This window comes from Streptomyces sp. NPDC088915 (genome assembly GCF_044749825.1).
Taxonomy (GTDB): Bacteria; Actinomycetota; Actinomycetes; order Streptomycetales; family Streptomycetaceae; genus Streptomyces.
Genome location: NZ_JBIVIR010000002.1, coordinates 512,328 through 567,612 on the forward strand (window position 1 = coordinate 512,328; position 55,285 = coordinate 567,612).

At 72.5% G+C, this 55,285-nt stretch carries 54 protein-coding genes (1 of these 54 running past the window's edge); 31 read left to right on the forward strand and 23 right to left on the reverse strand.

Features of this window, described 5'->3' with window-relative positions; genetic code table 11:
- The first annotated feature begins 1 nt into the window (after position 1).
- The 9 genes from ACIP5O_RS05850 (at position 2) to era (ending at position 8,161) form a co-directional block, all read left to right on the forward strand.
- Positions 2-907, forward strand: a complete 906-nt coding sequence (locus ACIP5O_RS05850; RefSeq protein WP_401289027.1) for a ribonuclease Z — start codon at positions 2-4, stop codon at positions 905-907.
- Between the two features lie 2 nt (positions 908-909).
- Positions 910-1,914, forward strand: coding sequence for an adenosine deaminase (locus ACIP5O_RS05855; protein WP_401289363.1), 1,005 nt, complete (start codon positions 910-912; stop codon positions 1,912-1,914).
- A 313-nt stretch (positions 1,915-2,227) separates the two neighbouring features.
- Complete coding sequence (locus tag ACIP5O_RS05860) at positions 2,228-3,346, forward strand: carbohydrate kinase family protein (protein ID WP_401289030.1); 1,119 nt, start codon at positions 2,228-2,230, stop codon at positions 3,344-3,346.
- Positions 3,347-3,511: 165 nt separating this feature from the next.
- Positions 3,512-4,558: a PhoH family protein gene (locus tag ACIP5O_RS05865; RefSeq protein ID WP_401289033.1), complete on the forward strand. Its 1,047-nt coding sequence runs from the start codon at positions 3,512-3,514 to the stop codon at positions 4,556-4,558.
- Positions 4,559-4,571: 13 nt separating this feature from the next.
- Complete coding sequence (ybeY, locus tag ACIP5O_RS05870) at positions 4,572-5,069, forward strand: rRNA maturation RNase YbeY (protein ID WP_030211030.1); 498 nt, start codon at positions 4,572-4,574, stop codon at positions 5,067-5,069.
- Between the two features lie 5 nt (positions 5,070-5,074).
- Positions 5,075-6,379, forward strand: a complete 1,305-nt coding sequence (locus ACIP5O_RS05875) for a hemolysin family protein (RefSeq protein WP_356544740.1) — start codon at positions 5,075-5,077, stop codon at positions 6,377-6,379.
- A 16-nt stretch (positions 6,380-6,395) separates the two neighbouring features.
- Positions 6,396-6,749 carry an MmcQ/YjbR family DNA-binding protein gene (locus tag ACIP5O_RS05880; protein ID WP_401289036.1) on the forward strand — a complete coding sequence of 118 codons (354 nt, stop codon included), beginning with the start codon at positions 6,396-6,398 and terminating at the stop codon, positions 6,747-6,749.
- A 37-nt stretch (positions 6,750-6,786) separates the two neighbouring features.
- Positions 6,787-7,149: a cytidine deaminase gene (locus ACIP5O_RS05885; protein ID WP_356544736.1), complete on the forward strand. Its 363-nt coding sequence runs from the start codon at positions 6,787-6,789 to the stop codon at positions 7,147-7,149.
- Between the two features lie 61 nt (positions 7,150-7,210).
- Positions 7,211-8,161, forward strand: a complete 951-nt coding sequence (gene era, locus ACIP5O_RS05890) for a GTPase Era (protein ID WP_401289039.1) — start codon at positions 7,211-7,213, stop codon at positions 8,159-8,161.
- 13 nt (positions 8,162-8,174) lie between these two features.
- Here era and ACIP5O_RS05895 read toward each other — a convergent pair whose 3' ends face one another.
- On the reverse strand, positions 8,175-8,444 hold the full coding sequence (locus ACIP5O_RS05895) for a protealysin inhibitor emfourin (RefSeq protein WP_401289042.1): 270 nt from the start codon (positions 8,442-8,444) through the stop codon (positions 8,175-8,177).
- A gap of 20 nt (positions 8,445-8,464) precedes the next feature.
- Entirely contained in the window at positions 8,465-9,517 is a 1,053-nt protein-coding gene (locus tag ACIP5O_RS05900) for a M4 family metallopeptidase (RefSeq protein ID WP_401289044.1), read from the reverse strand.
- A 293-nt stretch (positions 9,518-9,810) separates the two neighbouring features.
- Here ACIP5O_RS05900 and leuA point away from each other — a divergent pair, with 293 nt between their 5' ends.
- Positions 9,811-11,583, forward strand: a complete 1,773-nt coding sequence (leuA, locus tag ACIP5O_RS05905) for a 2-isopropylmalate synthase (RefSeq protein WP_401289047.1) — start codon at positions 9,811-9,813, stop codon at positions 11,581-11,583.
- Between the two features lie 233 nt (positions 11,584-11,816).
- Positions 11,817-12,509 (forward strand): TerB family tellurite resistance protein, encoded by a 693-nt coding sequence (locus ACIP5O_RS05910; protein ID WP_401289050.1) that lies wholly within the window; start codon positions 11,817-11,819, stop codon positions 12,507-12,509.
- Between the two features lie 81 nt (positions 12,510-12,590).
- On the opposite strand, the gene ACIP5O_RS05915 is transcribed toward ACIP5O_RS05910, so the two are convergent.
- The 3 genes from ACIP5O_RS05915 to ACIP5O_RS05925 all read right to left on the reverse strand — a co-directional run bounded on the left by ACIP5O_RS05915 (position 12,591) and on the right by ACIP5O_RS05925 (position 15,194).
- Positions 12,591-13,961 carry an FAD-dependent oxidoreductase gene (locus ACIP5O_RS05915; protein WP_401289052.1) on the reverse strand — a complete coding sequence of 457 codons (1,371 nt, stop codon included), beginning with the start codon at positions 13,959-13,961 and terminating at the stop codon, positions 12,591-12,593.
- A gap of 151 nt (positions 13,962-14,112) precedes the next feature.
- The gene (locus tag ACIP5O_RS05920; RefSeq protein ID WP_401289053.1) at positions 14,113-14,379 is read right to left on the reverse strand and encodes a DUF397 domain-containing protein; all 267 of its coding nucleotides are present in this window, start codon (positions 14,377-14,379) and stop codon (positions 14,113-14,115) included.
- Entirely contained in the window at positions 14,361-15,194 is an 834-nt protein-coding gene (locus tag ACIP5O_RS05925) for a Scr1 family TA system antitoxin-like transcriptional regulator (protein WP_401289054.1), read from the reverse strand. The genes ACIP5O_RS05920 and ACIP5O_RS05925 overlap by 19 nt, the downstream gene beginning before the upstream one ends.
- Before the next feature lie 117 nt (positions 15,195-15,311).
- Here ACIP5O_RS05925 and ACIP5O_RS05930 point away from each other — a divergent pair, with 117 nt between their 5' ends.
- The 5 genes from ACIP5O_RS05930 to ACIP5O_RS05950 all read left to right on the forward strand — a co-directional run bounded on the left by ACIP5O_RS05930 (position 15,312) and on the right by ACIP5O_RS05950 (position 17,981).
- A complete protein-coding gene (locus ACIP5O_RS05930; RefSeq protein WP_237528760.1) occupies positions 15,312-15,548 on the forward strand; it encodes a hypothetical protein in 237 nt (78 codons plus the stop codon).
- Entirely contained in the window at positions 15,545-15,760 is a 216-nt protein-coding gene (locus ACIP5O_RS05935; protein WP_356544718.1) for a hypothetical protein, read from the forward strand. Before ACIP5O_RS05930 ends, ACIP5O_RS05935 begins: the two co-directional genes overlap by 4 nt.
- Before the next feature lie 89 nt (positions 15,761-15,849).
- Positions 15,850-16,599 (forward strand): DNA repair protein RecO, encoded by a 750-nt coding sequence (recO, locus tag ACIP5O_RS05940; RefSeq protein WP_356544716.1) that lies wholly within the window; start codon positions 15,850-15,852, stop codon positions 16,597-16,599.
- 23 nt (positions 16,600-16,622) lie between these two features.
- The gene (locus ACIP5O_RS05945) at positions 16,623-17,447 is read left to right on the forward strand and encodes an isoprenyl transferase (RefSeq protein ID WP_109186119.1); all 825 of its coding nucleotides are present in this window, start codon (positions 16,623-16,625) and stop codon (positions 17,445-17,447) included.
- A gap of 27 nt (positions 17,448-17,474) precedes the next feature.
- A complete protein-coding gene (locus ACIP5O_RS05950) occupies positions 17,475-17,981 on the forward strand; it encodes a YcxB family protein (protein WP_401289055.1) in 507 nt (168 codons plus the stop codon).
- Positions 17,982-18,064: 83 nt separating this feature from the next.
- Here the strand turns inward: ACIP5O_RS05950 and ACIP5O_RS05955 are convergent, their stop codons facing one another.
- The 4 genes from ACIP5O_RS05955 to ACIP5O_RS05970 all read right to left on the reverse strand — a co-directional run bounded on the left by ACIP5O_RS05955 (position 18,065) and on the right by ACIP5O_RS05970 (position 21,233).
- Positions 18,065-18,475 carry a Fur family transcriptional regulator gene (locus ACIP5O_RS05955; RefSeq protein ID WP_356544712.1) on the reverse strand — a complete coding sequence of 137 codons (411 nt, stop codon included), beginning with the start codon at positions 18,473-18,475 and terminating at the stop codon, positions 18,065-18,067.
- A 72-nt stretch (positions 18,476-18,547) separates the two neighbouring features.
- Entirely contained in the window at positions 18,548-19,450 is a 903-nt protein-coding gene (locus ACIP5O_RS05960; protein ID WP_401289057.1) for a metal ABC transporter permease, read from the reverse strand.
- 2 nt (positions 19,451-19,452) lie between these two features.
- Complete coding sequence (locus tag ACIP5O_RS05965; protein WP_401289058.1) at positions 19,453-20,229, reverse strand: metal ABC transporter ATP-binding protein; 777 nt, start codon at positions 20,227-20,229, stop codon at positions 19,453-19,455.
- A gap of 26 nt (positions 20,230-20,255) precedes the next feature.
- Positions 20,256-21,233, reverse strand: a complete 978-nt coding sequence (locus ACIP5O_RS05970) for a metal ABC transporter substrate-binding protein (protein ID WP_401289059.1) — start codon at positions 21,231-21,233, stop codon at positions 20,256-20,258.
- Between the two features lie 176 nt (positions 21,234-21,409).
- Here ACIP5O_RS05970 and ACIP5O_RS05975 point away from each other — a divergent pair, with 176 nt between their 5' ends.
- Positions 21,410-22,792, forward strand: coding sequence for a glycine--tRNA ligase (locus ACIP5O_RS05975; RefSeq protein ID WP_356544704.1), 1,383 nt, complete (start codon positions 21,410-21,412; stop codon positions 22,790-22,792).
- Between the two features lie 95 nt (positions 22,793-22,887).
- On the opposite strand, the gene ACIP5O_RS05980 is transcribed toward ACIP5O_RS05975, so the two are convergent.
- The 3 genes from ACIP5O_RS05980 to ACIP5O_RS05990 all read right to left on the reverse strand — a co-directional run bounded on the left by ACIP5O_RS05980 (position 22,888) and on the right by ACIP5O_RS05990 (position 25,479).
- Complete coding sequence (locus ACIP5O_RS05980; RefSeq protein ID WP_401289061.1) at positions 22,888-23,601, reverse strand: VC0807 family protein; 714 nt, start codon at positions 23,599-23,601, stop codon at positions 22,888-22,890.
- A 194-nt stretch (positions 23,602-23,795) separates the two neighbouring features.
- Entirely contained in the window at positions 23,796-24,383 is a 588-nt protein-coding gene (locus ACIP5O_RS05985) for a TetR family transcriptional regulator (protein ID WP_356544700.1), read from the reverse strand.
- A gap of 37 nt (positions 24,384-24,420) precedes the next feature.
- A complete protein-coding gene (locus ACIP5O_RS05990) occupies positions 24,421-25,479 on the reverse strand; it encodes an aldo/keto reductase (RefSeq protein ID WP_401289062.1) in 1,059 nt (352 codons plus the stop codon).
- 193 nt (positions 25,480-25,672) lie between these two features.
- On the opposite strand from ACIP5O_RS05990, the gene ACIP5O_RS05995 reads away from it, so the two are divergent.
- Positions 25,673-25,909: a DUF6243 family protein gene (locus tag ACIP5O_RS05995; RefSeq protein ID WP_401289065.1), complete on the forward strand. Its 237-nt coding sequence runs from the start codon at positions 25,673-25,675 to the stop codon at positions 25,907-25,909.
- A gap of 73 nt (positions 25,910-25,982) precedes the next feature.
- Positions 25,983-28,661, forward strand: a complete 2,679-nt coding sequence (locus tag ACIP5O_RS06000; RefSeq protein WP_401289067.1) for an FG-GAP-like repeat-containing protein — start codon at positions 25,983-25,985, stop codon at positions 28,659-28,661.
- Between the two features lie 82 nt (positions 28,662-28,743).
- Here the strand turns inward: ACIP5O_RS06000 and ACIP5O_RS06005 are convergent, their stop codons facing one another.
- Positions 28,744-30,213 (reverse strand): MFS transporter, encoded by a 1,470-nt coding sequence (locus ACIP5O_RS06005; protein ID WP_401289069.1) that lies wholly within the window; start codon positions 30,211-30,213, stop codon positions 28,744-28,746.
- A 52-nt stretch (positions 30,214-30,265) separates the two neighbouring features.
- Here ACIP5O_RS06005 and dusB point away from each other — a divergent pair, with 52 nt between their 5' ends.
- The 3 genes from dusB (at position 30,266) to ACIP5O_RS06020 (ending at position 36,095) form a co-directional block, all read left to right on the forward strand.
- Entirely contained in the window at positions 30,266-31,402 is a 1,137-nt protein-coding gene (dusB, locus tag ACIP5O_RS06010; RefSeq protein ID WP_401289072.1) for a tRNA dihydrouridine synthase DusB, read from the forward strand.
- Positions 31,403-31,757: 355 nt separating this feature from the next.
- On the forward strand, positions 31,758-34,469 hold the full coding sequence (ppdK, locus tag ACIP5O_RS06015) for a pyruvate, phosphate dikinase (protein WP_401289073.1): 2,712 nt from the start codon (positions 31,758-31,760) through the stop codon (positions 34,467-34,469).
- Between the two features lie 600 nt (positions 34,470-35,069).
- Positions 35,070-36,095, forward strand: a complete 1,026-nt coding sequence (locus ACIP5O_RS06020; RefSeq protein WP_401289075.1) for a helix-turn-helix domain-containing protein — start codon at positions 35,070-35,072, stop codon at positions 36,093-36,095.
- Here the strand turns inward: ACIP5O_RS06020 and ACIP5O_RS06025 are convergent.
- Entirely contained in the window at positions 36,065-37,219 is a 1,155-nt protein-coding gene (locus ACIP5O_RS06025; protein ID WP_401289076.1) for an alkaline phosphatase PhoX, read from the reverse strand. The two genes, ACIP5O_RS06020 and ACIP5O_RS06025, sit on opposite strands and share 31 nt — an antisense overlap.
- A 319-nt stretch (positions 37,220-37,538) precedes the next feature.
- On the opposite strand from ACIP5O_RS06025, the gene ACIP5O_RS06030 reads away from it, so the two are divergent.
- Together ACIP5O_RS06030 and ACIP5O_RS06035 are read left to right on the forward strand one after the other, a co-directional pair.
- Entirely contained in the window at positions 37,539-37,997 is a 459-nt protein-coding gene (locus ACIP5O_RS06030) for a group III truncated hemoglobin (RefSeq protein ID WP_356544683.1), read from the forward strand.
- Positions 37,998-38,127: 130 nt separating this feature from the next.
- Entirely contained in the window at positions 38,128-38,541 is a 414-nt protein-coding gene (locus ACIP5O_RS06035) for a VOC family protein (protein WP_401289078.1), read from the forward strand.
- Positions 38,542-38,553: 12 nt separating this feature from the next.
- Here ACIP5O_RS06035 and ACIP5O_RS06040 read toward each other — a convergent pair whose 3' ends face one another.
- The 5 genes from ACIP5O_RS06040 to ACIP5O_RS06060 form a co-directional block, all read right to left on the reverse strand.
- Positions 38,554-39,321, reverse strand: a complete 768-nt coding sequence (locus ACIP5O_RS06040) for an SDR family NAD(P)-dependent oxidoreductase (protein WP_401289081.1) — start codon at positions 39,319-39,321, stop codon at positions 38,554-38,556.
- Between the two features lie 86 nt (positions 39,322-39,407).
- The gene (locus ACIP5O_RS06045) at positions 39,408-39,992 is read right to left on the reverse strand and encodes a TetR/AcrR family transcriptional regulator (RefSeq protein ID WP_401289083.1); all 585 of its coding nucleotides are present in this window, start codon (positions 39,990-39,992) and stop codon (positions 39,408-39,410) included.
- Positions 39,993-40,033: 41 nt separating this feature from the next.
- A complete protein-coding gene (gene nirD / locus ACIP5O_RS06050; protein WP_401289085.1) occupies positions 40,034-40,384 on the reverse strand; it encodes a nitrite reductase small subunit NirD in 351 nt (116 codons plus the stop codon).
- Positions 40,381-42,948, reverse strand: coding sequence for a nitrite reductase large subunit NirB (gene nirB, locus ACIP5O_RS06055; RefSeq protein WP_401289087.1), 2,568 nt, complete (start codon positions 42,946-42,948; stop codon positions 40,381-40,383). Before nirB ends, nirD begins: the two co-directional genes overlap by 4 nt.
- A gap of 1 nt (position 42,949) precedes the next feature.
- Complete coding sequence (locus ACIP5O_RS06060) at positions 42,950-44,173, reverse strand: FAD-dependent oxidoreductase (RefSeq protein WP_356544672.1); 1,224 nt, start codon at positions 44,171-44,173, stop codon at positions 42,950-42,952.
- Positions 44,174-44,438: 265 nt separating this feature from the next.
- On the opposite strand from ACIP5O_RS06060, the gene ACIP5O_RS06065 reads away from it, so the two are divergent.
- Genes ACIP5O_RS06065 through ACIP5O_RS06075 form a run of 3 tightly spaced genes read left to right on the forward strand, consistent with a single transcriptional unit; the run spans position 44,439 to position 46,870 of the window.
- Positions 44,439-45,836 carry a ferric reductase-like transmembrane domain-containing protein gene (locus ACIP5O_RS06065; protein WP_401289090.1) on the forward strand — a complete coding sequence of 466 codons (1,398 nt, stop codon included), beginning with the start codon at positions 44,439-44,441 and terminating at the stop codon, positions 45,834-45,836.
- Positions 45,829-46,047 carry a hypothetical protein gene (locus ACIP5O_RS06070; protein WP_401289093.1) on the forward strand — a complete coding sequence of 73 codons (219 nt, stop codon included), beginning with the start codon at positions 45,829-45,831 and terminating at the stop codon, positions 46,045-46,047. Before ACIP5O_RS06065 ends, ACIP5O_RS06070 begins: the two co-directional genes overlap by 8 nt.
- A 37-nt stretch (positions 46,048-46,084) precedes the next feature.
- On the forward strand, positions 46,085-46,870 hold the full coding sequence (locus ACIP5O_RS06075) for a TSUP family transporter (RefSeq protein ID WP_356544666.1): 786 nt from the start codon (positions 46,085-46,087) through the stop codon (positions 46,868-46,870).
- A gap of 24 nt (positions 46,871-46,894) precedes the next feature.
- Here the strand turns inward: ACIP5O_RS06075 and ACIP5O_RS06080 are convergent, their stop codons facing one another.
- From ACIP5O_RS06080 to ACIP5O_RS06090, 3 genes are all read right to left on the reverse strand, one after another.
- Complete coding sequence (locus tag ACIP5O_RS06080) at positions 46,895-47,524, reverse strand: class F sortase (RefSeq protein WP_401289095.1); 630 nt, start codon at positions 47,522-47,524, stop codon at positions 46,895-46,897.
- Between the two features lie 128 nt (positions 47,525-47,652).
- Positions 47,653-48,183, reverse strand: a complete 531-nt coding sequence (locus ACIP5O_RS06085) for a hypothetical protein (protein ID WP_401289097.1) — start codon at positions 48,181-48,183, stop codon at positions 47,653-47,655.
- A gap of 240 nt (positions 48,184-48,423) precedes the next feature.
- Positions 48,424-49,212 carry an aminotransferase class IV gene (locus ACIP5O_RS06090; RefSeq protein WP_401289100.1) on the reverse strand — a complete coding sequence of 263 codons (789 nt, stop codon included), beginning with the start codon at positions 49,210-49,212 and terminating at the stop codon, positions 48,424-48,426.
- Positions 49,213-49,318: 106 nt separating this feature from the next.
- Here ACIP5O_RS06090 and ACIP5O_RS06095 point away from each other — a divergent pair, with 106 nt between their 5' ends.
- The 4 genes from ACIP5O_RS06095 to cutA are packed head-to-tail and all read left to right on the forward strand — an operon-like array spanning position 49,319 to position 54,338.
- Entirely contained in the window at positions 49,319-49,969 is a 651-nt protein-coding gene (locus ACIP5O_RS06095; protein WP_401289102.1) for an NADPH-dependent FMN reductase, read from the forward strand.
- A 12-nt stretch (positions 49,970-49,981) separates the two neighbouring features.
- The gene (locus tag ACIP5O_RS06100) at positions 49,982-51,715 is read left to right on the forward strand and encodes an ABC transporter ATP-binding protein (RefSeq protein ID WP_401289105.1); all 1,734 of its coding nucleotides are present in this window, start codon (positions 49,982-49,984) and stop codon (positions 51,713-51,715) included.
- Complete coding sequence (locus ACIP5O_RS06105) at positions 51,712-53,619, forward strand: ABC transporter ATP-binding protein (RefSeq protein WP_401289108.1); 1,908 nt, start codon at positions 51,712-51,714, stop codon at positions 53,617-53,619. The genes ACIP5O_RS06100 and ACIP5O_RS06105 overlap by 4 nt, the downstream gene beginning before the upstream one ends.
- Positions 53,616-54,338, forward strand: a complete 723-nt coding sequence (cutA, locus tag ACIP5O_RS06110; RefSeq protein WP_401289111.1) for a divalent cation tolerance protein CutA — start codon at positions 53,616-53,618, stop codon at positions 54,336-54,338. The genes ACIP5O_RS06105 and cutA overlap by 4 nt, the downstream gene beginning before the upstream one ends.
- Positions 54,339-54,374: 36 nt before the next feature.
- Here the strand turns inward: cutA and ACIP5O_RS06115 are convergent, their stop codons facing one another.
- Positions 54,375-55,285: the final stretch of a molybdopterin oxidoreductase family protein gene (locus tag ACIP5O_RS06115; RefSeq protein WP_401289113.1), read on the reverse strand. It continues 1,198 nt past the right edge of the window; only the last 911 of its 2,109 coding nucleotides appear in the window; the start codon falls outside the window, past its right edge — the gene reads right to left on this strand; the stop codon is at positions 54,375-54,377.

The following is a 55,285-nucleotide window of genomic DNA, read 5'->3' on the forward strand; positions in this document are numbered from 1 at the left end:
CGTGTCCGTACGCGAACTGGTCGTCCTCGGGACCGCGAGCCAGGTCCCGACCCGGCACCGCAACCACAACGGCTACCTGCTGCGCTGGGACGGCCAGGGGATCATGTTCGACCCCGGCGAGGGCACCCAGCGCCAGATGCTGCGGGCCGGGGTCGCCGCGCACGACCTCGACCGGATCTGCGTCACGCACTTCCACGGCGACCACTCGCTCGGCCTGGCCGGGGTGATCCAGCGGATCAACCTCGACCAGGTCCCGCACCCGGTCACCGCCCACTACCCGGCGAGCGGACAGCGCTTCTTCGAGCGGCTGCGGTACGCCACGGCCTACCGCGAGACCGTGCGGCTGGTGGAGGCGCCCGTCGCCGCCGACGGGCCGCTCGCCGTCACCGACGCGTACACCCTGGAAGCGCACCGGCTCTCCCACCCCGTCGAGTCGTACGGCTACCGGCTCGTCGAGCCCGACGGGCGCCGCATCCTGCCCGAGAGGCTCGCCGCGCACGGCATCAAGGGCCCCGACGTGGGCCGGATCCAGCGCGACGGCGTCCTGGACGGCGTCACCCTCGACGAGGTCAGCGAGGTCCGGCGCGGACAGCGCTTCGCCTTCGTCATGGACACCCGGCTCTGCGAGGGCGTGCACGCCCTCGCCGAGGGCGCCGACATGCTCGTCATCGAGTCGACCTTCCTCGACGAGGACGTCCGCCTCGCCACCGACCACGGCCACCTGACGGCCGGACAGGCCGCCGCGGTCGCCCGGGACGCGGGCGTGCGGCACCTCGTCCTCACCCACTTCTCGCAGCGCTACCACGACCCCGCCGCGTTCGAACGGCAGGCGCGGGCGGCCGGGTTCGACGGCGAGCTGAGCATTGCCCAGGACCTCATGCGGGTCCCCGTACCGAAACGAACGTGAACATGCCCCTCCCCAAGGCCGAACTGCACCTCCACATCGAAGGCACCCTCGAACCCGAGCTGGCCTTCGCGCTCGCCGCGCGCAACGGCGTCACCCTGCCGTACGCGGACACCGACGCCCTGCGCGAGGCGTACCGCTTCAGCGACCTCCAGTCCTTCCTGGACCTGTACTACGGCCTGATGGCGGTCCTGCGCACCGCTGGGGACTTCACCGAACTCGCCGACGCCTACCTGGAGCGGGCCGCGGCCCAGGGCGTCCGGCACGCAGAGATCTTCTTCGACCCTCAGGCGCACACCGCCCGCGGCGTCCCGATCGGCACCGTGATCGAGGGCCTGACCGCCTCCCTCGACCGCGCCGAGGAGCGGTACGGGATCTCCACCCGGCTCATCATGTGCTTCCTGCGCGACGAGTCCGCCGAGTCGGCCCTCGCCACCCTGGAGGCCGCGAAGCCCCACCTGGACCGGATCACCGGCGTCGGCCTCGACTCGGCCGAGGTCGGCCATCCGCCCGCCAAGTTCCGCGAGGTGTACGAGGAGGCCGCCCGGCTCGGCCTGCGCCGCGTCGCCCACGCGGGCGAGGAGGGCCCCGCGGCGTACGTCCGCGAGGCCCTCGACGTCCTCGGCGTCGAGCGGATCGACCACGGCCTGCGCTGCATGGACGACCCCGACCTCGTCGCCCGGCTCGCCCGCGAGCGGGTCCCGCTCACCCTCTGCCCCCTGTCGAACGTCCGCCTCCGCGTCATCGACACCCTCGCCGACCATCCGCTCCGCGCGATGATGTCGGCCGGCCTCCTCGTCACCGTCAACTCCGACGACCCCGCCTACTTCGGCGGCTACGCGGGCGACAACTACGACGGCGTCCGCGACGCGCTCGGCCTCACGGAGGAGCAGCTCCGCGAACTGGCCCGGAACTCCTTCCGGGCGTCGTTCCTGGAGGACGAGGAGGAGCGGCGGGAGCGGTATCTGGCGGAGGTGGAGGCGTACGAGTTCGGGGGTGGCGGGGCGTAGGTGCGGGCGGGGCGGGTCGAGTGCGGGGCCGGGGCGCCTGCGGCGGGCTTCTCCCCCACCCCGCCCCTTCCCGAAACCGGGGCTCCGCCCCGGACCCCGCGCTTCAAATGCCGACGGGCTGAACTTCAGCCCGTCCGGCGTTTGAGGACACGGCCGAAGGCCGTACGGGGTCCGGGGGCTCGCCCCCGGTTTCGGGAAGGGGCGGGGTGGGGTGGAAGGCCCGCCGCAGGCGTTCCTCCCCGTGAGTCCCACCCACCTCCCGCCCCCCATCGGGCACACTGGGCGGATCCACACCGCGACCGGGGAGTCCGCCGTGACCACAGCCAGGGGAGAGCAGCCGCACCACGACGCCGAGGTCGATCCGCTGGAGCGCCTCCGCGAGCCCACGGACCCCGCCTGTGACGTCTTCCTGACCGGCACGGTCTTCCTGGACATCATCTTCACCGGCCTCGACAGCGCCCCCGTCCGCGGCACCGAGTCCTGGGCCCGCGGCATGGGCTCCAGCCCCGGCGGCGTCGCCAACATGGCCACCGCGCTCGCCCGTCTCGGCCTGCACACCTCCCTCGCCGCCGCCTTCGGCGACGACCACTACGGCGAGTACTGCTGGGACGCCCTGGAGCAGGGCGAGGGCATCGACCTCTCCTTCTCCCGCACGGTCCCCGGCTGGCACTCCCCGGTCACCGTCTCCATGGCCTACGAGGGCGAGCGCACGATGGTCTCCCACGGCCACGAGGCCCCGCCGCCCGACGGCGCCCTGCCCGCCTACCCGCCGCACGCGCGCGCGGCCGTCGCCTCCCTGGCCCCCGGCCGCCCCGAGGAGTGGGTCGCCCAGGCCGCCCGCGCCGGCGCCAAGGTCTTCGCCGACGTCGGCTGGGACGACACCGGCCGCTGGGACCTGGCGGCCCTCCCCGACCTGGAGCACTGCGAGGCGTTCCTGCCCAACGCCGCCGAGGCGATGCGCTACACCCGCACCGACTGCCCCCGGGCCGCCGCCCGCGCCCTCGCCGACAAGGTCCGCTACGCCGTGGTCACCCTCGGTGCCGAGGGCGCCTACGCCGTCGACGGCGCCACCGGCGAGACCGCCGAGGTCCCCGCCATCCAGGTCCCCGCCCTCGACCCGACCGGCGCCGGGGACGTCTTCGTCGCCGGTTTCGTCACCGGCACCCTCGCCGACTGGCCCCTCGCCGACCGGCTCGCCTTCGCCGGGCTCACCGCCGCCCTCTCCGTCCAGGAGTTCGGCGGCTCCCTCTCCGCCCCCACCTGGGACGAGATCGCCGCCTGGTGGCAGCGGGCCCAGGGCGACTCCCGGCAGGACCCCGAGGCCCTGCGCGGCCGCTACGCCTTCCTGGAGCGCCTCCTGCCCGCCCCCGGCCGCCCCTGGCCGCTGCGCCGGGCGGTCCCGACGATCGGCTTCCGCGCGGCCGCTTCGTAGGACGCCCCTCCCAGGACGCCCCTCGAAGGAGGGCACGCCACTCGAACGGTCCTCCGTAAACCCCTTAGGCACCGTCGGTACCAAGTCGTAGGCTTGGTGGTCGAGAGGTTGTCGAGCAGCGAGAACCCTGCGACGGGAGGTATGTGCAGGCCACAGTGCCGGCCCATGACTCACACACCCACAGCCCACGACGGAGCGCCCCACGACGGGGCGCGCGGACAGGCCCGCGCCCACTTCACCGTCCCCGCCAAGCATCCGATGGTGACCCTCCTCGGCTCCGGGGACGCCCTGCTCCGCGTGATCGAGCGCTCCTTCCCGGACACCGACATCCACGTCCGGGGCAATCAGGTCAGCGCGGTCGGCGACGCGACGGAAGTCGCCCTGATCCAGCGCCTGTTCGACGAGATGATGCTGGTGCTCCGCACCGGTCAGCCGATGACGGAGGACGCAGTGGAACGCTCGATCGCCATGCTCAGGGCGAGCGGGGACGGATCGGCGGAGGGCGGCGAGGAGACTCCCGCCGAGGTGCTCACGCAGAACATCCTCTCCAGCCGGGGACGCACGATCCGCCCCAAGACGCTCAACCAGAAGCGGTACGTCGACGCCATCGACAAGCACACGATCGTCTTCGGCATCGGCCCCGCGGGCACCGGCAAGACCTACCTCGCCATGGCCAAGGCGGTCCAGGCCCTGCAGTCCAAGCAGGTCAACCGGATCATCCTGACCAGGCCCGCCGTCGAGGCGGGCGAGCGGCTCGGCTTCCTGCCGGGCACGCTCTACGAGAAGATCGACCCGTACCTGCGCCCGCTCTACGACGCCCTGCACGACATGCTCGACCCCGACTCGATCCCCAAGCTCATGGCGAGCGGGACGATCGAGGTCGCGCCCCTGGCGTACATGAGGGGTCGCACGCTCAACGACGCGTTCATCATCCTGGACGAGGCGCAGAACACGAACCCCGAGCAGATGAAGATGTTCCTCACCCGCCTCGGCTTCGACTCGAAGATCGTCATCACCGGTGACGTCACCCAGGTCGACCTGCCGAACGGGACGAAGAGCGGTCTGCGGCAGGTCCGCGACATCCTCGACGGGGTCCAGGACGTCCACTTCTCCACGCTCACGTCGCAGGATGTCGTCCGGCACAAGCTCGTCGGCCGTATCGTCGACGCGTACGAGCAGTACGACAGCCGCAACGGCCGCAACGGGAAGTAGTCACAGAACCACCATGTCGATCGACGTCAACAACGAGTCCGGCACCGAGGTCGACGAGCAGTCGATCCTCGACATCGCCCGCTACGCGCTCGCGCGCATGCGCATCCACCCCCTCTCCGAGCTCTCGGTGATCGTCGTGGACGCGGAGGCGATGGAGCAGCTCCACATCCAGTGGATGGACCTGCCCGGCCCCACGGACGTCATGTCCTTCCCGATGGACGAGCTGCGTCCGCCGGCGAAGGACGACGCGGAGCCCCCGCAGGGGCTCCTCGGCGACATCGTGCTCTGCCCCGAGGTCGCCACCCAGCAGGGCAAGGACGCGCCGACGCAGCACTCCATGGACGAGGAGCTCCAGCTCCTCACCGTCCACGGGGTGCTGCACCTCCTCGGGTACGACCACGAGGAGCCCGACGAGAAGGCCGAGATGTTCGGCCTCCAGGCGGCGATCGTCGACGGCTGGCGCGCGGAGAAGGGCCTGACGGGCCCCTCCCCGGCGCCGACCGTCTCCTGACCCCGATGGACGTTTCGCTGATCCTCGGGGCGGTCGCCCTGGTCGTCGTGGCCTGGCTCGCCGCCTGCGCCGAGGCCGGTCTCGCCCGGATCTCCAGCTTCCGCGCCGCCGAGGCCGTGCGGTCCGGGCGGCGCGGGGCCGAGAAGCTCGCCCGGGTCGCCTCCGACCCGACCCGCTACCTCAACGTGGCGCTGCTGGTCCGCGTCGCCTGCGAGATGGCGGCCGGCGTCCTCGTCACGTACGCCTGCCTGGAGGCCTTCCCGGAGACCTGGGAGGCGCTCCTCGTCGCCATCGCCGTCATGGTCCTCGTCTCGTACGTGGCCGTCGGCGTCTCGCCGCGCACCATCGGCCGCCAGCACCCGCTGAACACGGCGACGGCCGCCGCGTACGTCCTGGTGCCGCTCGCCCGGATCATGGGCCCGATCCCGCAGCTCCTGATCCTCATCGGCAACGCGCTCACCCCCGGCAAGGGCTTCCGCAAGGGCCCCTTCGCCTCCGAGGCCGAGCTGCGGGCCCTGGTCGACCTCGCCGAGCAGGAGTCGCTGATCGAGGACGACGAGCGCCGCATGGTGCACTCCGTCTTCGAGCTGGGCGACACCCTCGTGCGCGAGGTGATGGTGCCCCGCACCGACCTGATCTGCATCGAGCGGTACAAGACCGTCCGCCAGGCCCTCACCCTCGCCCTGCGCTCCGGCTTCTCCCGGATCCCGGTCACCGGCGAGAACGAGGACGACATCGTCGGCATCGTGTACCTCAAGGACCTGGCCCGCCGGACCCACGTCAACCGGGAGTCGGAGTCCGACCTGGTGTCGACCGCGATGCGGCCCGCCGCCTTCGTGCCGGACACCAAGAACGCCGGCGACCTGCTGCGCGAGATGCAGCAGGAGCGCAACCACGTGGCCGTCGTCGTCGACGAGTACGGCGGCACGGCCGGCATCGTCACCATCGAGGACATCCTGGAGGAGATCGTCGGCGAGATCACCGACGAGTACGACCGGGAGCTGCCGCCCGTCCAGGAGCTCGGCGAGGACCGCTACCGGGTCACCGCCCGCCTCGACATCGGGGACCTCGGCGAGCTCTACGGCCTGGGCCCCGACGAGTACGACGACGAGGACGTGGAGACCGTCGGCGGCCTGCTCGCCAAGGCCCTGGGCCGCGTCCCCATCGCGGGCGCGAAGTCCGTCGTGGAGCTGCCCGACGGGCGTTCGCTGCGGCTGACCGCCGAGTCCCCGGCCGGCCGCCGGAACAAGATCGTCACCGTGCTCGTGGAACCGGTGGAGCCGGTCGGAGCGGAGAAGGAGCCCGAGTGACCCCCGAGGAGCCGGAGTGACCCCCGACGAGCTGCGCGCCCTCTGCCTGGAGTTCAACGACGCGACGGAGGAGTTCCCCTTCGGCCCGGAGACCTCCGTCTTCAAGGTGGCCGGGAAGCTCTTCGCGCTCTCGGCGCTCGACTCCGAGCCGCTGAAGGTCAACCTCAAGTGCGACCCGGACGAGGCCGTGCGGCTCCGTGAGGAACACCCGGCGATCGCCCCCGGCTACCACATGAACAAGCGGCACTGGAACACCGTGACCGTCGGGGGGCTCCCGGGCCCCATGGTCCGGGAGCTGGTCGAGGACTCGTACGACCTCGTCGTCGCCGGCCTGCCGAAGGCGGTACGGCTCCGCCTCGACCGCCCCTGACCCGGGGCCGGGCCGCGGCCCGACCTATGCTCGGTCCATGACACTCAGCAGCGAGCACGGCGACCTCGGCGCCGAGGACCTCAAGATCATCACCCTCGCGCGGAGCGCCCGGGCCCGCAACGGCGTGGCCGAGGGCGCGGCCGTGCGCGACGAGACCGGCCGGACCTACGTGGCGGGGACCGTGGCCCTCGACTCGCTCAGGCTGAGCGCCCTGCGGACCGCCGTCGCGATGGCCGTGGCCAGCGGCGCCGAGTCCCTGGAGGCGGCGGCCGTCGTGACCACCGCCGAGGCGCCCTCGGACGAGGACCGCGCGGCCGTGCGGGACCTGGGCGGCCCGGAGACCCCGGTCCTGCTGGCGGGCCCGGACGGACGGCTGCGGCACGCCGTCACGGCGGGCTGAGGGGCCTCACCGCGAGCCCCCGCGGGCTCTGGGTGCATGGCGCGGGCGCTCATCGGGGACAATGGCCCCCATGAGCGCTCGCAACCAAGAAACCGAAGCCGTCCACCGGGCCGGCTTCGCCTGCTTCGTCGGCCGCCCCAACGCGGGCAAGTCCACCCTCACGAACGCTCTGGTCGGCCAGAAGGTGGCCATCACCTCGAACCGGCCGCAGACCACCCGGCACACCGTCCGGGGCATCGTGCACCGCCCCGACGCGCAGCTGATCCTGGTCGACACCCCCGGCCTCCACAAGCCGCGCACCCTCCTGGGCGAGCGGCTCAACGACGTCGTGCGCACCACCTGGGCCGAGGTCGACGTGATCGGCTTCTGCCTGCCCGCCGACCAGAAGCTCGGCCCCGGCGACCGCTTCATCGCCAAGGAACTGGCGGAGATCAGGAAGACCCCCAAGGTCGCGATCATCACCAAGACCGACCTGGTCGACTCCAAGACGCTCGCCGAGCAGCTCATCGCCGTCGACCAGCTCGGCAGGGAGCTGGGCTTCGAGTGGCAGGAGATCGTCCCCGTCTCGGCCGTCGGCGACAAGCAGGTCCAGCTCGTCGCGGACCTGCTCGTCCCGCTGCTCCCCGAGTCCCCGCCGCTCTACCCGGAGGGCGACCTCACGGACGAGCCCGAGCAGGTCATGGTCGCGGAGCTGATCCGCGAGGCCGCGCTCGAAGGCGTGCGGGACGAGCTGCCGCACTCCATCGCGGTGGTCGTGGAGGAGATGATCCCCCGCGAGAACCGCCCGGCGGACCGGCCGCTGCTCGACATCCACGCCAACGTGTACATCGAGCGCCCCAGCCAGAAGGGCATCATCATCGGCCCCAAGGGCAGCCGCCTCAAGGAGGTCGGCATGAAGTCCCGCAAGCACATCGAGGCCCTCCTCGGCACCCCGGTCTTCCTCGACCTCCACGTGAAGGTCGCGAAGGACTGGCAGCGGGACCCGAAGCAGCTCCGGAAGCTGGGCTTCTAAGACCCGTAAGCAGTCACGCGCCTTCCTTGAGGACCCTCGTGATGAGGGTCCTCTGCGCTTCCGTCAGGTCCGGGTCGCCGCAGCGGACCGTGCGGCCGTCGATCGTGATCTCGTACGAGAAGCCGTCCGGGACGCGGGACCGGTCACCGTCTCCGTCGGTCGCCGCGAGGACCGCCCCCGCCAGGGCGGTCCACTCCCCGGCGTCGGGGCGGCCCGCGGTGTCCACCTCCGCCGACCGCTCGATGCCCGCGAAACCGCCCGTGCGCCGCACTCGAATCCGCATGAGCCCTTCCCTACCCCGGCTCAGTCCACCGGCACGCCCACGGCGGCCCAGGACTTCAGGACGGCCTGGATCTCCGCCCCGTCGCCGTACCGGTCCTTCGCCGCCTTCGCCGTCGCCGCCGCGAACTCGGCGAAGCGGGTCTCCGGGGTGAGGGCGCCGCCGGTCATCACGTCGTACCAGATCTGCCCGGCCCGCTCCCAGGCGTTGCCGCCCAGCTCGGTCGCCGCCAGGTAGAAGGCGTGGTTGGGGATGCCGGAGTTGATGTGCACCCCGCCGTTGTCGCTTCCCGTGCGGACGTAGTCGTCCATGTGGGCGGGCTGCGGGTCCTTGCCGAGGACATCGTCGTCGTACGCCGTGCCCGGGGCCTTCATGGAGCGCAGCGCCCTGCCCCGCACGTCCGGGTGGAAGAGGCCCTCGCCGATGAGCCAGTCCGCCGCCTCGGCACTCTGCCCGAGGGCGTACTGCTTCACGAGGGAGCCGAAGACGTCCGAGACCGACTCGTTGAGGGCGCCGGACTGGCTGAAGTACTCCAGGTTCGCCGTGTACTGGGTGAAGCCGTGGGCCAGCTCGTGGCCGATGACGTCCACGGGCAGGGTGAAGTCGAGGAAGATCTCGTCGTCGCCGTCCCCGAACACCATCTGCTCGCCGTTCCAGAAGGCGTTGGCGTAGTCCCGGTCGTAGTGGACGGAGGCGGTCAGCGGGAGTCCGGAGCCGTCGATCGAGTCGCGCCCGAAGGCGTGCAGGAAGAGGTCGAAGGTGGCGCCGAGGCCCGCGTACGCGCGGTTCACGGAGGCGTCGCGGGTCGCCGCCCCGCCCTCGGCGCGGACCTTCGCGCCCGGCAGGTCGGTGCCGTGCCGGCAGTCGTGGACGGTGCGGTGCGGCCCGGCGGCGGCGCGGGGCGCGGCCGTCGGGGGAGAGCCCGGCCGGGACAGCGCCCGGGCGGAGCGGGCCGAGGCGTCCGCGGCCAGGGTGCGGCGGGCGGTGGCGGCCACGGCGGCGTCGGAGGACCGGGCCAGGTGCTCCAGGAGGTGCGGCGGCACGATCGAACAGAAGACAGGCGTGTGTGCGCTCATTCCAGCAATGTGGCAGCGCGTGACGGACCTGTCACTAGGAGAGACGGTGATTGGCGAAATGGAGTGATCCGTCACTGTTCGAGTTTGATTCCGCGGCCGTCCCGCATACTGGAACGGGACGTCCGCTTCCACGTCCCTGGGCTAAGCTGCGGCACATCATGCGTTTCGGGCTGCTTCTCCTTAGCTGCCGCGGCGAGGGCCTGTAGTCGTAGGCCGACCCCCTCCCCGCGGGACCTGGTGTTGCGTTCGACAGTCGGCCGTCCTCCCCCGCTGGACCCGAGGAGCCCTACGCAATGTCGCAGTCCCCGTTCATCGGCCGCCCCACGCCCGTCACCAACGAGACGCCGCTGCAGAAGCCGTCCGGGATGCCGATCCACAAGTACGGCCGGTACGAGGCCGTCGAGATCCCCGACCGCACCTGGCCCGACCGGCGCATCACCCGGGCCCCCCGCTGGCTGTCCACCGACCTGCGCGACGGCAACCAGGCCCTGATCGACCCGATGTCCCCGGCCCGCAAGCGCGAGATGTTCGACCTGCTCGTACGCATGGGCTACAAGGAGATCGAGGTCGGCTTCCCTTCCTCCGGCGAGACCGACTTCGCCTTCGTGCGCTCCATCATCGAAGAGGGCGCGATCCCGGACGACGTCACCATCTCCGTCCTGACCCAGGCCCGCGAGGACCTGATCGAGCGGACCGTGGAGTCCCTGGTCGGCGCCAGGCGCGCCACCGTCCACCTGTACAACGCCACCGCGCCCACCTTCCGCCGGGTCGTCTTCCGCGGCTCGAAGGAGGACATCAAGCGGATCGCCGTGGACGGCACGCGCCTGGTGATGGAGTACGCGGAGAAGCTGCTGGGCCCGGAGACGGCCTTCGGCTACCAGTACAGCCCCGAGATCTTCACCGACACCGAGCTGGACTTCGCCCTGGAGGTCTGCGAGGCCGTCTGCGACGTCTGGCAGCCGGGCCCGGGCCGCGAGATCATCCTCAACCTGCCCGCCACCGTGGAGCGTTCGACGCCGTCCACGCACGCGGACCGGTTCGAGTGGATGTCCCGGAACCTGACCCGCCGGGAGTACGTCTGCCTGTCCGCCCACCCGCACAACGACCGCGGCACCGCCGTGGCGGCGGCCGAGCTGGCCGTCATGGCCGGCGCCGACCGCGTCGAGGGCTGCCTGTTCGGCCAGGGCGAGCGCACCGGCAACGTCGACCTGGTGACCCTGGGCATGAACCTGTTCAGCCAGGGCGTCGACCCGCAGATCGACTTCTCGCAGATCGACGAGATCCGCCGCACCAGCGAGTACTGCAACCAGATGGAGGTCCACCCGCGCCACCCCTACGCGGGCGACCTGGTCTACACCGCCTTCTCCGGCTCCCACCAGGACGCCATCAAGAAGGGCTTCGACGCGATGGAGGCCGACGCGGCCGCGCGGGGCAAGACCGTGGACGACATCGAGTGGGCCGTCCCGTACCTGCCGATCGACCCGAAGGACGTCGGCCGCTCCTACGAGGCCGTCATCCGGGTCAACTCGCAGTCCGGCAAGGGCGGCATCGCGTACGTCCTGAAGAACGACCACAAGCTGGACCTGCCCCGCCGGATGCAGATCGAGTTCTCCCGGATCATCCAGCAGAAGACCGACAGCGAGGGCGGCGAGGTCACGCCGGCCGCGATCTGGTCCGTCTTCCAGGACGAGTACCTGCCCAACCCGGACAACACTGCGGCTCGTTGGGGACGCATCCAGCTGCGCTCCGGCCAGACCACCTCCGACACGGACGGCACGGACACCCTGACCGTCGAGGCGGTCGTGGACGGCGTCGACACCGTCCTGACCGGCTCCGGCAACGGCCCGATCTCGGCCTTCTTCGCCGCCCTCCAGGCCGTCGGCGTCGACGCCCGCCTGCTGGACTACCAGGAGCACACGATGAGCGAGGGCGCCTCCGCGCAGGCCGCCTCGTACATCGAGTGCGCCATCGACGGCAAGGTCCTGTGGGGCATCGGCATCGACGCCAACACGACCCGCGCCTCCCTGAAGGCGGTCATCTCGGCGGTCAACCGCTCCGCCCGCTGACCTGCCCCGACCCCGCCGCCCCGCACCCTCCCGGAGGGCGCGGGGCAGTGTCGCGTCCGGGGCGGGGAGGGGCGTGCGGGACCACTCGGGAGGGTGATTTCGCGGCGGTCGAACGGTGACGTGTCTCGGCCATCTCCACGGTGAACTGACGACGAGGTACTGACGCCACATCATGGATGTGGTTAACATCACGCCCACGCCGGCAGCGCAGCCGGGGCGTCGAGGAGGTGCGTATGCGGTCTGCCCGGAATTCACGTGGCGGGAAAGTGGGCATCTGCGGGGTCCGCACCTCCTGGAACACCGTGGGGGACGGCGAGTTCTTCTGCGAGGAGTGCGGGGGCGACCGCAACTACCGGCGGCGCACCGGCCGCCGCAGGTTCGCCGTCCTGGGCGTCCCCGTCCTGCCCCGGGGCTGTACGGGCCCCGTCGTCGAGTGCGCGGCCTGTCACACGCACTTCGGTACGGAGGTGCTCGACCGCCCGACCACCGGCCGCTTCTCCGCGATGCTGCGGGACGGCGTGCACACCGTCGCCCTGGCCGTCCTCTCGGCCGGCGGCACCGACTCCCGCGCCGTCCTGGACCGGGCCGTCAGCGCGGTCCGGTCCGCCGGCTTCGCGGAGTGCACGGCCGTCCAGCTCGTCGACCTCGTCGAGGCCCTGGAGGCCGACACGGGGCGCTTCATGCCCGAGGTGAACCCCGAGGGCACGCTCCTCGCGATCGAGCTCCACGAGGCCCTGGAGCCGCTCGCCCCGCACCTGGCGCCCTCCGGGCGGGAGTCGATCCTCGTCCAGGCCGCCCGGATCGCCCTCGCCGACGGCCCGTACAGCCCGGCCGAGATGGAGGTCCTCGGCACCGTCGGCAACGCGCTCTCGCTGCCCCCGGACGACACCGTCCGGCTGCTCACCTCCGCGCGCACGGTCTCCTGAGGCCGGGAAAAGTCAGAAGAAACGACTCCGCGGGGGCCCGGATCCCGTCCGGACCCCCGCGGAGTCGTGTGCGTGCCGCTGTTACTTGATCGCGCCGCTCGCGCGCAGCATGTCCTCGCGCTCCACGATCTTCACGCGCTCGCGGCCCTGCGGCTCGCCGAGCGCCTTCTCGGCGGCGTCCAGGGCGTACCAGCCCTCCCACGTCGTGTACGTGATGCCCTTGCCCTCCAGGAAGGCCACGACCGCGTCCGTCTCCGGGGTGGCCGGGTCGAGCAGGCGCCCGTTCGCGAAGTCGTCCAGGAGGTTCGCCACGGTCTCGTTGGCGTCGCCCTTGGTGTGGCCGATGAGGCCGACCGGGCCGCGCCGGATCCAGCCGGTGACGTAGGTCGACGCCAGGTGCTCGCCGTTCTCCTGGATCACCCGGCCGCCCTGGTCCGGGACGGTGCCGCTGACGGCGTCCCACGGGAGCTTGGGCAGCTCGTCCGAGAGGTAGCCGACCGCGCGGTAGACGGCCTGGACGTCCCAGTCGGTGGTCTGGCCGGTGCTCTTGACGTTGCCCGTGCCGTCCAGCTCGGTGCGCTCGGTGCGCAGGCCGACGACCTTGCCGTCCTCGCCGAGGACCTCGACCGGGGACTCGAAGAAGTGCAGGAAGAGCTTGTGCGGGCGGTCGCCGATGTCGCGGATCGCCCAGTTCTCCAGGGTCTTCGCGACCATGTCGGTCTGCTTGTTCTTGCGGCGGTCCGCGATCGAGCCCTCGTCGTAGTCGATGTCCTCGGGGTTGACGATGACCTCGATGGTGGGGGAGTGGTCCAGCTCGCGCAGCTCCATGGGGCTGAACTTCGCCTGCGCCGGGCCGCGACGGCCGAAGACGTGGACTTCGAGCGCCTTGTTGGCCTTCAGGCCCTCGTACACGTTGGCCGGGATCTCGGTCGGCAGCAGCTCGTCCGCCGTCTTCGCCAGGATGCGGGCGATGTCGAGCGCCACGTTGCCGACGCCGAGGACGGCGACCTTCTCGGCCGACAGGTCCCAGGTGCGCGGGACGTCCGGGTGGCCGTCGTACCAGGAGGCGAAGTCGGCGGCGCCGAGGCAGCCGTCCAGCTCCACGCCGGGGATCTTCAGCTCGCGGTCCGCCATGGCGCCGGTCGAGAAGACCACGGCGTCGTAGAAGGAGTGCAGGTCGTCCAGGTGCACGTCGGTGCCGTAGTCGACGTTGCCGAAGAGGCGGACCTGCGGCTTGTCGAGGACCTGGTGCAGCGCGGTGATGATGCCCTTGATGCGCGGGTGGTCGGGGGCGACGCCGTAGCGGATGAGGCCGAAGGGCGCCGGCATCCGCTCGAAGATGTCGATCGACACGCCCGGCTCGGCGGCGGCCTCGGACTTCAGCAGCGCATCGGCGGCGTAGATTCCGGCGGGGCCGGCGCCGACGATCGCGACCCGGAGGGGGCGGGGCATGACTGGGTTCCCTTCGCAGCGACATGGCGGCGAAGCCGCCGACACTTAGGTCACCCTAAATAATGCACGACGCCGAGCGGTACCCCGCCCCTGTCTATGAGGTCATAAGCCCGACTTATGGCCAACCAAGGGCGGGCTTGGGGGCTCTGGTCTATCTGGCCAGATAAACCAGGAAAGCGGACCAGGCGGCGGCGGGGACGACGAGGACGGGGCCGGGGTTCTTGCTGTCCCGGACGGGGACGACACCAGGGACGTCGTCCAGGACCTCGACGCAGCTACCACCCTCGCCGTTGCTGTAGCTGCTCTTGCGCCAGGCGGCGTCCGTGAAGTCGTACGTGACCTCGACGCAGTCACCGCCCTCCCCGTTGCTGTGGGAGCTCTTGAACCAGTGGGCGTGGGTCAGGTCGTACGCGCGCATCGTCTGAAGTCCTCCGCCGCCGACTCGATCAGGGCCAGGGACACCTCCGGCGACAAGGCGGCGACCCTGAGCAGATCGTAGGCGCGCTGTGCACGCTTCACCACCGCCGGATCGTCGAGGAGCGTCCCCGAAAACGACGTCTCCGTATAGGCCGTTGGCGGCTGGTCCGCGAACTCCAGGAGCTGGAGCATGCCGTTCATGGAAGCGTGTGCCCCCGCCGAGCGGGGGACGACGATCACCAGCACTCGCCGCTCCCGCACCAGCGCCGCGATGCGGTCGAGCTGCTCGGCCATGACCGCCGGGCCGCCGACCGGGGTGCGGATCGCGTTCTCGTGCAGGATCACCCAATACTCGGGCCTTGTAGGCGTCGTGAGGATCTTCGCTCGTTCGAGTCGCGAGGTGACCTTCTCCTCGACGTACTCCTCCGTCGCGAAGGGGTTCGCCGCCAGCGTCACCGCCCGCGCGTACGCCCCCGTCTGCATCAGACCCGGGACGACCGTCGGTGCGAACTCGCAGATCTTCGTCGCCACGGCCTCCAGCTCCGCGACCGCGTGGAAATAGGACGCGTACGGCGACTTGTCGATGAGTTTTCGCCACGTTCGTTCGAAAATACCGCCGGTTTGTAGGACCTCGTCGATTCGTTTCGCGACGTCCAGTTGGGGTTTTCGAATTCCCTGCTCGAACAGGCCGATGTAGGCGCCCGAGACGAACACCCGTCCGCCCAGTTCGCCCTGCGAGAGCCCCGCCACCTCCCGCCGCTCCTTCAGGAGTTCCCCGAAGAACTCCCACACGTCCTGCCGCTTGCCTCTGGCCATGGATTAACTCCCCTGCCCTACCCCGCAGTTGTACGGCGTGCGCAACCGCCGATTCTACGGATCAGGGGTCACCCTGGAGAGGCGAAGCGGGAAATGGATTGAGAAAGGCATACGTTGGTGAAGGAAGACATCACGAAGGCGTCCACCGGGACGATCGGAGCCGCGCAAGAGGCGGTGGCGGAATTGCGCGAGGCGCTCGCGAGCGCGGGAATCACCCTTCCCTCGCTCGGCCTCGACGTCGTCACCCTCGCCGCCGACCCCCCGAGGCCGCTCGTGGAATTGGGATGCTGCACGGTGGAAACGGCCCGGCTCCTCGCCGCCGCCGTACTGCCGAGGGAGGAGAGTCGATCGTGACGCTGCCCATCGGGTCGTACGTCGTCGAGATCCGCACCGGACGGGTCGGAAGGCTCATGGGGCGCGAGGGGCCCTACGTCCAGGTCCGCCCGCTGGGCGGCGGGCGCGAGTGGGACGTGGACCCCGAGGGGGTGCGGGAGGCGACCTCGGCCGAGCGCCTGAGCGCCGCCACCGCGCACGTCAACGCCCGCAGCCGGGGTGAGGTGCCTTGAGCGGCGTCGGGGCCCCGTAGCCCGCCCGTACGGCACCGGCCGCCCGGCCCCGGGCCCGGCTGTCGGTGCCGTACGGGAGAATGGGCCGCATGAGTCTGTTCCGCGACGACGGCATCGTGCTGCGCACCCAGAAGCTGGGTGAAGCGGACCGCATCATCACGATCCTCACGCGCGGTCACGGGCGCGTACGCGCCGTGGCGCGGGGCGTGCGGCGCACGAAGTCGAAGTTCGGGGCCCGGCTCGAACCCTTCTCCCACGTGGACGTGCAGTTCTTCGCCCGGGGGAGCGAGCTGATCGGGCGCGGCCTGCCGCTCTGCACGCAGAGCGAGACCATCGCCGCGTACGGCGGCGGGATCGTCACCGACTACGCCCGCTACACCGCCGGCACGGCCATGCTGGAGACGGCCGAGCGGTTCACCGACCACGAGGGCGAGCCGGCCGTCCAGCAGTACCTGCTGCTCGTCGGGGGCCTGCGGACCCTCGCCCGGGGCGAGCACGCCCCCCACCTGATCCTGGACGCCTTCCTGCTGCGCTCCCTCGCCGTGAACGGCTACGCGCCGAGCTTCGGGGACTGTGCCAAATGCGGACTCCAGGGGCCGAACCGGTTCTTCTCGGTCGCGGCGGGCGGAGTCATGTGCGGCGACTGCCGGGTGCCCGGAAGCGTCGTACCCTCTGCGGAGGCCATCGGCCTGCTCAGTGCGCTGCTCACCGGCGACTGGGCGACGGCGGACGCGTGCGAGCCGCGTCACGTCAGGGAGGGCAGCGGGCTCGTCTCCGCCTACCTGCACTGGCACCTGGAGCGCGGCCTGCGCTCGCTGCGATACGTAGAGAAGACCTAGGTAGGAGATCCATCGCCATGGCCATCGCACGACGCGGAATCCTCGGGCGGCAGCGCCGGGAGTACAAGCTCCCCGAGCCGCACCCGTCCGGCGCCCGCCCGCCGAAGCTCCCGGCCGAGCTGGTGCCGAACCACGTGGCCTGCGTGATGGACGGGAACGGCCGCTGGGCCAAGGAACGCGGCCTGCCGCGCACCGAGGGCCACAAGGTCGGCGAGGGCGTCGTCCTCGACGTGCTCAAGGGCTGCCTGGAGATGGGCGTCAAGAACCTCTCCCTCTACGCCTTCTCCACCGAGAACTGGAAGCGCTCGCCCGACGAGGTCCGCTTCCTCATGAACTTCAACCGGGACGTCATCCGCCGCCGCCGCGACGAGATGGACGAGCTGGGCATCCGCATCCGCTGGGTCGGCCGCATGCCCAAGATGTGGAAGTCGGTCGTCCAGGAGCTCCAGATCGCCCAGGAGCAGACCGTCGGCAACGACGCCATGACCCTGTACTTCTGCGTCAACTACGGCGGCCGCGCCGAGGTCGCGGACGCGGCGCAGGCCATCGCCCGGGACGTGGCGGCCGGGAAGCTGGACCCGTCGAAGGTCAACGAGAAGACCTTCCAGAAGTACCTGTACTACCCGGACATGCCGGACGTGGACCTCTTCCTGCGCCCGAGCGGCGAGCAGCGCACCTCCAACTACCTCATCTGGCAGAGCAGCTACGCCGAGATGATCTTCCAGGACGTGCTGTGGCCGGACTTCGACCGCCGCGACCTGTGGCGCGCCTGCGTCGAGTACGCCTCCCGCGACCGCCGCTTCGGCGGCGTCGACCCGGCCGACATGGCCGTCCTCGACAAGGGCTGAGGCGCGGTGACGGGGGAGGGGGGACGGATGGAGCTGGTCTACTCGGCCGACTTCGGCGAGGTGCACGAGGCGGTGCGGGCCCGGCTGCGGGCCACCCGCTGGTGGCCGCTGATGCGGTGGACCGCGTACGGGGCCTGCGCGCTCGCCGTCCTCGTCGCCGTCCTGGCCCTGCTGCCGCCCGCTCCGGAGCCCGGCACGGCGGCCGTGCTGGTCCTCCTCGGGGCGGTGGCCGTCACGGCCACCGAGCTGGTCCCGTGGGGGACCGCCCGGAGCCTCCACCGGCTGATCGGCGCCCAGGGCGAGGCCAGGGCCGTCGTGGACGAGGACGGGGCGCGGTGGACCTCCCGGGACACCGAGACCACGATCCGGTGGGCGCTGCTCCCCCGGTACGTGGAGACGCCCCGGCTCTTCGTCCTCTTCACCGACCGGACGTCCGGCACCGGCTTCGCCTACCTGCCCAAGCGGGGGCTCGCCGACGGGGCCGACGCCGACCGGCTCCGGGCGCTCCTGGACCGGCACGCCGCGCGGGCGTGACGCGGGACGGGCGCGGCCACGCGGGAGGGCCCGCACCGGAACCTTCCGGTGCGGGCCCTCCCGTACGTCTCACGTATGTCAGGTCACTTCTCGGCGCACTCCGCGCACGTGCCGAAGATCTCCACCGTGTGCGCCACGTTCACGAAGCCGTGTTCCGCGGCGATCGCCTCGGCCCACTGCTCCACCATCGGGCCCTCCACCTCCACGGCCTTGCCGCAGACGCGGCAGACCAGGTGGTGGTGGTGGTCGCCGGTCGAGCAGCGGCGGTAGACCGTCTCGCCGTCGCTGGTGCGCAGCGCGTCGACCTCGCCCGCGTCCGCCAAGGACTGGAGCGTGCGGTAGACGGTGGTGAGGCCGACCGAGTCGCCGCGGTGCTTGAGCATGTCGTGCAGCTCCTGGGCGCTGCGGAACTCGTCCACCTCGTTCAGTGCCGCCGACACGGCGGCCCGCTGCTTGGTCGAGCGGCCGCGTACGGGGGGTCCTGCCGTCACCACGGGGGCCTCCTTGGATGCTTGTCTGCCCCCGCCATTCTGCCAGCCCCCCGCGCCCCCGGATTCTGCCGTGGCTCACACCTTCGCGTCGTCGCCCGGCCGCCGCCCCGCCGGAACCCGTACGTCGCAGGCCGCCGGGTCCGCCGCGTCCGCCTCGGCCGCCCGCGCCCGCCGCCTCGCGAGCGGCGTGGCGACCACCGTGAGCAGGACGAAGACCCCGATCGCGTACAGCACGATCGTCGCGCCGGGCGGGGCCTCCACGTAGTACGTGGTGATCGTGCCCGACAGGGAGACGACGACGCCGATGAGGACGGCGCCGGCGAACGTGGCCCGGAAGGAGCGGGTCAGCTGCTGGGCCGCCGCGACCGGGACCACCATGAGCGCGCTGACCAGGAGCAGGCCCACGACCCGCATGGCGACGGTGACGGTCACCGCGGCCGTGACGGCGATCAGCAGGTTCAGGGCGCGCACCGGCAGGCCGGTGACCCGGGCGAACTCCTCGTCCTGGCTGACCGCGAAGAGCCGGCGGCGCAGGCCGACCGTGACCAGGACCACGAAGGCGGCCAGGATCGAGATCGCGGTGACGTCCTCGGGCGAGACCGTGGTCAGCGAGCCGAAGAGGTACGAGGTCAGGTTGGCGTTGGAGCCGGTCGGCGAGAGGTTGATCAGCAGGACGCCGCCCGCCATGCCGCCGTAGAAGAGCAGCGCGAGCGCCAGGTCGCCGCGGGTCTTGCCGTACGCCCGGATCAGCTCCATCGCGACCGAGCCGGCGACGGCGACGAGGGTCGCCATCCAGACCGGGCTGGAGTTCAGCAGGAAGCCCAGGCCGACGCCGGTCATGGCGACGTGCCCGATGCCGTCGCCCATCAGCGCCTGGCGGCGCTGGACGAGGTAGACGCCGACGGCGGGGGCGGTGACGCCGACCAGGAGGGCGGCGATCAGCGCCCGCTGCATGAAGGCGGGTTCGAGGAATTCCATGATCAGCTCAGCAGTCCCGTGCGGAGCGGCTCGCCGGCCGCGTGCGGATGTACGTGGTCGTGGCCGGGCAGGGCGTGCTGTCCGACGGCCTCGGGCGGCGGCCCGTCGTGGACGACGCAGCCGTCGCGCAGGACGACGGCCCGGTCGATCAGCGGCTCCAGGGGGCCCAGCTCGTGCAGGACGAGGAGGACGGTGGCGCCGCCCGCGACCTGCTCGCGCAGGGTCGCGGCCAGGATCTCCTGGCTGGCGAGGTCCACGCCCGCCATCGGCTCGTCCATGATCAGGAGCTCGGGTTCGGAGGCGAGCGCGCGGGCGATCAGGACCCGCTGGTGCTGGCCGCCGGAGAGGGCGTCCACGGAGTCCCCGGCGCGGTCGGCGAGGCCGACGAGGGCGACGGCCCGCTCGACGGCGGCCCGGTCGTGCTTGGAGAGGCGGCCGAACCGGCGGCGGGAGAGGCGGCCCGAGGTGACGACCTCGCGGACGGTGGCGGGGACGCCGCTCGCGGCGGTGGTGCGCTGCGGCACGTACCCGACGCGGGCCCAGTCGCGAAACCGCTTCCGCTCGGTGCCGAACAGCTCGATCGTGCCGCCGGTCAGCGGCACCTGGCCGATGACGGAGCGGACGGCGGTGGACTTGCCGGAGCCGTTGGCGCCGAGCAGCGCGACGACCTCACCGCGGTGGACGGTGAGGTCGACGCCCCGGAGGACGGGCCGGCCGCCGAGGGCCGCGGTGGCTCCGCGGACGGAGATGACGGGTGTCGCTGCGGGTTCCCGGTCCATGGGCCGTACCTCCTGCTGTGCCGTGGTCACTTGGCGCCGAGGGCCTTCTTCAGCGCGGTGAGGTTGGAGCGCATCACCTCGACGTAGTCGCTGCCCCGGGACTTGTCCGTGATGCCCTCCAGCGGGTCGAGCACGTCGGTCTTCAGACCGGTGTCGCCGGCGAGGGTCTTCGCGGTCCTGTCGCTCGCCAGGGTCTCGAAGAAGACGGTGGAGACCTTGTCCTTGGCCGCGATCTCCTGGAGTTCCTTCATGCGGGCGGGGCTCGGCTCGGACTCGGGGTCGAGGCCGGAGATGCCCTCCTGGTCCAGGTGGTAGCGCTCGGCGAGGTAGCCGAAGGCGGAGTGGGTGGTGATGAAGGTGCGGGTCGCGGTGTTCTTCAGGCCCGTCTCGAACTCGGTGTTCAGGGCGCCGAGCTTCTTCACCAGGGCGTCGGTGTTCTTCTCGTAGTCGGCCGCGTGGTCCGGGTCGGCCTTCTCGAAGGCGCTGCCGACGCCCTTGGCGACCTCGGCGTACTTCACGGGGTCGAGCCAGACGTGGGGGTCGGCGCCGGCCTCGGAGCCGTGGTCGTGACCCTCTTCTTCCGCGTGCTCGTCGCCGTGGTCGTGGCCGACCTCGGTGCCGTGCGCTTCGAGCTTCGTGAGGGTCGCCGCGTCGATCGTGTCCTTGACGCCGGCCTGGGCGATGGCCTCGTCGACGGCGGGCTGGATGCCCTTGAGGTAGAGGATGACGTCGGCCTCGCCGAGCGCGCCGATCTGCTTCGGCTTGAGCTCCAGGTCGTGCGGCTCGACGCCGGGCTTCGTGAGCGTCTCGACGGCGACGTGGCCGCCGCCTATCTGCTCGGCCAGGTACTGCATCGGGTAGAACGACGCCACCACGTCCAGCTTGCCGCCCTTGCCGCCGTCGGCGGCGGCGTCGGAGGTGTCGGTGCAGGCGGAGAGGGAGACGAGGCCGAGCGCGACGGCTCCGGCGAGGGCGGTGGCGGGTATCAGGCGACGTGCGTTCATGACACTCATTTTCAACAAAATTGGAAACGGTTGTCAATTGCCTTCCGTGTGGTCCGCCCCGCGCGACGTCCCGGCGGCTCCCGCGGCCCCCGTACCCGGAACCGAGTTGATGCGGGGGGTACAGGCGCCGGTAACCTGTGGCATTCGCACTTCGTCGTCGTAATGAAGAGAGCACCGTGGCCGCCGACAAGATCGACACCATCGTCAGCCTGAGCAAGCGCCGTGGCTTCGTTTTTCCCTGCAGTGAGATCTACGGCGGTCAGCGCGCCGCCTGGGACTACGGGCACCTGGGCGTCGAGCTCAAGGAGAACATCAAGCGCCAGTGGTGGCGTTACATGGTCACCTCGCGCGAGGACGTCGTCGGCATCGACTCGTCGGTCATCCTGGCGACCGAGGTCTGGGAGGCGTCCGGTCACGTCGCCACCTTCACCGACCCGCTGACCGAGTGCACCTCCTGCCACAAGCGCTTCCGCGCCGACCACCTGGAGGAGGCGTACGAGGAGAAGCACGGCCGTCTCCCCGAGAACGGCCTCGCCGACCTCAACTGCCCCAACTGTGGCAACAAGGGCACCTTCACCGAGCCCAAGAACTTCTCGGGCCTGCTCTCCACCCACCTCGGCCCGACCCAGGACAGCGGCTCCGTCGCGTACCTGCGCCCCGAGACCGCCCAGGGCATCTTCACCAACTTCGCCCAGGTGCAGACGACCGCGCGCAAGAAGCCCCCGTTCGGCATCGCGCAGATGGGCAAGTCCTTCCGGAACGAGATCACTCCGGGCAACTTCATCTTCCGGACCCGCGAGTTCGAGCAGATGGAGATGGAGTTCTTCGTCAAGCCGGGCGAGGACGAGCAGTGGCAGGAGTACTGGATGCAGCAGCGCTGGAACTGGTACACCGGCCTGGGCCTGCGCGAGGAGAACATGCGCTGGTTCGAGCACCCGCAGGAGAAGCTCTCCCACTACTCCAAGCGCACCGCCGACATCGAGTACCGCTTCTCCTTCGGCGGCAGCGAGTGGGGCGAGCTGGAGGGCGTCGCCAACCGCACGGACTACGACCTGAGCGCCCACTCCAAGGCCTCCGGCGCCAGCCTGACCTACCTGGACCAGGAGTCCAACGAGCGCTACACGCCGTACGTCATCGAGCCGGCGGCGGGTGTCGGCCGCACGATGCTGGCCTTCCTCCTCGACGCGTACACCGAGGACGAGGCCCCCAACGCCAAGGGCGTCATGGAGAAGCGCGTCGTGATGCGCCTCGACCACCGCCTGGCCCCGGTCAAGGCCGCGGTCCTGCCGCTCTCCCGCAACGCGCAGCTCTCCCCGAAGGCCAAGGGCCTGGCGGCGGACCTGCGCCAGAACTGGAACATCGAGTTCGACGACGCCGGCGCCATCGGCCGCCGCTACCGCCGCCAGGACGAGATCGGCACCCCGTTCTGCATCACCGTCGACTTCGACACCCTCGAGGACAACGCGGTGACCGTGCGCGAGCGCGACACCATGAAGCAGGAGCGCGTCTCCCTCGACCAGATCCAGGGCTACCTGGGCAGCCGCCTCCTCGGCTGCTGAGTCGCGGCACCTCTGTACGGGAAAGCCCCCGGTTCCGGAACGACGGAACCGGGGGCTTTCCCGTGTGCGGAGCCGTACGGGGTCGTGCGGGGCCCTCAGGCCGCCGCTGCCGCCGCCCCGGCCGCGGCCTGCCGCCGGGCCCCCTCGGCCGCCCGGCGCCTGCTGAACCAGGCCGTCCACAGCGCGAGCGCGCCGAGCGTGGCGTAGATCAGCACCGGGCTGAGCACGACCATGACCGAGGTGCTCAGGGCGTACGCCAGGACGATCCGGACCAGGGCCTCGACGAGGTACCCCACGCCCCACACCAGGGTGATCGTGCGCATGGTGGAGCGGAAGCCGTCGAACTGCCAGAGCCCGTTCCACCAGGCCGCGGACTCCGGGGTGCCGTCGGTCGCGAACTTGCGCCCGAAGTAGAACATCAGCGGCCGGGGCGCGAGCAGGGTGGCCAGGCAGAGCAGCCCGAAGAGGCCGGTCACGCCCGAGTCCTTGACCAGCAGGGCGCGGGCGGTGTGCGCCCCGACCAGCGAGACCACGGCCGTGATCACCAGGAAGACGAGGGAGACGACCGCGAACTCGTCGACCTTGCGCCGCCAGGCGACCATGACCGCGCTGTCGAGGACCGGCCAGACGCCGCTGACGAGCAGGGCGCCGAACTCGGACCAGCCGTGGTCCTCGGTCAGGGTGTTGTACGTGAGGATCGGCGCGACGACGTTGAGCCCGATGGTCAGGACCCAGCCGATCGCCGCCGCACCCCCGGAACGGGCCGGGGGCCCGGGCCGCCCGGCCGGTGTCTGTTCGTGCGTGGACATGCGTTTCCCCCTGGACCCTGGACGCGGTGCTGCGCGGCGTGGCGCTTCGCGGCGCGGTGCTTGGCGATGCGGGGGAACGCTATTCGGCCACCGGCCAGGGAACGGGAAAGTCCGCTCAAAATGATCTTCAATTCACGGGGCCGCACGGGGTCGTACGAGGCCGCACGGGAGCCGGCCCGCCGGGGAGGCTCCGGTCAGGTGCGCAGGCCGCGCAGCAGCAGCTCCACCACGGCCTCGAACTCGGTCTCGATCGTGGGGCGCCGCCACTCCGGCGCGTAGGCCGGGTCGTGGAAGCGGGAGGTCGCGTCGAAGAGCGCGCGGGCCGTCGCGTCCGGGTCGGGGGCGGCGAACTCCTCCTCCCTGGCGCCTTCCTCGACGATCGACCGCACCTGGTCGATCAGGACGCCGACGTGCTGCTCGACCACCCCGCTGTTCTCGTCGATCAGGACGTTGTACGTGGCGAACAGCTCGGGGTCGTCGCCCGCCTTGTGCCGCTTGGCCTCGAAGAGGTGGGCGAACCAGGCGTGGAGCTTCTCCGGCGCCGGCCGGTCCGGGGACGCGGTCAGCTCGGCCAGGGCGGTCTCGGTGCGCGAGAGCCACCGCTCGGTCACCGCCTCGCGCAGCGCCGCCTTGGTGCGGAAGTGGCGGTAGACGCTGCCGTGGCTGACGCCGAGGACCCGGGCCACGTCCACGACGGTCGCCTTCGCCGGGCCGTAGCGCCGCAGCACCTCCTCGGTGGCTTCGAGGATGCGCTCTGCGGTCAGGGTCTCGGTGGCGGCCATGGAAGGACAGTACCCGTCGGTCCGGATCCGCCGGCGCTCACGGCCGCTCGCTGTCCAGGTGCTCCATCTGCGCCGCCGGGTACCGCTCGCCGGCCGCCGCGCCCGCCGGGACGGCCTCCTCGATCGCGGCCAGGTCGGCGGCGTCGAGCGTGACGCCCAGGGCGCCGAGCGCCTCCGCGAGCCGGTCCCGGCGCCGGGCGCCGACCAGCGGGACGATGTCCGCGCCCCACCGCCCGGCCTGCGCCAGGACCCAGGCGATGGCGGTCTGCGCGACGGACGCGCCCTTCGCCTCCGCGACCGTCCGCAGCCGGTCCACCAGGTCCAGGTTCCGCTGGAGGTTCTCGCCCTGGAAGCGCGGGCTCATGCCCCGGAAGTCGCCCGGCGCCAGCTGGCGGTCCCGGGTGAAGTGGCCGCTGATCAGCCCGCGCGACAGCACGCCGTACGCCGTGATCCCGATGCCGAGCTCACGGGCGGTGGGCAGGATCTTCTCCTCGATCGACCGGGAGATCAGCGAGTACTCGATCTGGAGGTCCGAGATCGGGGTCACGGCCGCCGCCCGGCGCAGGGTGTCCGCGCCGACCTCGGAGAGTCCGACGTGCCGCACGTGTCCCGCCTCGACCAGCTCGGCGATGGCGCCGACGGTCTCCTCGATCGGGACGTCCGGGTCGACGCGGGCGATCCGGTAGACGTCGATGTGGTCGGCGCCCAGGCGCTGGAGCGAGTACGCCGCGAAGTTCTTCACGGCGGCCGGCCGGCCGTCGTATCCGGTGAAGCCGCCCTCGACCGTGCGGAGCGCGCCGAACTTCACGCTGGTGAGGGCCTGCTCGCGGGCGGCGGCGGGGGCGGTCCGCAGGGCCTCCGCGATCAGCAGTTCGTTGTGCCCCATCCCGTAGAAGTCGCCGGTGTCCAGGAGGGTCACCCCGGCGTCCAGGGCGGCGTGGATCGTCGCGATCGACTCGGCGCGGTCGCTCTCGCCGTACAGCGCGGACATGCCCATGCAGCCGAGGCCGAGGGCGGAGACCCGGGGGCCGGTGGCGCCGAGCGGGCGGGTGGGGACGCGGTCGGGGGTGGATGCGGGGTTCTGTGTCGGGGTCATGGTTCAACCATGGCATGAGCGATGACAGATTTCAATATCTGTCATTCTTTCGGGTGGTGCGGAGAAAATCGAGTGCCGCCGGGACGCGGCGCGGGTAGCGTCCCCGGCATGCATGCGGTCTTCCAGATCTACGAGTGAGCGCCCAGCGCCGGCCGATCGAGTCCGACCACCTCACCCCTGACGGGAGAACCCCATGGCGAAGAGCCGCAACAACCTCCTCGGCGTCGGCGGACAGCGCAAGAAGCTGTCCCGCGCCGACCAGCAGGCCACCACACGGGGCCGCGCCGCCGACCGGCGCACGGCCGACGACCGGAAGCAGGAACTCCTGAGGAAGATGCGCGAGCGCGCGCAGGAAGCCGCGAGCGGCACGGAGGGCACCGAGGGCACCGGGAGTGCCGACACGACCGGTACCGTCACCGCTCAGGAGTAACGAGCACCGCACGACGAAAGGCCCGAGGCATCCCCGCCCCGGGCCCTTTTCGCGATCGAGAGGGAGAACGTCCTTGCAGTACAGAAGACCCGGCCCCGGGCGGACGAGGGCGGGCGCGTCCGCCCTCGCCCTCGCCCTGGCGCTGGCCGCCGCCGGACCGGCCGCCGGAACCGCGCACGCCGAGGGGACCGTGCTCGGATCCTTCGAAGAAGCCTTCAACAACACGGCCGTCACCCCGGCCTCCGCTTCGGGAGAGAACCCGAACAGCCCCGACTTCGACGGAGCGGGCAACAGCTACTCCGGCGCCCTGCTCAGCGCCGCCGGCTGGGAGCCCGGGGCGCCGATCACCGTCAACGGCACGGTCTACACCTGGCCGCGCGCGACCCGGAAGGGGGACAACGCGAAGGCCGTGGGGCAGACCTTCGCCCTGTCGGGCAGGGGCGACGCCCTCGGCTTCCTGGCCGCCGGCGACCACGGTCCCGCGCAGGGGGACGGCACGGTCACGTACACCGACGGCACCACGTCGGCGTACCGCCTCGCCGTGGAGGGCTGGGCATGGGACCAGGCCAAGCAGTCGGCCCCCGCGGTGACCGTGACGGACAAGGTCTTCACCCTGGAGGTCGGGAGCTCCTCCCTGAAGAGGCCGAACAGGGCCGGGGGCAAGAACGTCTACGCGGTCACCGTTCCGCTCGACCGCGCCAAGACCGTGAAGACCGTCACGCTGCCGACGGCCCCCGGCCTGCACGTCTTCTCCGTCGGCGTGCGCGACACCACCACGGCGCCCGAGGGCAGGACGTGGACGGGAAGCTGGGGCGCGGCCCTCACGCCGCCGGAGGGGATGGGTGAGGACCCCGACCGCTACTGGCCCGTGTGGAACGACCAGACCCTGCGCATGGTCGTCCACCCGCACAAGGGCGGTGCCGACACCCGGCTCCGGTTCGCGAACACCTTCGGGTTCCAGCCCGTCACCCTCGGGCGCGTCACCCTCGCCGAACGGTCGGCCAAGACGGGCGCGGCCACCGGAACCGTCCGCGAGGTGACGTTCACCGGCGGCCGGACCATTCCCGCGGGAGGCGAGCTGGTCAGCGACCCGGTCGAGTTCCCCGTGGTCGCCGGCCAGGACCTCCTGGTCAGCGTCCACCTCCCGCAGAAGGTCATGGGCGCACCGGTGCACTCCAACGCCCTGTCGAAGACGTACGTCGGCGCGGGCGACCTCACGGGCCAGGCCGCCCAGACCGGCTTCACGGAGAGCAAGTCCAAGTGGACCCTGCTCAGCGGCCTCGACGTGGAGACCACGGGCTCCCCGGGAACCGTCGTCGTGATCGGCGACTCCCAGACCGACGGCGCCCACAGCACCGAGGACGCCAACAAGCGCTGGCCCGACCTGTTCGCCAAGGTGCTCGCCGGCGACCCGGCCGCGCCCGGAGTCCTGAACATGGGCCTGAACGGCAACAAGATCCTCCAGGACCACGGCAGCAAGGTCACCGTGGCGGCCGGCACGCAGGCGAACCTCCTCGACGTCGCGGGCCCGGCCGCCCTGAACCGGCTCGACCGCGACGTGTTCGCCCAGCCCGGCGTCCGCCGCGTGGTCCTCTACGAAGGGGTCAACGACATCCTCTACGGGGGTGACGGCAACGGCGCGGACGCGCCCGCGATCAAGGCGGGCATCGACAGGATCGTGGCGGACGCCCGGGCCCGCGGCATCGCCGTCACAGTCGCGACCGTCCCGCCGTTCGGATGCCGGACCGCCGGAGCCACCGTCTGCTCCAGCGACCCCGGCCACGAGGAGGTCCGGCAGGACGTCAACGCCCACATACGGGACCTGCCCGACCACGTCGACCTCGACCGCGCCACCCGGGACACCGCCGTACCGACCCGGCTCGCCCTCGCCTACAAGACGACGAGGACGAAGCCCATCGACGACCTGCACTTCAACGACACCGGCACCCAGCGCCTGGCCGACACGTTCGCCGCGGCGGTCACCGGAACGTCGAAGGCCCTCTCGCAGACCGCGGCGGCCGACTTCGACGGCGACGGCCTCACCGACCTCCTCGCCCGGGACGCCACCTCGTCGACACTGAGGGTCTGGTTCGGCCGGGGGGACGGCTCGTTCGACCGCTCGCTGCACGTCACCAACGACTGGAACCACACCCAGACCGTCGCCGCGGACTTCACCGGTGACGGCAAGGCCGACATCCTGGCCAAGACGCCGAACATCTCCGAGGGGTCGACCGCGCCCGAGCTGTGGATGTGGCCCGGCCGCGGGAACGGCCACTTCGGCGAACGCACCCGCGTCACCCTGGGCTGGAAGTTCGAGCAGATGGCCGTCGCCGACTTCGACATCGACGGCAGGACGGACATCATCGCCGCCGAGGAGGGCACGCACCAGCTCAAGATCTGGGCGGGCACCGAGTCCGACACCGGCTACTTCAAGTACCCGCGGGACGTCACGAAGGGCTGGACGTACACCCAGACCGTCGCCGGGGACCTCAACGGCGACGGCGGGGCCGACATCATGGCGACCGACGCGAACCACGTCCTCACGAAGTGGATCCGCGATCCCGACGGCAGTTTCCAGAAGCCGCAGCCCGTCACCGAGGGCTGGACCCTCACCGAGACCGTCGTCGGGGACTTCACCGAGGACGGCAAGGCGGACATCGTGGCCCGGGACGCCAACGGGACGCTGAAGATCTGGACCGGCCGGGGCGACGCCACCTTCAACGGCCCCAGGGCCGCTCCCGTCCGCTGGTAGCGACTGGTAGCGACTGGTAGCGGCAGCGGGAAGGCGCGCGGGGGCACGGACGGGGACGATCGCCGTCCGTGCCCCTCCGCGTTCAGGACGAGGAGGTCTTCGCCCCCTCCCGGAGGCCCTCGGCGCCCTCCTCCGACCCCAGGCGCCGGGCCGTCCGCTCCGCCGTGCGCCGCGCCCACGGCCCGCTGGTCAGCGCGCCGACCGCCAGGACGGCGAGGCCGCAGCCCGTGATGATCCAGTAGGCCGGGCGGGCCGCCGCCACGAACGTCTCCGGGTCCGGCACCGACCCGGCCCCCGCCGCCAGGACCGCGCCGATCACCGCCACCCCCAGCGTCTGTCCCACCTGGCGGCTCGTCGAGGCCACCGCCGACGCCACCCCGGCCTGCGCGCGGGGCATCCCGGAGACGGCGGTGTTGGTGATCGGCGCGTTCACCAGGCCGAAGCCGATGCCGAAGACCACGTACCCCGCGAAGAGCAGCGGACCGCTCGTCTCCGCCTCGAAGGCCGCGAAGAGCAGCGGCCCGGCCGCCATCCCCGTCCCCGCGAGCAGCAGCGGCACGCGCGGTCCGCGCGCCCCCGTCAGGCGCCCCGAGAGCGGCGCGAAGACGAGGGTCATGCCGGCCATCGGCAGCATGTACAGGCCCGCGTGGAGGGCGGACAGACCGCGCACGTCCTGGAGGTAGAGCGTGTTCAGGAAGAGGAACCCGCCGAGGGCCGCGAAGGCGCACACCGCGATCACCGTCGCCCCGCCGAACGGCGCGCTGCGGAAGAACCGCAGGTCGATCAGGGGATCGCGGCGCCTCGGCTCGTACCGGAGCAGTCCGGCGAGCGCCACGGCCGCGATCCCGGCGAAGAGCGGGTCGGACTCGATGATCGCGTACGTGAGGGAGGCGAGGAGCGCCGCCACCAGGAGCTGTCCGACGGGGTCGGGGCGCCGGGGCCGGGGCGCGCGGGACTCGGGGACGTACCGCAGGGTCAGGAGCAGGGCCGCGAGGGCGACCGGCAGGTTGACCCAGAAGATCGACCGCCAGCCCACCGACTCCACGAGCAGGCCGCCGACCAGCGGGCCCGCCGCCATGGAGACGCCGACGACCCCGCCCCAGACGCCGATGGCACGCGCGCGGGCCGCCGGTTCCGTGAAGGTGTTGGTGATGATCGACATGGCGACCGGGTTCAGCATCGACCCGCCGACCGCCTGCACGGCCCGGAAGGCGACCAGGGCCTCCAGGCTCGGCGCGAGGGAGCAGAGCAGCGAGCCGAGCGCGAAGACGACGAGACCGGTGACGAAGACCTTGCGGCGGCCGATCCGGTCGGCCGTGGAGCCCGCGAGCATCAGCAGGGAGGCGAGGACCAGGGTGTAGGCGTCGATCGTCCACTGCAGGCCGGAGACGGAGGCGCCGAGGTCGCGCCGCATGGCGGGCAGGGCGACGTTGAGCGCGGTGTTGTCCAGGCTGACGATCAGCAGGCTCATGCAGCAGATCGCCAGGACGAGGAGCTGTCGCCGCCGGGGGAGCCGCTCCGGAACGGCCCGCCGGGATGTGAGGTCGGGCATGTTCGGATAGTACGACTAACTAATGACCGCCGTCGTGCGCGACAATGGGCGGATGACCGCGTTCACCCCCCTCGCCATCGGGCCGCACATCGTGCAGCCCCCGGTGGTGCTCGCCCCGATGGCCGGCATCACCAACGCTCCCTTCCGCACCCTCTGCCGCGAGTATTCGGGCGGCAAGGGGCTGTTCGTGAGCGAGATGATCACGACGCGCGCCCTGGTCGAGCGCAACGAGAAGACGATGCAGCTCATCCGCTTCGACGAGACGGAGAAGCCGCGCTCGATCCAGCTCTACGGGGTGGACCCGGTGACGGTCGGCAAGGCCGTGCGGATGATCGTCGACGAGGACCTGGCCGACCACATCGACCTGAACTTCGGCTGCCCGGTCCCCAAGGTGACCCGGAAGGGCGGCGGCTCGGCCCTGCCCTACAAGCGGCCGCTGCTGCGGGCGATCCTGCACGAGGCCGTGACCAACGCGGGCGACCTGCCGGTCACGATGAAGATGCGCAAGGGCATCGACGACGACCACATCACCTTCCTGGACGCGGGCCGGATCGCGGTCGAGGAGGGCGTCACCGCGATCGCCCTGCACGGCCGGACGGCGGCCCAGCACTACGGCGGCACGGCCGACTGGGACGCCATCGCCCGCCTCAAGGAGCACGTGCCGGAGATCCCGGTCCTCGGCAACGGCGACATCTGGTCGGCCGACGACGCCCTGCGGATGATGCGCGAGACGGGCTGCGACGGCGTGGTCGTCGGGCGCGGCTGCCTGGGCCGCCCGTGGCTCTTCGGGGACCTCGTGGCGGGCTTCGAGGGCACCGGAGCGTACGCGCAGCCGGGGCTGCGGGAGGTCGCGGACGCGATGGTGCGCCACGCCCGGCTGCTCGGCGAGTGGCTCGGCGACGAGGCACGCGGTGTCATCGACTTCCGCAAGCACGTCGCCTGGTACCTGAAGGGCTTCGCGGTCGGCTCGGAGATGCGCAAGAAGCTGGCGATCACCTCGTCCCTGGACGAGCTGCGCGCTCAGTTGAGCGAGCTCGACCTGGACCAGCCGTGGCCCGTCGGCGCGGACGGCCCCCGGGGCCGTACGTCCGGAAACAACCGAGTCGTCCTGCCGGACGGCTGGTTGAAGGACCCGTACGACTGCTCCGGCGTGAGCGAGGACGCCGAGCTGGACACGTCCGGCGGCTGAGATCCGGCCTTTCCCGGGGAGTGATCCTCGCCACCCTTGAGGGGGTGGGTGCTCACATGAGCAGGTTACGAACGACTGCACCGCCTGAAGGGTGGCACCCGGTGCCACCCTTTTTGCGTTCAGGGGTTGAACGCAAAAGTCGCGATGATCGCTCACTTGAGCAGCTTGCCTCTGTTTTGAGTCATCGCGCCTTCGGGCTCTGAAAGCGGAAGCTACTGCTCGGTTACTTTCGAAGCGCTGGCGGACGGGTGGTTAAGACCAGCTGACCGCTAGGCGTACCTCCCTAGAAGCCTTCGATCTGGGTATGTTCCTCGCCGTCAGGGCAGCCAACCGAGTCGTCGAGGAGTCGTGGCCCGTGTCGGAAAACAATGATCAGAAGTTCGTCTACGACTTCACCGAGGGCAACAGGGACCTGAAGGACCTGCTCGGTGGCAAGGGCGCGAACCTGGCCGAGATGACCAACCTCGGTCTGCCGGTTCCCCCCGGCTTCACGATCACCACCGAGGCGTGCAAGGTCTACCTGGAGAGCGGCTCGGAGCCGGTCGAGCTCCGCGACGAGGTCAGCGCGCACCTCGACGCCCTGGAGCGGAAGATGGGCAAGAAGCTCGGCCAGGCCGACGACCCGCTGCTCGTCTCCGTCCGCTCGGGCGCGAAGTTCTCCATGCCGGGCATGATGGACACCGTCCTCAACATCGGCCTCTCCGACGAGTCCGTCGTCGGCCTCGCGCGGCAGGCCGACAACGAGCGCTTCGCGTGGGACTCGTACCGCCGGCTCATCCAGATGTTCGGCAAGACCGTCCTCGACGTGGACGGCGAGCTCTTCGAGGACGCCCTCGACGAGGTCAAGGCCGCCAAGAAGGCCGCCAGCGACACCGACCTCGACGCCGCCGACCTCAAGAAGGTCGTCAAGCAGTTCAAGAAGATCGTGAAGGCCCAGACCGGCCGCGACTTCCCGCAGGACCCGCGCGAGCAGATGGACCTCGCCATCGAGGCCGTCTTCAACTCCTGGAACACGGACCGCGCCAAGCTCTACCGCCGCCAGGAGCGCATCCCGGGCGACCTCGGCACCGCCGTCAACGTCTGCTCGATGGTCTTCGGCAACCTCGGCCCGGACTCCGGCACCGGCGTCGCCTTCACCCGCGACCCCGCCTCCGGCCACCAGGGCGTCTACGGCGACTACCTCCAGAACGCGCAGGGCGAGGACGTCGTCGCCGGCATCCGCAACACGGTGCCGCTGGCCGACCTGGAGTCGATCGACAAGACGTCGTACGACCGGCTCATGCACATCATGGAGACCCTGGAGACCCACTACAAGGATCTCTGCGACATCGAGTTCACCATCGAGCGCGGCCAGCTCTGGATGCTCCAGACCCGCGTCGGCAAGCGCACCGCCGGTGCCGCCTTCCGCATCGCCACCCAGCTCGTGGACCAGGGCCTGATCGACGAGGCCGAGGCGCTCCAGCGCGTCAACGGCGCCCAGCTCGCCCAGCTCATGTTCCCCAAGTTCGACGAGAACGCCAAGGTCGAGCAGATCGGGCGCGGCATCGCCGCCTCCCCGGGCGCCGCCGTCGGCAAGGCCGTCTTCGACTCGTACACGGCCGTCAAGTGGTCCCGCTCCGGCGAGAAGGTCATCCTGATCCGCCGCGAGACCAACCCCGACGACCTGGACGGCATGATCGCCGCCGAGGGCATCCTCACCTCGCGCGGCGGCAAGACCTCGCACGCCGCCGTCGTCGCCCGCGGCATGGGCAAGACCTGTGTCTGCGGCGCCGAGGAGCTGGAGGTCGACACCAAGCGCCGCCGGATGACCACCTCCGACGGCCAGGTCGTCGAGGAGGGCGACGTCGTCTCCATCGACGGCTCCACCGGCAAGGTCTACCTCGGCGAGGTGCCCGTCGTACCCTCCCCGGTCGTCGAGTACTTCGAGGGCCGGATGCACGCCGGAGCCGACGACGCCGACGAGCTGGTCGCCGCCGTCCACCGGATCATGGCCTACGCCGACCGCGTCCGCCGCCTGCGGGTCCGCGCCAACGCCGACAACGCCGAGGACGCCTCGCGCGCCCGCCGCTTCGGCGCCCAGGGCATCGGCCTGTGCCGCACCGAGCACATGTTCCTCGGCGAGCGCCGCCAGTACGTCGAGCGCCTGATCCTCGCGGACACGGACGCCGAGCGCGAGGACGCCCTCAAGGCCCTCCTGCCGCTGCAGAAGCAGGACTTCGTCGAGCTCTTCGAGGCCATGGACGGGCTGCCCGTCACGGTCCGCCTCCTCGACCCGCCGCTGCACGAGTTCCTGCCCGACATCACCGAGCTGTCGGTCCGCGTCGCCCTCGCCGAGTCCCGCAAGGAGCCGCACGAGAACGACCTGCGCCTGCTCCAGGCCGTCCACCGGCTGCACGAGCAGAACCCGATGCTGGGCCTGCGCGGCGTCCGCCTCGGCCTGGTCATCCCCGGCCTGTTCACCATGCAGGTCCGGGCCATCGCGGAGGCCGCGGCCCAGCGGATCGACGCCAAGGGCGACCCGCGCGCCGAGATCATGATCCCGCTCGTCGGCACCGTCCAGGAGCTGGAGATCGTCCGCGAGGAGGCCGAGCAGGTCATCGAGGAGGTCCGGGCGCAGACCGGCGTCGACCTCAGGCTCGCGCTCGGCACCATGATCGAGCTGCCGCGCGCCGCCGTCACCGCCGGACAGATCGCCGAGGCCGCCGAGTTCTTCTCCTTCGGCACCAACGACCTGACGCAGACGGTGTGGGGCTTCTCCCGCGACGACGTGGAGGCGAGCTTCTTCACGGCCTACCTGGAGAAGGGCATCTTCGGCGTCAGCCCCTTCGAGACCATCGACAAGGACGGCGTGGGCGCCCTGGTCCGCAGCGCCGTCGAGGCCGGCCGCGCCACCCGCCCCGACATCAAGCTCGGCGTCTGCGGCGAGCACGGCGGCGACCCGGAGTCGGTGCACTTCTTCCACGAGGTGGGCCTCGACTACGTCTCCTGCTCGCCCTTCCGGATCCCGGTGGCGCGCCTGGAGGCGGGCCGCGCGGCGGCCGGGTCGAAGGGCAGCGACAGCCGCTGAGGCGGTACGGGCCGCTTCTGAACCCCGGTTCAGGAACGGGCCCGAGCCCCTGCTGAACCCCCGTTCAGCAGCGGGTTCACCGAACCCCCGGGGCCGCCGCCGGCCCACCTCACCACCCTCACCGGCGGGCGGCGGCTCCGGATTCACAGGGACGGGACGGACACCTTTGTGCGGAGGTGTCCGTCCCGTCGTGTTTCTCCCGGGGGCCCGGCCGCTCATTTCGCCCGGCCGTCGATCAGATGTGGATTCATGTTCAATTACGGCCGATTGATTTATTGGCCATTGAACTTTTCTGTTTCCGCGCCGCAAAGAACGGGACGGGCGCGACCCCCGGATCCCCACCCGGAGGCCGCGCCCTTTACCGATGCCGGGCAGGTGAGCCGCAACCCTCGCCGACCGCCGCCGGACGGGCAAAGCCCCCCACGGTCTTCACCACGTCACCTCGGTCCAGAAGGTTTCCTGCCCGACCCGTACAGCTTTTCGGTTCCGCCCCGTTCGCCGCGACGCTTTTCAACTGTGGCTGAAACACCCTGGTAACGTGCAGTGATGCTGTGCATACTCGTCGTCGGGGGTGGTTGCGAGTGCACAGGTGGGGACCTCATGCTGCGGATTCATTTCACCGGAAACGACTTGGCGGGGGTGCGGACGGCGGCTCGGCCGGATGTTCTGTGGGAAACGATTCTGAGCTTTCACCGTTTAAGGGACCGGCGCGGCCCGGTCGTCTACGGAGAATGGCGGGCGGAGGCGCGGGCGCGGCTCGGCGGTGAGACCCGCCTCCTCGCCGCCCTCGTCCCCAGCAGGGGCTATTTCCCCGACTTCCTGACGCCCGCCGAGGGCGTCAACGGCCTCGACGAGGGCCTCCAGGCGATCCGCGCGACCGACCCGGGCCGGCTGCGCGGAGAGCTCTCGCTGCTCGCCGCCGACCGCTCCGGCGGACGGACCGTGCCCCACTCGCTGCGCGCCCTCGCCGACGGGGGAGCGGAGCCCTTCGACCGGCTCGTGGGGGCGCTGCGCGGCTACCACCGGGCCGTCGTCGAGCCGTACTGGCCGCACATCCGGGCCCGCGTCGAGGCCGACCGGGCCCGCCGCGGCCGGGCCCTCCTCGACGGCGGAGCCGAGGAACTCCTCGCCTCGCTGCCGCCGATGCTGCGCTGGCGCGCGCCCGTCCTGGAGGCGGACTACCCGGTGGACCGGGACGTGCACCTCGACGGACGGGGGCTGCTGCTCCAGCCCTCGTACTTCTGCCGGGGGACCCCCGTCGTGCTGCGCGACCCCGCGCTGCCGCCGGTCCTCGTCTACCCCGTCACCCACGGCGAGGCGCCGACCGTCCGCGCGCCCGGCGGCTCCTCGCTCGCCAAGCTCGTCGGCCAGACCCGCTCCGCGGTGCTGCACGCCATCGGGGACGGCGGCACGACCAGCGAACTCGCGCGCCGCGCCGGGGTCTCCCTCGCCTCGGCCAGCCAGCACGCGGGCGTCCTGCGCGAGGCCGGGCTCATCGCGACCCTGCGCCACGGCAACGCGGTCCTGCACACCCTGACGCCGCTGGGCGCCGCACTCCTCGGCGGCGCCCAGCAGAAGAAGGTGGAGCTGCGCTGTTACGCGCGGAACGGGCCGGTCACCTCGTAGGTGATGCCGCCCGAGGAGCTGCCGCTCGTGCCCCGCTGACTGGAGAAGTACAGCCGCCTGCCGTCGGGGGAGAAGGCCGGTCCGGTGATCTCCGAGCCGGACTGGCCGTTGATCCGCAGGAACGGGGCGACGACGTCGTCCGGGGTGATGACGCAGATCTCCATGTTCCCGCCGTCCTCGGCGACGTACAGGTCGCCGGAGGCGGTGCCGGTGACGTTGTCGACGCCGGTCAGCGGGGCGCCGCCGGAGACCAGCGAGTCGTCGTAGGCCAGCTCGTACGTGCCGGCGGCGAGGTTGACCTGCCAGACCCGGTTGTCGCCCTTGGTGGTGAACCAGACGGTGTCGTTCGCGTAGTAGCAGCCCTCGCCGCCGTTGAAGCGCTTGGCGCCGGAGACCTGGTCGCGGGTGACGGTCGGGGAGCCGTCCGGGTCCGGCACGTTCTGCCAGGTGAAGGTGCCGGAGGTGGCCGTGGAGGCCTTGAAGACCTGGAGGGTGCCGGAGGAGAGGTTGCCCCAGGTGGTGGGCAGGAAGCGGTAGAAGCAGCCGTTCGTCTCGTCCTCGGTCAGGTAGATCGCCTTGCGGACCGGGTCGGCCGCCGCCGCCTCGTGCTTGAAGCGGCCCATCGCGTCCCGGCGGTGGGCCGTGCCGCCCCACGGGTTCGACTCGTAGACGTAGCCGAGGGACACCTCCTCGCAGGACAGCCAGGTGTTCCACGGGGTGGCGCCGCCCGCGCAGTTCTGCCGGGTGCCGGAGAGGATGCGGTACGCGCCGGTGATCGTGCCCGCCGAGTTGAACTTCACCGCGCTCGCGCCGCCGCTCGGGTTGACCTCCGAGTTCGAGACGTAGATCCAGCCGGTTCCGTCGACGAAGCAGGCGCCGCCGTCGGGGGCGCTGTGCCAGGCGTACGAGGTGCCGGCGACCGTCTGGCCGGACCGGGCGATCACCCGGCTGGTGAACCCGGCCGGAAGCTGGATGCCGTTCGCGTCCGCCGAACCGAGCGCCCCGTAGGGGCCGGCGCCGGGCTGGGCCGGGGCCGCGAAGGCCGCCCCGTGCCACAGGCTGCCGCCGAAGGCGGCGGCCGAGGTACCGATGACCGCTCCGCGCAGGAAACCGCGTCGCTCCACGTCTCACTCCCGAGAAGGATGGTGAACCGCCCCGTCGCACCGGTCGGCTACGGGGTCGCGCGTCTCCGGAACCTAGGAGTGGGGAATTGACGGGGCGTCAACGAGCGATGAAGGGGAGACGGCGGGTGGGGGGCGGGGGTACGGGGCGGAGGCCGTAGGGGTACGGGGTGCGGGGGCGGAGGCCTTGGGGGTACGGGATGCGGGGGCGGAGGCCGTAGGAGCACGGGGTACGGCGCCCGGCCCCGCGCGGGCCCGGTTCCGCGGGGGCCCGGGACCTTCGGCACTGGGGGAGCGGCCGGGGCCGGGGGACACTGGGGGCATGCGTGCCACCCGGGACATCAGCGACCGCGCCGACCTCGACGCACTGCTGCGCCGCTTCTACACCGAGGCCTTCGCCGACCCGCTCATCGGGCCCTTCTTCACCGAGGTCGCCGGCACCGACCTGGAGGCCCACCTCCCGAGGATCACCGACTTCTGGGAGCGGGCCCTGTTCCGTACCGCCGCCTACGGGCGGGACGCCTTCGCCCCGCACGCCGCCCTCCACTCCGCCCGGCCGCTCACCGCCGCCCACTTCGGGCGCTGGGTCCAGCTCTGGCGCGCCTCCGTCGACGGCCTCCACGCGGGTCCGCGCGCCGAGCGGGCCAAGGCGCAGGGGGAGCGGATCGCCCTGGCCATGCTGCGGCGGCTCGCCGGACCCGACGCGTCCACCGGGGCCGAGGGACGGAACGGCGGGTTCGTCCCCCTCGCCGCCCTCCGGCTGCGCACCGCCGCGGCCTGACCCCGAAGGGCCGCGCCGGGTGAAAAGACTTTCCGGCGCGGCGATGAGTTCCGGGCGGCGCCCCCGTCCTACCTCTCGAAAGCGCCGGAACGCACCGAGCGGGCCGGCCGACCGAGGAAGAGGGAACGCCATGGCCCCGCAGATGATCTTCGTGAACCTGCCCGTGAAGGACCTCGACGCCAGCAAGGCGTTCTTCGAGAAGCTCGGGTACTCCTTCAACCCGCAGTTCAGCGACGACACCGCCGCCTGTCTCGTCATCAGCGACACGATCTTCGCGATGCTGCTCACCGAGAAGAAGTTCAAGGAGTTCACCGCCCCGGGCAAGGAGGTCTCCGACGCCACGAAGGCCACCGAGGTCCTGATCACGCTGAGCGCCGAGAGCCGCGAGAAGGCGGACGAGCTGGCCGACGCGGCCCTCGCCGCCGGTGGCACGCCGGCGAAGGAGCCGATGGACATGGGCTTCATGTACGGGCGCTCCTTCACCGACCTGGACGGCCACCACTGGGAGGTCTTCTGGATGGACCCGGCCGCCGCCCAGGGCTGAGCCGTCGAGGGCTCAGGCCGCCACCCCGCCGTCGATCACGAGGTCGGTGCCGACGGCGGAGCCGGCCGCGTCCGAGGCGAGGTAGAGGACCGCCGCCGCGACCTCGGCGGCGGACGAGATCCGGCCGAGCGGCGACTCGCCCTTCATCCGGACCTCCCGCTCGGCCTCGGTCTCGCCGGGCCGCAGCGACATCGTGGACTCCGCCGCCCCCGGGCTGACCGCGTTGATCCGGATCCCGTCGCCGACGTGGTCCAGGGCCGCGGCCCGGGTGAGCGCCGACACGGCCGCCTTGGAGACCTGGTAGCCGAAGAGGCCGGGGACCCGGACGTGCGCGCCCAGGTTGGACGAGACGTTCACGATCGCCCCGCCGCCGTGCGCCCGCATGTGCGCCACCTCGGCCCGGAGGGCGTGCAGCACCCCTGTCACGTTGACGTCGAGCAGGGCCTGCCAGTCCTCCAGCGGGAGGTCGGCGGCGCTGTGGCCGCCGCCCCGGAAGATGCCCGCGTTGTTCACGGCGACGTCCAGGCCGCCGAAGAGCTCGACCGTGCGCCGGACCAGCTCCCGGGTGGAGTCGGCGTCGGTCACGTCGGCGGTGACCGCCGCGGCGGTGCCCCCGGCGGCCCCGACCAGGGCGACCGTCCCCTCCAGGGTCTCCGCCGTGCGTCCCGCGGCGACGACCTTCGCGCCCTCGGCGGCGAAGGCGAGTGCGACGGCCCGGCCGAGGCCGGAACCGGCTCCGGTGACGAGGACGACGCGGTCGGTGAAGCGTGCGGCGGTCATGGAGGATCTCCTTCTGTTCTTGACCGTACGTTCCAGTATCAGGGCCGAAGAAAGGGCACCCTCGCGGGCGCCCGTCCCCGGTCCGCTCAGTCCAGCAGGGCCAGCGCCTGCTCCGCCGCGTCCCCGACCCTGGCCGGGTCGCTCGACGCCTTGCCGACCACCCGTATGCCCTGCATCAGGACCAGGAGCATCCGGGCCAGGGCCCGCGGATCGCGGTCCGCCGGGAGCTCGCCCCCGGCGCGGGCCCGGACGAGCGCCGCGTGGAGCAGGGTCTCCAGCTGCTCCCAGCTCAGCTCGACCCGGCGGGCCACCGCCGCGTCGTGCGGCCCCAGCTCCGCCGCCGAGTTGGTGACGAAGCAGCCGTTCAGACGCCCCTCGTCCGCCGTCGCCTCGGCGGCGAACCGGCGGACGAGGGCCCGGACGCCCGGCAGGGCGGGGCCGGGCGCCGACAGCTCCTCGACGATCCGGGGGTCCTGGGTCTCCGCGTACCGGTCCAGCGCCTTCAGGTACAGCTCGTGCTTGCTGCCGAAGGTCGCGTAGATGCTGGCGCGGCCCACCCCGAGGTGCTCCACGAGCTCCGCCATCGTCGTCGCCTCGTAGCCGCGCGCCCAGAACAGTTCGAGGGCTGCCCGGAGCGCGGCGTCCGGATCGAATTCCTTGGTCCTGGCCACGGCGGGACCCTAGATCCATCTGGAACGATCGGTCAAGTTTCTTACGGAAGCGCCGGATCGAGCAGGGCCGCCCGCACCGGATACACCGCCACCGCGACCTCCTCGTCGTCCAGGCAGCGGCCCGTCTCCAGGTCGAACCGCTGCTTCAGGAGCGGCGAGGCCACGAACGGGCGCCCGCCCGCCGAGCCGATCAGCCCCCGGGAGAGCACTTGCGCCCCCGTGAACGGGTCGCGGTTGTCGATCGCGTACGTCCGGCCCGACCGGTCCCGGAAGACCGCCGCCTGCCGGCCGTCCGGCAGCAGCGCCGCCACGCCGCGCCCCGGGGTCAGCCGGGACTCCTCGCAGACCGTCATCCAGGAGCCGGGGGAGGGGGACAGTTCGAGCGTCTTCATCGGGAGGCGATCCCTTCCAGGGTGAGGAACGTCAGGTCCGGCTTGATCTGGTCGCGCTCCGGCACGAACCGGACCGAGGGGTCCGGCGTCTCCGGGGCGTTCACGAAGGAGGCGAAGCGCCGCAGCCGCTCCGGGTCGTCCAGGGTCTGCGCCCACTCGTCCTGGTAGGCGTCGACGTGCGCCGCCATCAGCGCCTCCAGCTCGTCGCAGAGCCCGAGCGAGTCGTGCACCACCACGTCCTTGAGGTGGTCGAGCCCGCCCTCCAGGCGCTCCAGCCAGGTCGACGTCCGCTCCAGGCGGTCCGCCGTCCGGATGTAGAACATCAGGAACCGGTCGATCAGCCGGACCAGTTCGGCGTCCGACAGGTCCTGGGCGAGCAGGTCCGCGTGGCGCGGGGTCGCGCCGCCGTTCCCGCCGACGTACAGGTTCCAGCCGTTCGCCGTCGCGATGATCCCGAAGTCCTTCGACTGCGCCTCGGCGCACTCGCGGGCGCAGCCCGAGACCGCCGACTTCAGCTTGTGCGGCGAGCGCAGGCCCCGGTAGCGCAGCTCCAGCAGGATCGCCATCCTCACCGAGTCCTGCACGCCGTACCGGCACCAGGTCTGCCCGACGCAGGACTTCACCGTGCGCAGCGCCTTGCCGTACGCGTGCCCCGACTCGAAGCCCGCGTCCACGAGCCGCGTCCAGATCGACGGCAGCTGGTCCACCCGCGCGCCGAACAGGTCGATCCGCTGCCCGCCCGTGATCTTCGTGTAGAGGCCGAAGTCCCGGGCCACCTCGCCGATCACGATCAGCTTCTCCGGCGTGATCTCGCCGCCGGGGATGCGCGGCACCACCGAATAGGAGCCGTTGCGCTGCATGTTGGCGAGGAAGTGGTCGTTGGTGTCCTGGAGGGAGGCCTGCTCGCCGTCCAGGATGTAGCCGTTGTTGAGGGACGCCAGGATCGAGCCCACGGTCGGCTTGCAGACCTCGCAGCCCTCGCCGCCCCGCACCTCCGGCCGCCCGTGCGAGTCGAGCAGCGCGGCGAACGAGGTCACGCGCAGGGTGCGGGCGATCTCGTACAGCTCGCTCCTGCCGTACGGGAAGCAGCCGCAGAGCCCCTTGTCGACGGCGGCCGGCAGCAGCTTCTCGATCACCTTCACGCAACTGCCGCAGCCCGTGCCGGCCTTGGTGCACTTCTTCACCTCGGCGAGCGAGGAGCACTGGCCGATCGCGTGCTTCGTGACGTTGTGGCAGGAGCAGATCACCGCGTCGTCCGGAAGCGCCGACGGGCCGAGCGCCACCGGCGCGCCCGCGCCCGCCGGGAGCACCAGCTGCTCGGGGGAGACCGGCGGCACCGTGCCGGTCAGCGGCCGCAGCAGCCCGTACGAGTCGGCGTCGCCGACCAGGACGCCGCCGAGCAGCACGCCCTCGCCGTCCACCACCAGCTTCTTGTAGACGCCCGAGCGGGAGTCGGAGTACACGACGTCGAGGCACCCCTCGGCCGTGCCGTGCGCGTCGCCGAACGAGGCCACGTCCACGCCGAGCAGCTTCAGCTTGGTCGACGTGTCGGCGCCCGTGAAGCCGTCGCCGGCCTCCTCCTCCGCTCCTTCCGAGAGCACCGCCGCCACCGTCTGCGCCATCTCGTAACCCGGCGCCACCAGGCCGTAGACCCGCCCGTCGGCCGCGAGCGCGCACTCGCCGATCGCGAAGACCGCCGGGTCGGAGGTCCGGCACCGCTCGTCGACCGCGATGCCGCCGCGCTCGCCCACGGCGAGCCCGCAGTCCCGGGCGAGCTGGTCCCGGGGCCGTACGCCCGCCGAGAAGACGACCAGGTCGGTGGCCAGTTCGGAGCCGTCCGACAGCCGCATGCCCGTCACGGCGCCGTCCGCCGTCACGACCTCCTGCGTGCCCGTCCCCGTGTGGACGGTCAGGCCCATCCGCTCGATCGTGCGCAGCAGGGCCGCGCCGCCGCCCTCGTCCACCTGCACCGGCATCAGGCGCGGCGCGAACTCCACCACGTGCGTGTCCAGGCCGAGGCCCTTGAGCGCGCCCGCCGCCTCCAGGCCGAGCAGACCGCCGCCGACCACCGCGCCGGTCGTCGCCGTCCTCGCGTACTCCTCGATCGCGAGCAGGTCCTCGATCGTGCGGTAGACGAAACAGCCCCGGGCGTCCTTGCCGGGCACCGGCGGGACGAAGGGGTACGAGCCGGTGGCCAGGACGAGTGCGTCGTACGCGAAGACCCGACCCGAGCGGGCGGTGACCGTCCGGGCCTCCCGGTCCACCGACGCGGCCGCGTCGCCCACGTACAGCTCGATGCCGTGCTCCGCCATGAAACCCGCCCCGACCACCGACAGGTCCTCGGGGGTCTTTCCGGAGAAGTACGAGGTCAGCTGGACGCGGTCGTAGGCCGGGCGCGGCTCCTCGCAGAGGACCACGATCCGGGCCCGCCGGGTCACGCCACGGTCGGCGAGCGCCTCCAGGAACCGCTGGCCGACCATTCCGTGGCCGACCAGGACGATCGTCGGGGTGTGCGCGGCCGTGCCGGCGCTCGTGCGGGCACGTGTGTCAGCGTCAGCGCTCATGTCAGGAGCCTCCGTCGTGGGTGAGCAGGTGGAGCAGGGGGGCCTCGGGGAGGGCCTCGTCGCCCTCCCAGGCCCGGGCGAGCGCGCCGACCGCGGCCAGGTCGCCGAGGAGGACGCCCCCGACGAGCCGGTCGCCCCGGACGACGACCTTGCGGTACGCGCCGCGGGTGGGGTCGGTGAGCTGGACGGTGTCGTCGCCCGGCCGCGCGGTGGTCTCGCCGAACGCGGCCAGGTCGAGCGGGCGCGGGCCGGCGAGGGTGAGCCGGGTGAGGGCGCGGGTGCCGGTGTAGGCCGCCGGGGCGGCGGGCGCGGGCGCATCGGAGGCCTCGGTCCCGGTCTCCCGCGCCAGCACCTCCGCCAGCGCGTCCGCCTGTTCGAGCGCCGGGCCCGCGAGGCCGTAGACCCGGCCCCCGTGCTCCGCGCAGTCGCCCACCGCGTGGATCAGCGGGTCGGAGGTCCGCAGCGCGTCGTCGACCAGGATCCCGGTGCCGACGTCGAGCCCCGCCTCCCGGGCCAGGGCCACCCGGGGCCGCACCCCGCAGGCCAGGACCACCACGTGGGCGTCGAGCACGAAGCCGTCCGCGAGTTCGACCGCCGTGACCGCCCCGTCCCGCTGCCGCAGGCCGGCGACCCGGCACTCGGTGTGCACCTCGACCCCGAGGGACTCGACGTGCTCCCGGAGCAGTGCCGACGCGTGGGCGTCGAGCTGGCGCTCCATCAGGCGCTCGCCCTGCTGGGCCAGGACCACGTCCGCGCCGAGCGCCGCGAGCGCCCGGGCCGCCGACACCCCGAGGAGCCCGCCGCCGACGACCACGGCCCGCACCCCGGGCCGCACCGCCGCGCGCAGCGCCAGGCAGTCGTCGAGCGTGCGGAAGGGGTGGACGCCCTCCGGAAGGGCCGCCCCGCGCAGTCCGCGCAGCGGCGGCAGCACCGGGTTGGAGCCCGTCGCCAGGACCAGCCGGTCGTAGCCGACGCGCGAGCCGTCCGCGCACTCCACCGTCCGCGCCGCCCGGTCGATCCGCACCGCCCGCGTCCCGAGCCGGGCCGGGCTCCGGGTCCCGGGCAGGGCGATCACCTCGGGGGCGTACCGCCCGGCGAGGACGTCGGCGAGCAGCACCCTGTTGTACGGCGCGTGCGGCTCCTCGCCGAGGAGGGTGACCGGCAGGCGCCGGGCGAGCCGGGCGCCCGCCGTCCCGCCCCCGACCACCACGATCCGTGTACTCATGACCGGAAGCGTGCGGGGCCGGTGTTACCCGGCGGCATCCCGGCTGTTTCCCGTACGGAACGCTGATCTCCGCCTCCGGCAACGGCCGCTGTGAGGGGCTGCGGGACCGCCCGCCGCGAGACCCCCGGCCCCGGCCGCCGTACGGGGCCGTCGGACCGGGCCCGGGTTAACCCGTGGTCAGCCTCGCCTCAAGGCCGCCTTAAGGATCGGGCGGACGCCGCTGAGCTGCGGATTCCCGTACGCGGGCGCCCCTAGGGTGCCGGATGTGACCACCGAGGCCAGCCACCCCCTCTACGTACCCCTCGCGCCCCCCGCCGCGCCCCGCCGTCCCCCGGCCGCCCCGCCCGTCCCCGCCCTCCGGCTCGCCCCCGAGCGGCTGCGGACCGGGATCGTCGCCGGGGCCGGGGCCGTCGGCCTCCTCTGGGGCCTCCAGGCCCGGCCCTCCGCCCGGCTCGACGTCCTCTTCGCGTCCGGCGCCCACCTCACCGGCCTCCTCGGCGGATACGGCGTCCTCGTCCTGCTGCTGCTCATGGCCCGGGTCCCGGCCGTCGAGCACGGCGTCGGCGCCGACCGGCTCGCCCGCTGGCACGCCCTCGGCGGCCGGTACGTCCTCGGCCTGATCGCCGCCCACGCCCTCCTCGCCCTCTGCGGCCACGCCGCGCACACCCGCGCCGACCTGGTCGCCGCCGCCGGGGACCTCCTCTCGTACGGGGCGATCACCGCCGCGACCGCCGGCACCGCCCTGTTCGCCGCCGTCGGGATCACCTCCGCCCGTTCCGTACGGGGCGGGCTCCGGCACGAGACCTGGCGGGCCGTCCACCTCGGCGCCCTGCTCGCCGCCGCGCTCGGCTTCGTCCACCAGCTCGCCGGCCCCGACGTCGCGGGCGGCCCGGTCACCCGCTGGCTCTGGTCCCTGGCGCACGCCGTCGTCGCCGTCCTCCTCGTCTGGTACCGGCTCGTCGTCCCCGTCCGCGCCGCCCTCCGCCACGACCTGCGGGTCGCCGAGGTCCGCGACGAGGGCCCCGGGGTCGTCTCGGTCCTGGTCCGGGGCAGGGGAGTGGACCACCTGCGCGCCGAACCCGGCCAGTTCTTCCGCTGGCGCTTCCTGCGGCGCGGCCTGTGGGCCACCGCCCTGCCCTTCTCGCTCTCCGCGCCCGTCCGCGACGACACCCTGCGGATCACCGTCAAGGCGCTCGGCGACCACACCCGCCGCGTCCGGCGGCTGCGCCCCGGCACCCGCGTCCTCGCCTCCGGGCCCTTCGGGGCGCTCACCGCCCACCGCCGCACCCGCCGCAAGGTCCTGCTGCTCGCGGGCGGGGTCGGCATCACCCCGCTGCGGGCCCTCTTCGAGACGCTGCCCGGCGGGCCCGGCGACGTGACCCTCCTCTACCGGGCCTCGGACGCCTCCGCCGTCGTCCTGCGCGAGGAGCTGGAGGCCATCGCCCGCGAGCGGCGGGCCGCGCTCCACTTCCTCCTCGGGCCCTCCGACGGCTCCTTCGACCCCCTCGCCCCGCGCGCCCTGCGCAACCTCGTGCCCGACCTCGCCGCCCACGACGTGTACCTGTGCGGCCCGCCCGCGATGGCCCGGGCCGCGACCGCCTCCCTGCGCCGGGCCGGGGTCCCGGCCGCCCGCATCCACAGTGAGGACTTCGCCCATGCCTAGACACGGAGCACCGAGCCTCCCGGTGGAGCGGGCCCGGCGCCGCGCCCCCGACGTCCGGCGGGCCCGGCGCCGCCTCGCCGTCGGTCTCCTGGGCGCCGGGGCGCTCGTCGCGACCCTGCTCACCGCCGTCGTCACCCCGGCCGCCCCGCCCCCGCCCGACCGGGGCCCGGGCGCGACAAGCTCAGACGTAGCTCAACTCTCCCGGGACTGATGGACGGGCCAACGATCATGTCCCTAGGCTCACGGCCATGCCCGAGATATCGCTGACCGTCCTCGTCCTGCTCTGCCTCGCCGCGCTCCTGGCGGGCTGGATCGACGCGGTGGTGGGCGGCGGCGGGCTGCTCCTGCTGCCCGCCCTGCTGCTCGGGCTCCCGCACGTCCCGCACCCCTACGTCCTCGGGACCAACAAGGCGGTCGCGATCGTCGGCACCACCGGGGCCGCCGTCACCTACGTCCGCAGGGCGCCCGTCCAGGTCTGGACGGCGGTACGGGTCGGGCTCGCGGCCCTCGCCGGCTCCACGGCCGGGGCGCTCTTCGTGTCGGCGATCAGCCGGGACGTCATCCGCCCGCTGCTGATGGCGGTGCTCGTCGCGGTGGCGCTCTTCGTGATGCTGCGCCCCTCCTTCGGCGCGCGGCCCGAGGGGGAGGAGCGGGCGAAGCTCACCCGGGCCCGGCTCGTCACCGCGATCGTCCTCGTCGGCGGCGGGATCGGCTTCTACGACGGCCTGTTCGGGCCGGGCACCGGCACCTTCCTGGTCCTCGCCCTGACCGCCGTCCTCCACCTCGACCTGGTGACCGCCTCCGCCACCGCCAAGATCGTCAACGTCTGCACCAACGCGGGCGCCCTCGTGACCTTCGCCCTCCAGGGCAGCGTCTACTGGCAGCTCGCCGCCGTCATGGCCGCCTTCAACCTGGTGGGCGGGACGGTCGGCGCGCGGATGGCGCTGAGCAGGGGCACGGAGTTCGTGCGCGGGGTGCTGCTCGTGGTCGTCTTCTCGCTGGTCGCGAAGCTCGCCTTCGACCAGTGGGCGTGAGCCGGGTGCGGCGGGCGCGAGCCGTCAGGAGGTGGGCTCCCTGACCCCGATGAGGTGCCCGAAGGCGACCACGTTCCCCTGGTAGCCGTTCTTCTTCGAGAAGCCGCCGCCGCAGGTGATGACCCGGATCTCGGCCCGGTCCGCCTCGTCGTACACCTTGTCGTCCGGGAAGGCGTCGTTCTCGTACACCTCGACCGCGTCGACCGTGAACACGGCGGTGCGCCCGTCCTCCCGGTCCACCTCGATCCGGTGGCCCTTCTTCAGCGCGCCGAGGGTGTAGAAGACGGCGGGTCCGTCCGCGTTGTCGACGTGGCCCGCGACGATCGCGGTGCCCTTGGCGCCGGGCGCGGTCCCGCCCCCGTACCAGCCCGCCAGGTTCCGGTCCTTCGCCGGCGGCACGTCGAGCGAGCCGTCCGCCGCCAGGCCGAGCCGTGTCATCGGGGCGTCCACGTCGGTCTCGGGGATGCGCAGCCGTACGGGCGCCGAGGGCGGCAGCGGGTCGGCGGCGGCGTCGGTGTGGACGCTCGGCCCGGCGGCGAAGGCCTGGGCGGCGGACGGCACGGGCGGGGTGACGGTCTCCGCGCCGTTCTGGACGAGCCAGATGCCCAGGCAGGCGGCCACCGCCACGCCCCAGCCCTTGCTCCTGTTGCTCACCTGCGGTCCCTTCGTCTGCTGAGGGGCGTTGCCCGGGTGTGCCCGGGTGTGTCTGGACGCGTCCGGATGTGGTCCTGCCCCCGCCGGGCCCGTGGGGGCGCGCGGCGGGGGCAGGAACGGGCGGTGTCTCAGTGCCCCCGCGCGCCGCTCGCCCGGCGGCGCAGGAGCCAGGCACCGCCGACGGCGGCCGCGGCCAGCACAGCCGCGCCCGCCGCGACCTGGGTGGTGTCGGGGCCGACGCTGCCCCCGACGCCCGTCTGGACGTGACCGCTGGGACGCCGGTGCGTGACGGTCAGGTCGCCCCGGGCCGTCTTGCCGTTGTCGCAGGCCACGCTGATGCCGTACGTGTCGGCCCTGGCGTGCTCGGGCACGACGAACTGCCCGACCACGATCTCCTTGTGCGTGCTCGGCTTCAGGTGGAAGTCGCCCGCGCCGAGCGCGTTCGCGTCGCCGACGCCGTGCCCGTTCTTGCCGCAGGCGAGGGTGTTGACGGTGACCGTGGTGCCGGGAGCCGCGGACGACGGGTAGACCTCTAGGGTCTCGTGCCGCCCCTCGGTCTCGTTCCACTCCTCGCCGGCGTGCGCCGCCGGGGCGGCGAACGCCCCGAGCGCGGCGACCGTCAGCGCGGTACCGGTGAACAGACGGGCAGTGGTGCGCATGGGGGTCCTCCGGAGCGCGCGTACGGTCATGCCGGGACGGTCCTCCCGGGAGGGACGTCCCGGAGCCGGACCTTCTGTGACCGAGATAAGTTCCGCCGCGCGCCCGCCGCCTCCTGAGGGGGCGTCAGGATGAGGCCATTCGATACGGCGCGCCGCCTGGATTCCGGACGTTTCCGCAGGTCGGAGCCGTTTTCGACGCGCCGGGTCGCGATCCGCGCCGAACGGGTGACCGAGGCCTCCTCAGGGACGGACCTCTTCCGGCGGCACGCTCGCGTACGCCGCGCGCACCCGCCCCATCAGCTCCCCGTCCACCGCGAACGCCGTCCCGTCGACCGCCGTCACGGGCGCGATCGTCCGCGAGTTCGTCACGAAGGCGGCCCGGTAGCGGGGCAGGTCGGCCAGGAGGACCGGCCGCCGGACCGACCCCAGGAGCGGTTCCAGGAGGGCCATGGTGACGCCGTGCAGGCAGGGCGCCGACGGCCAGACCAGCGAAGTCCCGTCCCAGAAGGCGATGTTGGTGACCGCGCCCTCGGCGACCTCGCCGGACGGGGAGGTCAGCAGGGCCTCGTCGTACCCCGCGCGCCGGGCCGCCTCGCCGTGGTACCGCTGCCCGAAGCCGCCCAGGTGCTTGAGGTGCGCGGCCGGGCGCTCGTACGCCACGCTCGTCAGGCGCTGCGGGGCGCCGGGGCCGTCCGGGGCCGGGGCGCGGACGGTCACGACCGTGCGGGCCCCCTCGTACACGTACACCCTGACCGAGGCGTCCCGCCGTCCGGCGGCCCCCAGGGCCCCCGCGACCAGGCCCCGGACCCGTCCGCCGTCCAGGCCCCGGCCGAAGAGCTCGCGGGTCGAGCGGTCGAGCCGTTCGAGGTGCAGTCCGAGCCCCTTCGCGCGCCCGTCCCGCACCTGCATCGCCGTGAAGTGGCCGTAACCGCTCATCAGGGTGCCGAGCAGCTCCGGATCGGCCGCCGGGACGCCGTCGGCCTCGACGTGGACGCGGTCGTCGGCGGGGGAGACGGGAGGGGGCGTCATGCCCCCACCGTAGGCCGTGCCGTCGCGCCGTCTCCGCAAGGCCCTCTCCGTACGGCCCGGGGAACCGCTTGACCTCAACCAAACTTGAGGTACCACGATCATCCGCATGGACCTCACGAACTCCACGCAGCCCGCCGTTTCCCCCGCTTCCTCCGCTTCCTCCGCCCCCTCCGCCCCTCCCGCGCCCCTCTCCCTCGCCCTCGTCGTCGCCAGCGACCGCGAAGGCCGCTTCGCCCCCGTCCTCGCCGACTGGTTCCTCTCCCGCCTCGCCGGGCGCGAGGACTTCGCCGTCACGGTCGTCGACCTCGCAGAGGTCGAGCTCCCCACCTCCCTCTCGTACGACCCCTCCCCGGCCGTCCGCGCCGAACTCGCCGAGGTCACCCCGGCCCTCGGAGCCGCCGACGCCTTCGTCGTCCTCACCCCCGAGTACAACCACTCCTTCCCCGCCTCCCTCAAGAACCTGATCGACCGGCACTACACCGAATGGCAGGCCAAGCCCGTCGGCTTCGTCTCCTACGGCGGGGTCTCCGGCGGCCTGCGGGCCGTCGAGCAGCTCCGCCAGGTCTTCGCCGAGCTGCACGCCGTCACCGTCCGGGACACCGTCTCCTTCCACCACCCCCACGGCCAGTTCGACGAGGACGGGCGGCACAAGGACCCGGCCGGCGCCGAGGGCGCGGCCAAGACCCTCCTCGACCAGCTCGCCTGGTGGGGCCACGCGCTCAGGGACGCCAAGTCCGTCCGCCCGTACGGCGCGTGAGGAGGCGGCACCGTGCTGTTCCGGCTGATCCTCCCCCGCCTCCGGCCCTACCGGACCCTCCTCGTCCTCCTCGTCGCCCTCCAGCTCGTCCAGACCCTGTCCTCCCTCACCCTGCCCGCCCTCAACGCCGGCGTCATCGACCGGGGCGTCCTGCGCGGGGACACCGGCCGGGTCCTCTCCGGCGGCGCCACGATGGCCGCCGTCACCCTCCTCCAGGTCACGGCGGCGGCCGCCGCCACCTACGTCGGCGCCCGCGTCGCCATGGGCGTCGCCCGCGACCTGCGCTCCGAGGTCTTCCGCCGCGTGCAGGAGTTCTCCGCCCGGGAGCGGGGCCGCTTCGGCGCCGCCTCCCTCGTCACCCGCACCACCAACGACGTCCAGCAGATCCAGACGTTCACCGTCCTCGTCCTGACGATGCTGGTCGCCGCCCCGCTCCTGTGCGCCGGCGGCATCGCCATGGCCCTGCGCCAGGACGTGCCGCTCGCCCTCGTCCTCGTCCTCTTCGTGCCCGTGATGACCGGGGCCGTCGGCGGCGTCGTGCTGCGCCTGCGGCCCCTCTTCCGGGGCATGCAGCTCCGCGTCGACCGGACCAACCGGATCCTGCGCGAACAGATCACCGGCGTCCGGGTCGTCCGCGCCTTCGTCCGCGACCGGCACGAGCGGGAGCGGTTCGCCGCCGCCAACGACGAGCTGTTCGCCTTCGGCCTGCGGGCCGGCCGCTTACAGGCCCTCATGTTCCCCACGGTCCTGGTGGTCTGGGAGCTGACCACCGTCGCCCTGGTGTACGTCGGCGCCCACCGCATCGAAGCCGGCGCGCTCCAGCCCGGCGGGCTCGTCGCCTTCCTCGGCTACCTCCTCCAGACCTCCATGTCCGTGATGATGGCCCTCTTCCTCCTGATGCACATGCCGCGCGCCGAGGCCGGCGCCGAACGCGTCCGCGAGGTCCTCGCCACCCGCTCCTCCGTCCGCCCGCCCGAGCACCCGGTCCGTGAACTCCACGGCCCCGGACGGCTCGAACTCGACGGCGTCGGCTTCCGCTACCCCGGCGCGGAGGAACCCGTCCTGCACGGCGTCGGGCTCGTCGCCCGGCCCGGCGAGACCACCGCGATCGTCGGCTCCACCGGCAGCGGCAAGTCGACCCTCCTCGGGCTCGTGCCCCGCCTCTTCGACGCCACCGAGGGCCGGGTCCTCGTCGACGGCGCCGACGTCCGCACCCTCGACCCCGCCCTCATGGCCAGGACCGTCGGGCTCGTCCCCCAGAAGCCGTACCTCTTCTCGGGCACGATCGCCTCCAACCTCCGCTACGGGAAGCCCGACGCGACCGACGAGGAGCTGTGGCACGCCCTGGAGACCGCCCAGGCCGCCGACTTCGTCCGGGAACTCGACGAGGGGCTCGACGCGCCCGTCTCCCAGGGCGGCGCCAACTTCTCCGGCGGCCAGCGCCAGCGGCTCGCCATCGCCCGCGTCCTCACCGCCCGGCCCCGTCTCTACCTCTTCGACGACTCCTTCTCCGCCCTCGACCCCGGGACCGACGCCCGGCTGCGGGCCGCGCTCGCCGAGGAGACGGCCGGCTCCACCGTGGTGGTCGTCGCCCAGCGGATCTCCACCGTCCGCCACGCCGACCGGATCGTCGTCCTCGACCGGGGCCGGGTCGTCGCCGCCGGCACCCACACGTCCCTCCTGCGGGACGACCCCACCTACCGGGAGATCGTCCTCTCCCAGCTCACCGAGGAGGAGGCCGCGTGAGCACGACCACGACGCCCCGCAGCGCCCAGGGCCCCCGGGACTCCCGGAACTCCCGGAACTCCGAGGGCAGGGCTCCCGCCCGCACCGGCCCCCCGCCCCAGCGCGGCCCCGGCCCCGCCGTCCCCTCCCTCGAACGCTCCCTCTCCTTCCGCGCCTCCGGCCTGCGCCTCCTGCGCACCCTCGCCCCCGACCGGGCCCGGCTGCTCGCCCTCCTCGCCGCCGGCGCCGCCGGGGTCGCCCTCTCCGTCCTCGGCCCCCTCCTCCTCGGCCGCGCCACCGACCTCGTCGTCACCGGCGTCACCCGCCCCGCCGGGGTCGACTTCGCCGCCGTCGGCCGGGTCCTCGCCCTCTCCGCCGCCGTCGTCCTCGGCTCGTCCGTCTTCATCTGGATCCAGCAGCGGATCGCCACCGCCGTCGTCCAGCGCGCCGGCCACCGCCTGCGGGAGCAGGCCCAGCACAAGCTGGCCCGGCTGCCCCTCTCCCACCTGGACCGGCAGCCGCGCGGCGAGGTCCTCTCCCGCACCACCAACGACATCGACAACATCACCCAGACCCTCCAGCAGGCCTTCAGCCAGATGGTGCGCGCCCTGCTCACCCTGGTCGGCGTCCTCGCGACGATGTTCTGGATCTCCCCGCTGCTCGCCCTCGTCGCCCTCGCCACCGTCCCCGTCTCCCTCGCCGTCGCCGCCTTCGTCGGACGGCGCGCCCAGTCGCAGTTCGTGAAGCAGTGGGCGGTCACGGGCCGGCTCGGCGGCCACGTCGAGGAGATGGTCACCGGCCACGCCGAGGTCGTCGCCTTCGGACGGCGCGAGGAGGCCGTGCGCCGCTTCGACGAACTGGGCGAGGAGCTGTACCGGGCGAGCTTCCGCGCCCAGTTCGTCTCCGGCTTCATCCAGCCCGCCCTGACCTTCGTCGGCAATCTGAACTACGTGGCCGTCGCCGTGATCGGCGGACTCCGGGTGGCCACCGGCACCCTCACCGTCGGGGACGTGCAGGCCTTCGTCCAGTACTCGTACGAGTTCAACGGCCCCGTCACCCAGGTCGCCGCCATGGCCAACCTGCTCCAGTCCGGGGTGGCCTCCGCCGAGCGGGTCTTCGACCTCCTCGACGCCGAGGAGGAGACCCCCGACCCGGCCGAGCCCCTGCGGCCCGAACCGCTGCGCGGCCGGGTCGCCTTCGAGGGGGTCTCCTTCCGCCACGACCCCGACCGGCCGCTGATCGAGGACCTCTCCCTGACCGTCGAGCCCGGCCGGACCGTCGCCGTCGTCGGCCCCACGGGCGCCGGCAAGACGACCCTGGTCAACCTGCTCATGCGCTTCCACGAGCCGACCGGCGGCCGGATCACCCTCGACGGCGTCGACACGGCCGCGATGACCCGGGAGGAGCTGCGCTCCGGCACCGGCATGGTCCTCCAGGACACCTGGCTCTTCGGCGGCACCATCGCCGAGAACATCGCCTACGGGGTCCCCGGCGAGGTCTCCCGGGAGCGGATCGTCGCGGCGGCGCGGGCCGCCCACGCCGACCGGTTCGTCCGCACCCTGCCCGACGGCTACGACACCGTCCTCGACGAGGACGGCGGCGGTCTCAGCGCCGGCGAGAAGCAGCTCGTCACCCTCGCCCGCGCCTTCCTCTCCGACCCGGTGATCCTCGTCCTCGACGAGGCCACCAGTTTCGTCGACACCCGCACCGAACTCCTCGTGCAGCGGGCCATGTCCTCGCTGCGCGCGGGCCGCACCAGCTTCGTCGTGGCCCACCGGCTCTCCACGATCCGCGACGCCGACACCATCCTGGTGATGGAGCGCGGCGCGATCGCCGAGCAGGGCACCCACGAGGATCTGCTCGCCGCCGGAGGGGCCTACGCCCGGCTGCACGCGGCCCAGTTCGCCCGTACGGTGGGGACGTGATCGTCACCGTCCGCACCACCACCGACGCGCGCGCCAAGGCCGACGCCCTGGCGCGCGGCGCCGTCGAGGCCCGGCTCGCCGCCTGCGCGCAGGTCTCGGGGCCCCTCACCTCCGTCTACCACTGGCGGGGCGCGATCGAGAGCACCGAGGAGTGGGAGGTGGCCCTCAAGACCACGGAGGCCCGCTACCCCGCCCTGGAGGCGCACCTCCTCGCCGCCCACGACTACGAGACGCCCGAGATCCTCGCCACCCGGGTCACCCGGGTGAGCGAGGGGTACGCCCGCTGGGTCGAGCGGGAGACCTCGCCGGACCCGGCGGTCGAGGGCCCGGTGGTCTCCGACGAGCTGCCGTTCTTCGTGTACGGGACGCTCCGCCCGGGCGCGTACAACCACGACCGGTTCCTCGCCGGCCGGATCGGCACCGAGGCCGACGCCGTCCTCGACGGCGCGGTGCTGCACGACGGGCCCGGCTACCCGTACGTCGTCCCGGCGGAGAAGGGCCGGGTGGTCGGCACCCTGCTCACGCCCGCGCCCGGCGCCTACGGCGAGCTGTTCGGCCTGCTCGACCGCCTCGAACTGCCCGTCGGCTACGAGCGGGTGGCGAAGGACGTCGTCCGGGTACGGGACGGGGCACGGGTCCCGGCCTGGGTGTTCCTGGCGGCGCCGGACGCGCCCCTGGGCCCGGTGATCGAGAGCGGCGACTGGTTCGACCGCTCGTAGCGGCGCTCCCGGCGCACCGCGCGTTCGGGGCCGGCCTCAGGCGCGCTCCAGGCGCACCGCGCACACCTTGAACTCCGGCATGCGGGAGACCGGGTCGAGCGCCGGGTTCACCAGCGTGTTGGCCCGGCCCTCGCCCGCCCAGTGGAACGGCATGAAGACGGTGTCGGGCCGGATCGACGCGGTGATCCGGGCCGGTGCGACGGCCCGGCCGCGCCGCGAGACCACCGCGATCCGCTCGCCCTCGGCCACCCCGATCCGCTCGGCCAGCCTCGGGTGCAGCTCCACGAAGGGGCCGGGCGCCGCCGCGTTCAGCTCCTCGACCCGCCGGGTCTGCGCGCCCGACTGGTACTGGGACACCACCCGGCCCGTGGTCAGGACGACCGGGTACTCGGCGTCCGTCTCCTCGGCCGCCGCCCGGTGCGTCACCGGCACGAACCGGGCCCGCCCGTCGGCCGTCGCGAACCGGTCCAGGAACAGCCGGGGCGTCCCCGGGTGCGGAGCGGCGCCGTCCGGGGCCGCGGGGCACGGCCAGAACACGCCCCGCTCCTCCTCGACGCGCCGGTAGTCGATGCCCGAGTAGTCGGCGGGCCCGCCGGCCGAGGCGCGCCGCAGCTCCTCGAAGACCTCCTCGGGGTCGACGGGGAAGCCCTTCTCGATCCCGCTCCCGTCCCCGAGGAGCTCCGCGAGCCCGTGCAGCACCTCCAGGTCGCTGCGCACCCCGGCGGGCGGGTCGAGCGCCCGGCGGCGCAGCAGGACGCGCCCCTCCAGGTTGGTCATGGTCCCGGTCTCCTCGGCCCACTGGGTGACGGGCAGGACGACGTCGGCGAGCGCGGCGGTCTCGGAGAGGACCACGTCCGCGACGGCGAGGAAGTCGAGCGACCGCAGCCGCTCCTCGACGTGCGCGGCGCGCGGCGCGGAGACCACCGGGTTGGAGCCCATGAGGAGCA

What these genes read in the sequence shown, in the direction of transcription:
- ACIP5O_RS05855 (WP_401289363.1), top strand. Translation starts at nt 910, where the DNA reads ATGCCCCTCCCCAAGGCCGAACTGCACCTCCACATCGAAGGCACCCTC.
- ACIP5O_RS05865 (WP_401289033.1), top strand. Translation starts at nt 3,512, where the DNA reads ATGACTCACACACCCACAGCCCACGACGGAGCGCCCCACGACGGGGCG.
- ybeY (WP_030211030.1), top strand. Translation starts at nt 4,572, where the DNA reads ATGTCGATCGACGTCAACAACGAGTCCGGCACCGAGGTCGACGAGCAG.
- ACIP5O_RS05875 (WP_356544740.1), top strand. Translation starts at nt 5,075, where the DNA reads ATGGACGTTTCGCTGATCCTCGGGGCGGTCGCCCTGGTCGTCGTGGCC.
- ACIP5O_RS05885 (WP_356544736.1), top strand. Translation starts at nt 6,787, where the DNA reads ATGACACTCAGCAGCGAGCACGGCGACCTCGGCGCCGAGGACCTCAAG.
- era (WP_401289039.1), top strand. Translation starts at nt 7,211, where the DNA reads ATGGCCCCCATGAGCGCTCGCAACCAAGAAACCGAAGCCGTCCACCGG.
- ACIP5O_RS05895 (WP_401289042.1), bottom strand. Translation starts at nt 8,444, where the DNA reads ATGCGGATTCGAGTGCGGCGCACGGGCGGTTTCGCGGGCATCGAGCGG.
- ACIP5O_RS05900 (WP_401289044.1), bottom strand. Translation starts at nt 9,517, where the DNA reads ATGAGCGCACACACGCCTGTCTTCTGTTCGATCGTGCCGCCGCACCTC.
- leuA (WP_401289047.1), top strand. Translation starts at nt 9,811, where the DNA reads ATGTCGCAGTCCCCGTTCATCGGCCGCCCCACGCCCGTCACCAACGAG.
- ACIP5O_RS05910 (WP_401289050.1), top strand. Translation starts at nt 11,817, where the DNA reads ATGCGGTCTGCCCGGAATTCACGTGGCGGGAAAGTGGGCATCTGCGGG.
- ACIP5O_RS05915 (WP_401289052.1), bottom strand. Translation starts at nt 13,961, where the DNA reads ATGCCCCGCCCCCTCCGGGTCGCGATCGTCGGCGCCGGCCCCGCCGGA.
- ACIP5O_RS05920 (WP_401289053.1), bottom strand. Translation starts at nt 14,379, where the DNA reads ATGCGCGCGTACGACCTGACCCACGCCCACTGGTTCAAGAGCTCCCAC.
- ACIP5O_RS05925 (WP_401289054.1), bottom strand. Translation starts at nt 15,194, where the DNA reads ATGGCCAGAGGCAAGCGGCAGGACGTGTGGGAGTTCTTCGGGGAACTC.
- recO (WP_356544716.1), top strand. Translation starts at nt 15,850, where the DNA reads ATGAGTCTGTTCCGCGACGACGGCATCGTGCTGCGCACCCAGAAGCTG.
- ACIP5O_RS05950 (WP_401289055.1), top strand. Translation starts at nt 17,475, where the DNA reads ATGGAGCTGGTCTACTCGGCCGACTTCGGCGAGGTGCACGAGGCGGTG.
- ACIP5O_RS05960 (WP_401289057.1), bottom strand. Translation starts at nt 19,450, where the DNA reads ATGGAATTCCTCGAACCCGCCTTCATGCAGCGGGCGCTGATCGCCGCC.
- ACIP5O_RS05965 (WP_401289058.1), bottom strand. Translation starts at nt 20,229, where the DNA reads ATGGACCGGGAACCCGCAGCGACACCCGTCATCTCCGTCCGCGGAGCC.
- ACIP5O_RS05970 (WP_401289059.1), bottom strand. Translation starts at nt 21,233, where the DNA reads ATGAACGCACGTCGCCTGATACCCGCCACCGCCCTCGCCGGAGCCGTC.
- ACIP5O_RS05980 (WP_401289061.1), bottom strand. Translation starts at nt 23,601, where the DNA reads ATGTCCACGCACGAACAGACACCGGCCGGGCGGCCCGGGCCCCCGGCC.
- ACIP5O_RS05985 (WP_356544700.1), bottom strand. Translation starts at nt 24,383, where the DNA reads ATGGCCGCCACCGAGACCCTGACCGCAGAGCGCATCCTCGAAGCCACC.
- ACIP5O_RS05990 (WP_401289062.1), bottom strand. Translation starts at nt 25,479, where the DNA reads ATGACCCCGACACAGAACCCCGCATCCACCCCCGACCGCGTCCCCACC.
- ACIP5O_RS05995 (WP_401289065.1), top strand. Translation starts at nt 25,673, where the DNA reads ATGGCGAAGAGCCGCAACAACCTCCTCGGCGTCGGCGGACAGCGCAAG.
- ACIP5O_RS06005 (WP_401289069.1), bottom strand. Translation starts at nt 30,213, where the DNA reads ATGCCCGACCTCACATCCCGGCGGGCCGTTCCGGAGCGGCTCCCCCGG.
- dusB (WP_401289072.1), top strand. Translation starts at nt 30,266, where the DNA reads ATGACCGCGTTCACCCCCCTCGCCATCGGGCCGCACATCGTGCAGCCC.
- ACIP5O_RS06020 (WP_401289075.1), top strand. Translation starts at nt 35,070, where the DNA reads ATGCTGCGGATTCATTTCACCGGAAACGACTTGGCGGGGGTGCGGACG.
- ACIP5O_RS06030 (WP_356544683.1), top strand. Translation starts at nt 37,539, where the DNA reads ATGCGTGCCACCCGGGACATCAGCGACCGCGCCGACCTCGACGCACTG.
- ACIP5O_RS06035 (WP_401289078.1), top strand. Translation starts at nt 38,128, where the DNA reads ATGGCCCCGCAGATGATCTTCGTGAACCTGCCCGTGAAGGACCTCGAC.
- ACIP5O_RS06040 (WP_401289081.1), bottom strand. Translation starts at nt 39,321, where the DNA reads ATGACCGCCGCACGCTTCACCGACCGCGTCGTCCTCGTCACCGGAGCC.
- nirD (WP_401289085.1), bottom strand. Translation starts at nt 40,384, where the DNA reads ATGAAGACGCTCGAACTGTCCCCCTCCCCCGGCTCCTGGATGACGGTC.
- nirB (WP_401289087.1), bottom strand. Translation starts at nt 42,948, where the DNA reads ATGAGCGCTGACGCTGACACACGTGCCCGCACGAGCGCCGGCACGGCC.
- ACIP5O_RS06060 (WP_356544672.1), bottom strand. Translation starts at nt 44,173, where the DNA reads ATGAGTACACGGATCGTGGTGGTCGGGGGCGGGACGGCGGGCGCCCGG.
- ACIP5O_RS06070 (WP_401289093.1), top strand. Translation starts at nt 45,829, where the DNA reads ATGCCTAGACACGGAGCACCGAGCCTCCCGGTGGAGCGGGCCCGGCGC.
- ACIP5O_RS06075 (WP_356544666.1), top strand. Translation starts at nt 46,085, where the DNA reads ATGCCCGAGATATCGCTGACCGTCCTCGTCCTGCTCTGCCTCGCCGCG.
- ACIP5O_RS06085 (WP_401289097.1), bottom strand. Translation starts at nt 48,183, where the DNA reads ATGCGCACCACTGCCCGTCTGTTCACCGGTACCGCGCTGACGGTCGCC.
- ACIP5O_RS06090 (WP_401289100.1), bottom strand. Translation starts at nt 49,212, where the DNA reads ATGACGCCCCCTCCCGTCTCCCCCGCCGACGACCGCGTCCACGTCGAG.
- ACIP5O_RS06095 (WP_401289102.1), top strand. Translation starts at nt 49,319, where the DNA reads ATGGACCTCACGAACTCCACGCAGCCCGCCGTTTCCCCCGCTTCCTCC.